This is a genomic window from Pedobacter cryoconitis (assembly GCF_003259615.1).
Taxonomy (GTDB): Bacteria; Bacteroidota; Bacteroidia; order Sphingobacteriales; family Sphingobacteriaceae; genus Pedobacter; species Pedobacter cryoconitis.
This window is the reverse complement of record NZ_QLLR01000009.1, coordinates 1-57,671: the sequence shown is the minus strand read 5'-3', so window position 1 is coordinate 57,671 and position 57,671 is coordinate 1. Positions and strand designations below refer to the sequence as shown.

The 57,671-nt window shown below is 37.8% G+C and carries 60 protein-coding genes and 1 tRNA gene (1 of these 61 running past the window's edge); 35 read left to right on the top strand and 26 right to left on the bottom strand.

Annotated elements, in window-relative coordinates; genetic code table 11:
* The 6 genes from uvrA to LY11_RS11330 form a co-directional block, all read left to right on the top strand.
* Positions 1-2,407: the 3' portion of an excinuclease ABC subunit UvrA gene (gene uvrA, locus LY11_RS11355; RefSeq protein WP_111633815.1), read on the top strand. 158 nt of this gene lie to the left of the window's left edge; the window shows 2,407 of its 2,565 coding nt (coding positions 159-2,565); its start codon lies beyond the left edge, outside the window; it ends in the stop codon at positions 2,405-2,407.
* Positions 2,383-2,895: a hypothetical protein gene (locus LY11_RS11350; protein WP_111633814.1), complete on the top strand. Its 513-nt coding sequence runs from the start codon at positions 2,383-2,385 to the stop codon at positions 2,893-2,895. The genes uvrA and LY11_RS11350 overlap by 25 nt, the downstream gene beginning before the upstream one ends.
* 34 nt (positions 2,896-2,929) lie before the next feature.
* Entirely contained in the window at positions 2,930-3,136 is a 207-nt protein-coding gene (locus LY11_RS11345; RefSeq protein WP_111633813.1) for a YdeI/OmpD-associated family protein, read from the top strand.
* Positions 3,137-3,229: 93 nt separating this feature from the next.
* On the top strand, positions 3,230-5,110 hold the full coding sequence (locus LY11_RS11340) for a sensor histidine kinase (RefSeq protein WP_111633812.1): 1,881 nt from the start codon (positions 3,230-3,232) through the stop codon (positions 5,108-5,110).
* A 72-nt stretch (positions 5,111-5,182) separates the two neighbouring features.
* Complete coding sequence (locus LY11_RS11335; protein WP_111633811.1) at positions 5,183-6,523, top strand: TIGR00341 family protein; 1,341 nt, start codon at positions 5,183-5,185, stop codon at positions 6,521-6,523.
* Between the two features lie 62 nt (positions 6,524-6,585).
* Positions 6,586-8,016 (top strand): hypothetical protein, encoded by a 1,431-nt coding sequence (locus LY11_RS11330; protein ID WP_111633810.1) that lies wholly within the window; start codon positions 6,586-6,588, stop codon positions 8,014-8,016.
* A gap of 9 nt (positions 8,017-8,025) precedes the next feature.
* Here the strand turns inward: LY11_RS11330 and LY11_RS11325 are convergent, their stop codons facing one another.
* Positions 8,026-8,619: a phospholipid scramblase-related protein gene (locus LY11_RS11325; protein ID WP_111633809.1), complete on the bottom strand. Its 594-nt coding sequence runs from the start codon at positions 8,617-8,619 to the stop codon at positions 8,026-8,028.
* Between the two features lie 133 nt (positions 8,620-8,752).
* Between LY11_RS11325 and LY11_RS11320 the strand changes: the two genes are divergently transcribed.
* Positions 8,753-9,121, top strand: a complete 369-nt coding sequence (locus LY11_RS11320) for a YccF domain-containing protein (RefSeq protein WP_111633894.1) — start codon at positions 8,753-8,755, stop codon at positions 9,119-9,121.
* A 182-nt stretch (positions 9,122-9,303) separates the two neighbouring features.
* Positions 9,304-9,377: transfer RNA gene (locus LY11_RS11315), tRNA-Arg, on the top strand.
* Positions 9,378-9,455: 78 nt separating this feature from the next.
* On the opposite strand, the gene LY11_RS11310 is transcribed toward LY11_RS11315, so the two are convergent.
* Entirely contained in the window at positions 9,456-10,145 is a 690-nt protein-coding gene (locus tag LY11_RS11310; RefSeq protein WP_111633808.1) for a ferredoxin reductase domain-containing protein, read from the bottom strand.
* A gap of 157 nt (positions 10,146-10,302) precedes the next feature.
* Positions 10,303-11,106: a type I methionyl aminopeptidase gene (gene map, locus LY11_RS11305; protein ID WP_111633893.1), complete on the bottom strand. Its 804-nt coding sequence runs from the start codon at positions 11,104-11,106 to the stop codon at positions 10,303-10,305.
* A gap of 435 nt (positions 11,107-11,541) precedes the next feature.
* On the opposite strand from map, the gene LY11_RS11300 reads away from it, so the two are divergent.
* A complete protein-coding gene (locus tag LY11_RS11300; RefSeq protein ID WP_111633807.1) occupies positions 11,542-12,120 on the top strand; it encodes a Crp/Fnr family transcriptional regulator in 579 nt (192 codons plus the stop codon).
* Positions 12,121-12,232: 112 nt separating this feature from the next.
* Here LY11_RS11300 and LY11_RS11295 read toward each other — a convergent pair whose 3' ends face one another.
* Both LY11_RS11295 and LY11_RS11290 read right to left on the bottom strand, forming a co-directional pair.
* Positions 12,233-14,830 carry an ATP-binding protein gene (locus tag LY11_RS11295; RefSeq protein WP_111633806.1) on the bottom strand — a complete coding sequence of 866 codons (2,598 nt, stop codon included), beginning with the start codon at positions 14,828-14,830 and terminating at the stop codon, positions 12,233-12,235.
* Between the two features lie 59 nt (positions 14,831-14,889).
* Positions 14,890-16,095 carry a DUF2252 domain-containing protein gene (locus LY11_RS11290; RefSeq protein WP_111633805.1) on the bottom strand — a complete coding sequence of 402 codons (1,206 nt, stop codon included), beginning with the start codon at positions 16,093-16,095 and terminating at the stop codon, positions 14,890-14,892.
* 167 nt (positions 16,096-16,262) lie between these two features.
* Between LY11_RS11290 and LY11_RS11285 the strand changes: the two genes are divergently transcribed.
* Both LY11_RS11285 and LY11_RS11280 read left to right on the top strand, forming a co-directional pair.
* On the top strand, positions 16,263-16,799 hold the full coding sequence (locus LY11_RS11285; RefSeq protein WP_111633804.1) for a GNAT family N-acetyltransferase: 537 nt from the start codon (positions 16,263-16,265) through the stop codon (positions 16,797-16,799).
* A 133-nt stretch (positions 16,800-16,932) separates the two neighbouring features.
* Positions 16,933-17,385: a hypothetical protein gene (locus tag LY11_RS11280; RefSeq protein WP_111633803.1), complete on the top strand. Its 453-nt coding sequence runs from the start codon at positions 16,933-16,935 to the stop codon at positions 17,383-17,385.
* An 86-nt stretch (positions 17,386-17,471) separates the two neighbouring features.
* On the opposite strand, the gene LY11_RS11275 is transcribed toward LY11_RS11280, so the two are convergent.
* Positions 17,472-18,476: a helix-turn-helix domain-containing protein gene (locus tag LY11_RS11275; protein ID WP_111633802.1), complete on the bottom strand. Its 1,005-nt coding sequence runs from the start codon at positions 18,474-18,476 to the stop codon at positions 17,472-17,474.
* 1 nt (position 18,477) lies between these two features.
* Complete coding sequence (locus LY11_RS11270) at positions 18,478-19,458, bottom strand: helix-turn-helix transcriptional regulator (protein WP_111633801.1); 981 nt, start codon at positions 19,456-19,458, stop codon at positions 18,478-18,480.
* A 307-nt stretch (positions 19,459-19,765) separates the two neighbouring features.
* On the opposite strand from LY11_RS11270, the gene LY11_RS11265 reads away from it, so the two are divergent.
* From LY11_RS11265 to LY11_RS11235, 7 genes are all read left to right on the top strand, one after another.
* Positions 19,766-19,945 carry a hypothetical protein gene (locus LY11_RS11265; protein ID WP_111633800.1) on the top strand — a complete coding sequence of 60 codons (180 nt, stop codon included), beginning with the start codon at positions 19,766-19,768 and terminating at the stop codon, positions 19,943-19,945.
* Positions 19,942-20,493, top strand: coding sequence for an AAA family ATPase (locus LY11_RS11260; RefSeq protein WP_111633799.1), 552 nt, complete (start codon positions 19,942-19,944; stop codon positions 20,491-20,493). Before LY11_RS11265 ends, LY11_RS11260 begins: the two co-directional genes overlap by 4 nt.
* Before the next feature lie 67 nt (positions 20,494-20,560).
* Positions 20,561-21,103: a hypothetical protein gene (locus LY11_RS11255; RefSeq protein ID WP_111633798.1), complete on the top strand. Its 543-nt coding sequence runs from the start codon at positions 20,561-20,563 to the stop codon at positions 21,101-21,103.
* Positions 21,104-21,639: 536 nt separating this feature from the next.
* Positions 21,640-22,092: a hypothetical protein gene (locus LY11_RS11250; protein WP_146610838.1), complete on the top strand. Its 453-nt coding sequence runs from the start codon at positions 21,640-21,642 to the stop codon at positions 22,090-22,092.
* 66 nt (positions 22,093-22,158) lie between these two features.
* Complete coding sequence (locus LY11_RS11245; protein WP_111633796.1) at positions 22,159-23,190, top strand: helix-turn-helix transcriptional regulator; 1,032 nt, start codon at positions 22,159-22,161, stop codon at positions 23,188-23,190.
* A 110-nt stretch (positions 23,191-23,300) separates the two neighbouring features.
* Positions 23,301-24,071 carry an SDR family NAD(P)-dependent oxidoreductase gene (locus tag LY11_RS11240; protein WP_111633795.1) on the top strand — a complete coding sequence of 257 codons (771 nt, stop codon included), beginning with the start codon at positions 23,301-23,303 and terminating at the stop codon, positions 24,069-24,071.
* Positions 24,072-24,144: 73 nt separating this feature from the next.
* The gene (locus LY11_RS11235; protein ID WP_111633794.1) at positions 24,145-25,059 is read left to right on the top strand and encodes a helix-turn-helix domain-containing protein; all 915 of its coding nucleotides are present in this window, start codon (positions 24,145-24,147) and stop codon (positions 25,057-25,059) included.
* 8 nt (positions 25,060-25,067) lie between these two features.
* Here the strand turns inward: LY11_RS11235 and LY11_RS11230 are convergent, their stop codons facing one another.
* Together LY11_RS11230 and LY11_RS11225 are read right to left on the bottom strand one after the other, a co-directional pair.
* A complete protein-coding gene (locus tag LY11_RS11230; RefSeq protein ID WP_111633793.1) occupies positions 25,068-25,832 on the bottom strand; it encodes a CHASE3 domain-containing protein in 765 nt (254 codons plus the stop codon).
* 115 nt (positions 25,833-25,947) lie between these two features.
* Entirely contained in the window at positions 25,948-26,808 is an 861-nt protein-coding gene (locus tag LY11_RS11225) for an AraC family transcriptional regulator (protein ID WP_111633792.1), read from the bottom strand.
* A gap of 141 nt (positions 26,809-26,949) precedes the next feature.
* Between LY11_RS11225 and LY11_RS26895 the strand changes: the two genes are divergently transcribed.
* Together LY11_RS26895 and LY11_RS11220 are read left to right on the top strand one after the other, a co-directional pair.
* Complete coding sequence (locus tag LY11_RS26895) at positions 26,950-27,186, top strand: NAD-dependent epimerase/dehydratase family protein (protein WP_211321531.1); 237 nt, start codon at positions 26,950-26,952, stop codon at positions 27,184-27,186.
* Complete coding sequence (locus tag LY11_RS11220; protein ID WP_394340915.1) at positions 27,161-28,021, top strand: SDR family oxidoreductase; 861 nt, start codon at positions 27,161-27,163, stop codon at positions 28,019-28,021. Before LY11_RS26895 ends, LY11_RS11220 begins: the two co-directional genes overlap by 26 nt.
* 482 nt (positions 28,022-28,503) lie before the next feature.
* Here LY11_RS11220 and LY11_RS27295 read toward each other — a convergent pair whose 3' ends face one another.
* Positions 28,504-28,815 (bottom strand): MBL fold metallo-hydrolase, encoded by a 312-nt coding sequence (locus tag LY11_RS27295; RefSeq protein WP_394340914.1) that lies wholly within the window; start codon positions 28,813-28,815, stop codon positions 28,504-28,506.
* 331 nt (positions 28,816-29,146) lie between these two features.
* On the opposite strand from LY11_RS27295, the gene LY11_RS11210 reads away from it, so the two are divergent.
* Entirely contained in the window at positions 29,147-29,500 is a 354-nt protein-coding gene (locus LY11_RS11210; protein ID WP_211321533.1) for a winged helix-turn-helix transcriptional regulator, read from the top strand.
* 190 nt (positions 29,501-29,690) lie between these two features.
* On the opposite strand, the gene LY11_RS11205 is transcribed toward LY11_RS11210, so the two are convergent.
* Entirely contained in the window at positions 29,691-30,587 is an 897-nt protein-coding gene (locus LY11_RS11205) for a helix-turn-helix domain-containing protein (RefSeq protein ID WP_111633789.1), read from the bottom strand.
* Positions 30,588-30,778: 191 nt separating this feature from the next.
* On the opposite strand from LY11_RS11205, the gene LY11_RS11200 reads away from it, so the two are divergent.
* Complete coding sequence (locus LY11_RS11200; protein WP_111633788.1) at positions 30,779-31,402, top strand: sugar O-acetyltransferase; 624 nt, start codon at positions 30,779-30,781, stop codon at positions 31,400-31,402.
* 12 nt (positions 31,403-31,414) lie between these two features.
* Here LY11_RS11200 and LY11_RS11195 read toward each other — a convergent pair whose 3' ends face one another.
* Together LY11_RS11195 and LY11_RS11190 are read right to left on the bottom strand one after the other, a co-directional pair.
* Positions 31,415-31,900, bottom strand: coding sequence for a cupin domain-containing protein (locus LY11_RS11195; RefSeq protein WP_111633787.1), 486 nt, complete (start codon positions 31,898-31,900; stop codon positions 31,415-31,417).
* A 195-nt stretch (positions 31,901-32,095) separates the two neighbouring features.
* Complete coding sequence (locus LY11_RS11190) at positions 32,096-32,503, bottom strand: winged helix-turn-helix transcriptional regulator (protein WP_317047991.1); 408 nt, start codon at positions 32,501-32,503, stop codon at positions 32,096-32,098.
* Positions 32,504-32,573: 70 nt separating this feature from the next.
* On the opposite strand from LY11_RS11190, the gene LY11_RS11185 reads away from it, so the two are divergent.
* The 3 genes from LY11_RS11185 (at position 32,574) to LY11_RS11175 (ending at position 34,953) form a co-directional block, all read left to right on the top strand.
* A complete protein-coding gene (locus LY11_RS11185) occupies positions 32,574-33,527 on the top strand; it encodes an alpha/beta hydrolase family protein (protein WP_111633786.1) in 954 nt (317 codons plus the stop codon).
* A gap of 42 nt (positions 33,528-33,569) precedes the next feature.
* Positions 33,570-34,352 carry a helix-turn-helix domain-containing protein gene (locus tag LY11_RS11180; RefSeq protein ID WP_111633785.1) on the top strand — a complete coding sequence of 261 codons (783 nt, stop codon included), beginning with the start codon at positions 33,570-33,572 and terminating at the stop codon, positions 34,350-34,352.
* A 64-nt stretch (positions 34,353-34,416) separates the two neighbouring features.
* The gene (locus LY11_RS11175) at positions 34,417-34,953 is read left to right on the top strand and encodes a dihydrofolate reductase family protein (protein ID WP_111633784.1); all 537 of its coding nucleotides are present in this window, start codon (positions 34,417-34,419) and stop codon (positions 34,951-34,953) included.
* A gap of 156 nt (positions 34,954-35,109) precedes the next feature.
* Here LY11_RS11175 and LY11_RS27070 read toward each other — a convergent pair whose 3' ends face one another.
* From LY11_RS27070 to LY11_RS11155, 5 genes are read right to left on the bottom strand one after another with little or no spacing between them, the layout of a single operon-like run.
* Positions 35,110-35,703: a TolC family protein gene (locus LY11_RS27070; RefSeq protein WP_245952715.1), complete on the bottom strand. Its 594-nt coding sequence runs from the start codon at positions 35,701-35,703 to the stop codon at positions 35,110-35,112.
* 19 nt (positions 35,704-35,722) lie between these two features.
* Complete coding sequence (locus LY11_RS27065; RefSeq protein ID WP_245952713.1) at positions 35,723-36,544, bottom strand: TolC family protein; 822 nt, start codon at positions 36,542-36,544, stop codon at positions 35,723-35,725.
* Positions 36,545-36,552: 8 nt separating this feature from the next.
* A complete protein-coding gene (locus tag LY11_RS11165; protein WP_111633783.1) occupies positions 36,553-37,908 on the bottom strand; it encodes an HlyD family secretion protein in 1,356 nt (451 codons plus the stop codon).
* Complete coding sequence (locus tag LY11_RS11160; RefSeq protein WP_111633782.1) at positions 37,901-38,908, bottom strand: ATP-binding cassette domain-containing protein; 1,008 nt, start codon at positions 38,906-38,908, stop codon at positions 37,901-37,903. The genes LY11_RS11165 and LY11_RS11160 overlap by 8 nt, the downstream gene beginning before the upstream one ends.
* Before the next feature lie 52 nt (positions 38,909-38,960).
* Positions 38,961-39,284 (bottom strand): hypothetical protein, encoded by a 324-nt coding sequence (locus tag LY11_RS11155; protein ID WP_146610837.1) that lies wholly within the window; start codon positions 39,282-39,284, stop codon positions 38,961-38,963.
* 220 nt (positions 39,285-39,504) lie between these two features.
* Here LY11_RS11155 and LY11_RS11150 point away from each other — a divergent pair, with 220 nt between their 5' ends.
* Entirely contained in the window at positions 39,505-40,896 is a 1,392-nt protein-coding gene (locus tag LY11_RS11150; RefSeq protein ID WP_111633780.1) for a DASH family cryptochrome, read from the top strand.
* A 127-nt stretch (positions 40,897-41,023) separates the two neighbouring features.
* On the opposite strand, the gene LY11_RS11145 is transcribed toward LY11_RS11150, so the two are convergent.
* Positions 41,024-41,617 carry a hypothetical protein gene (locus tag LY11_RS11145; protein ID WP_111633779.1) on the bottom strand — a complete coding sequence of 198 codons (594 nt, stop codon included), beginning with the start codon at positions 41,615-41,617 and terminating at the stop codon, positions 41,024-41,026.
* A gap of 172 nt (positions 41,618-41,789) precedes the next feature.
* Here LY11_RS11145 and LY11_RS11140 point away from each other — a divergent pair, with 172 nt between their 5' ends.
* The 5 genes from LY11_RS11140 to LY11_RS11120 all read left to right on the top strand — a co-directional run bounded on the left by LY11_RS11140 (position 41,790) and on the right by LY11_RS11120 (position 46,982).
* The gene (locus LY11_RS11140) at positions 41,790-42,671 is read left to right on the top strand and encodes an AraC family transcriptional regulator (protein WP_111633778.1); all 882 of its coding nucleotides are present in this window, start codon (positions 41,790-41,792) and stop codon (positions 42,669-42,671) included.
* A 471-nt stretch (positions 42,672-43,142) separates the two neighbouring features.
* Positions 43,143-43,427 carry a hypothetical protein gene (locus LY11_RS11135; RefSeq protein ID WP_111633777.1) on the top strand — a complete coding sequence of 95 codons (285 nt, stop codon included), beginning with the start codon at positions 43,143-43,145 and terminating at the stop codon, positions 43,425-43,427.
* A gap of 280 nt (positions 43,428-43,707) precedes the next feature.
* On the top strand, positions 43,708-44,496 hold the full coding sequence (locus tag LY11_RS11130) for a carbon-nitrogen hydrolase family protein (protein WP_111633776.1): 789 nt from the start codon (positions 43,708-43,710) through the stop codon (positions 44,494-44,496).
* Positions 44,497-44,772: 276 nt separating this feature from the next.
* On the top strand, positions 44,773-45,786 hold the full coding sequence (locus LY11_RS11125; protein ID WP_170132670.1) for a GAF domain-containing protein: 1,014 nt from the start codon (positions 44,773-44,775) through the stop codon (positions 45,784-45,786).
* An 89-nt stretch (positions 45,787-45,875) separates the two neighbouring features.
* Positions 45,876-46,982 (top strand): GAF domain-containing protein, encoded by a 1,107-nt coding sequence (locus tag LY11_RS11120; RefSeq protein ID WP_111633774.1) that lies wholly within the window; start codon positions 45,876-45,878, stop codon positions 46,980-46,982.
* A gap of 54 nt (positions 46,983-47,036) precedes the next feature.
* On the opposite strand, the gene LY11_RS11115 is transcribed toward LY11_RS11120, so the two are convergent.
* Positions 47,037-47,609, bottom strand: coding sequence for a chemotaxis protein CheB (locus tag LY11_RS11115; protein ID WP_170132669.1), 573 nt, complete (start codon positions 47,607-47,609; stop codon positions 47,037-47,039).
* A gap of 425 nt (positions 47,610-48,034) precedes the next feature.
* Between LY11_RS11115 and LY11_RS11110 the strand changes: the two genes are divergently transcribed.
* Both LY11_RS11110 and LY11_RS11105 read left to right on the top strand, forming a co-directional pair.
* On the top strand, positions 48,035-48,580 hold the full coding sequence (locus LY11_RS11110; protein ID WP_111633772.1) for a hypothetical protein: 546 nt from the start codon (positions 48,035-48,037) through the stop codon (positions 48,578-48,580).
* 164 nt (positions 48,581-48,744) lie between these two features.
* Positions 48,745-51,006: a tetratricopeptide repeat protein gene (locus LY11_RS11105; RefSeq protein WP_111633771.1), complete on the top strand. Its 2,262-nt coding sequence runs from the start codon at positions 48,745-48,747 to the stop codon at positions 51,004-51,006.
* A gap of 155 nt (positions 51,007-51,161) precedes the next feature.
* Here the strand turns inward: LY11_RS11105 and LY11_RS11100 are convergent, their stop codons facing one another.
* On the bottom strand, positions 51,162-52,889 hold the full coding sequence (locus tag LY11_RS11100) for an amidohydrolase (protein ID WP_170132668.1): 1,728 nt from the start codon (positions 52,887-52,889) through the stop codon (positions 51,162-51,164).
* A gap of 189 nt (positions 52,890-53,078) precedes the next feature.
* Here LY11_RS11100 and LY11_RS26890 point away from each other — a divergent pair, with 189 nt between their 5' ends.
* A complete protein-coding gene (locus LY11_RS26890; protein WP_211321529.1) occupies positions 53,079-53,240 on the top strand; it encodes a hypothetical protein in 162 nt (53 codons plus the stop codon).
* Here LY11_RS26890 and LY11_RS27290 read toward each other — a convergent pair.
* The 5 genes from LY11_RS27290 to LY11_RS11075 all read right to left on the bottom strand — a co-directional run bounded on the left by LY11_RS27290 (position 53,237) and on the right by LY11_RS11075 (position 56,909).
* Positions 53,237-53,497 (bottom strand): phosphorylase family protein, encoded by a 261-nt coding sequence (locus tag LY11_RS27290; RefSeq protein ID WP_394340913.1) that lies wholly within the window; start codon positions 53,495-53,497, stop codon positions 53,237-53,239. The genes LY11_RS26890 and LY11_RS27290 overlap by 4 nt on opposite strands.
* The gene (locus LY11_RS11090) at positions 53,466-54,008 is read right to left on the bottom strand and encodes a phosphorylase family protein (protein ID WP_211321527.1); all 543 of its coding nucleotides are present in this window, start codon (positions 54,006-54,008) and stop codon (positions 53,466-53,468) included. The genes LY11_RS27290 and LY11_RS11090 overlap by 32 nt, the downstream gene beginning before the upstream one ends.
* Before the next feature lie 45 nt (positions 54,009-54,053).
* On the bottom strand, positions 54,054-54,626 hold the full coding sequence (locus tag LY11_RS11085) for a hypothetical protein (RefSeq protein ID WP_111633769.1): 573 nt from the start codon (positions 54,624-54,626) through the stop codon (positions 54,054-54,056).
* A 293-nt stretch (positions 54,627-54,919) separates the two neighbouring features.
* Positions 54,920-55,927: a helix-turn-helix domain-containing protein gene (locus tag LY11_RS11080; protein WP_111633768.1), complete on the bottom strand. Its 1,008-nt coding sequence runs from the start codon at positions 55,925-55,927 to the stop codon at positions 54,920-54,922.
* 1 nt (position 55,928) lies between these two features.
* Positions 55,929-56,909, bottom strand: coding sequence for a helix-turn-helix domain-containing protein (locus tag LY11_RS11075; RefSeq protein ID WP_111633767.1), 981 nt, complete (start codon positions 56,907-56,909; stop codon positions 55,929-55,931).
* A 280-nt stretch (positions 56,910-57,189) separates the two neighbouring features.
* Here LY11_RS11075 and LY11_RS11070 point away from each other — a divergent pair.
* A partial coding sequence (locus LY11_RS11070; protein ID WP_211321526.1) for a hypothetical protein occupies positions 57,190-57,671 on the top strand: 482 nt, incomplete at its 3' end.

The window sequence follows — 57,671 nt, the reverse complement described above, 5'->3', positions numbered from 1 at the left end:
CTTATATGCTGAAGCACAGCGCCGTTATCTGGAATCGGTATCTCCTTATGCCCGAAGGTTGTTTAACCAGATGGCTATTCCTGAAGTGGATGAAATAGAGGGTTTACCTCCTGCAATTGCTTTACAACAACAGCGCGGATCTGGCACTACACGCTCTTCTGTAGGGAGCGTGACCACTTTGTCCAATTTACTGAGGATGCTGTACTCCCGCGCCGGAGACTATCCAAAGGGCCAGTCTATTATTTATGCAGAAGCATTTTCTTCCAATACACCTGAAGGAGCTTGTCCGGAGTGTCACGGTTTAGGCAGAGTTTATGAGGTTACAGAGAAATCAATGGTTCCCGATGATTCCCTGACGATCCGGGAACGTGCTATTGCAGCATGGCCCGCTGCCTGGTTAGGTCAGAATTTCAGAGACATCCTGACTACATTGGGTTATGACGTAGATATTCCCTGGCGTGATCTTCCTCAAAAAGAACGGGATTGGATACTTTTTACAGAAGAAAAACCGGTTGTACCTGTTTATGCCGGATTTAATCCGGGACAAGTTAAAGAAGCACTTAAAAATAAACTGGAGCCCAGTTATATGGGAACTTTCACGGGTGCTAAAAAATATGTACTCCATACTTTTGCCAATACGCAGAGTCAGCTGATGAAAAAGAGAGTATCAAAGTATATGCTGAGCGGAGAGTGCCCGTTATGTCACGGTAAGCGTTTACGCCAGGAATCTCTGTCAGTGAAATTCGCTGGTCTGGATATTGCAGCAATGTCCAGAGTCACACTTTCCCGCTTAAATGAGATTTTCAGTCCTTATGCGGAAGAAAAAACCTCGCCTTTAACTAAAGCAGAAAAGGAGCATCCTGAAAAAGGGATGGTCAGACAGCGGATTGCTCAGGATTTAGTTGCCCGTATCAGTGTGATGCTGGATCTGGGACTTGGTTACCTGAATCTGGAAAGAAGTACACCTACACTTTCACCTGGAGAGTTACAGCGGCTAAGGTTAGCGACACAGGTGCGTTCCAATCTTTTCGGCGTTGTTTATGTTTTAGATGAACCTTCAGCAGGGTTACATCCTGCAGATACGGAAGCGTTACTTCGGGCATTGGATAGGTTAAAGGATTCAGGAAACTCACTTTTTGTGGTAGAACACGAGGTTGATGTGATTCGTCATGCCGACTGGATTGTAGATGTAGGGCCTTATGCGGGAGAAAAAGGAGGGCATATATTGTATAGCGGCCCTCCCGAAGGACTTCGTGAAGTGGAAGATTCCCAGACCAGGAATTACATTTTTGGAGATCAGCGTATCCTTCCTAAGGAAACGAGAATACCTCAAGCATGGCTTCGCTTAGAGAACGTTACCCGTAACAATCTGAATAACTTAGCTGTTTCTTTTCCACTAGGTGTGTTTACCAGTGTAACAGGGATTTCTGGTTCTGGAAAAAGCAGTTTAGTAAGCCAGGCGCTGGTTGAGCTGGTAGCTGAGCAGTTGGGTCAGCAGGCAGATCTCATTACCGCTTCGGAAGACGAAACTGAATTACTGGAGACTAAAGTATTGACCAAAGACGGAAAAATTACGGAAGGAATGGACGCAATTAAACGCCTGGTACGTGTAGATCAGAAACCTATTGGCAGAACACCAAGGTCAAACCTGGCTACTTATACTGGCTTATTTGATCAGGTCAGGAAGCTTTTTGCCGCGACTGAAATGGCCAGAAGCCGCCGTTATGATGCCGGACGTTTTTCATTCAATGTAGTTAAAGGCCGCTGTCCACATTGTGAGGGAGAAGGATTTGTGATGGTCGAATTGCTGTTTTTACCCAGCGTATATGCACCTTGCCCAACTTGTAAGGGGACGAGGTATAATCCTGAAACACTGAAAATAAAATATAAAGAGAAGAATATTGCTGATGTATTAGCCATGACTGTAGAGGATGCCTGCGCATTTTTTAGTGCAGAACCGCAAGTATTCCGCGCATTGGACGTAGTGAGGCAGGTTGGTCTGGGTTATTTGAAATTGGGGCAGCCGGCAACAGAACTTTCTGGCGGTGAGGCACAGCGCATTAAACTTGCTACTGAACTCCAGCGTGTTCAGCATGGCAATACACTTTATATCCTGGATGAACCGACTACGGGACTGCATCCATCCGATGTAGAAAAATTAATGGTACAATTGGATAAGCTTGTAGCGCAAGGAAACACGGTTATTGTGGTAGAACATGATATGCACGTGATTGCAGCAAGCGATTGGGTGATTGATATTGGCCCTGAAGCGGGTGAAAAAGGAGGGATGGTGGTCGCTTGCGGCCCTCCGGCACTGGTAGGGAAATCGAAAACCAGCCGTACTGCACCTTATTTGAATAAATTTCTTAACCCTGAACAAACATGGAAAAGCCCGATGCCACAATAAGGATGAGATTGCCGCTACCGATGGGTAAAGCGCTGTTTGCAGGCATATTTTTATTTATCGGATTTGTTGCTACCTTGATCTTATCTTTTGAATACCAAAATCAGATAGAAGAGCTGATCGGGATAAACCTTGCTCAAATATCAATTGTTACGATAATGATAGTCATGGTAATTCCGTGGGTAGTTATTGCCTGGGTACTCTTAAGAAGGTTTGCACATTATGGACTTTTAAGTTTATACCATGATTATCTAACGATTACCAGTATTGAAAGTAAAAAGCTTATTAAAAGATACCCTGCAGCTGCAATTGCTTTTGTCAAGATACAGCATCTGTCTTATCATTTTACTTTTAATGATGATTCTGATTTCTCTGGTATAAACATGTCGGTAGACAAAAACTGTGAAGATCAGCTGTTGAAATTCGATCCTGTCTTTCACGCTTTCATCCAGCGCAATAAAATACCTATACAAGAAGGAGTAGTGCTGTAATTTTTAAAAACGAATAGAATCCCAATAAATCAAAATGGAAACTAACAATATGATACCTGCAGATTTGCAAAAACTATTTGATCAGAAGGAAACGGCTTATAAAAACTTCCAGTCATTTTCAGCATCTTCTAAAAGAATCATCCTGGAATGGATACTCAATGCAAAAAAAACAGAAACAAGAGAAAAAAGAATAGTACATACCGTTGAGCTTGCAGAAAGAAATATAAAAGCTAATCATTAATTTCAGATAAACACCTGATTTTAAACATGGCCGGATATTTGATCCCTCGAGGAGTGAGTGGTTTTTTTTATCGAGCTATCCACTATCTATCTTATGTTTAAATGTTTCGTTTTCCTAGCTCTGCTTAGTATTTCCTTAGTCAGCTCTACCCATGTATTTGCACAAACCCATGAAATTAACAGGCTTGAATCAAGTCTTCCGTTAATTAAGGATAGTGTAAAATATGTAGACGCACTGAACCGGATAGCTATGCTGTCTCATATGAATTATCGTGATTCCTGTAAGTTTTATGCGCAAAAGGCTAAGGAGATAGCCGTACGGCTCGGTTATAATAAAGGTATAGCAGATGCTTCGAACTGTGAGGCCATATCCAATGTTTCAGTCAATAACTACCTGTCTGCAAAATATTTCAATGAGGCGCTCCGGATCTATAAATCGATCAATGATCAGGAAAATGTTTGCGAGGTACTCATGAATATTGGTTTGCTGATGGCTGTGGACAAAGATGAGAAAGCGGCGCTGCGTTATATTTATATGGCTTATGATAAAAGTAAGGCGCTAAAACACGATTCTATCCGCTCGCTGATTATCAGCAATATCATATCTGTAGACCAGAATCTTAGTCAGAAAAAACTGGCGCAGTTCTTTAAGGAAGGATTGACAATTGCACAAAAATATAAAGATGAAAGATTACTCTTGTTTTATGAAGGAGAGCGCGGGTTACAGCTTTATAATGCCGGAGAAAAACAAAAAGGAATTGCTATACAGACCAAAATACTGCATAAAGCAGATAGTTTAGGACTTCAAAACACAAAAGTAGACGCTTATATTGGCCTGGGTGATACTTTCCTGGACTCTGAAAATACAGGGATCGGTCTTGACTATTATAAAAAAGGACTGGACACTTCCAGAAAATACGGTTATCCAGATCTTTATCTGATGTGTGCAGAGCGATTGTATGACTTTTACAAATCACATAACCAGATGGACAGCGCCTATTTTTATATGTCGCTTTTATTGGCCAAGCGCGATATTATCAGTAAGGTGACCAACAAGTCCGGCTATAATTATATGAACTTTGCATTGAATGAAAATGAGAATAAACAGCTTAAGCTGAAGGAAAACTCAAATCTTAAAATAATCGCGCTGCTGGGTTGTTTGTTTGCTTTAAGCATAACCATGTTATTTTTAATTTATCGCTCGCTGAGGATTAAAAGGCAATATGGAAAAGTGCAGCACGAGTTACACGAAATTGCCTTAAAACAAAACACGGAATTACAGCAGACCAACCATTTTAACACGATGCTGATCTCTGTGATTGCACATGATATAAGGCAGCCTTTCAGTACGATCGTGATGCTTTCGAGTGTTTTTAATACTGATGTTGATTTGTTGACTGAAGAAGAAAAGCTGGAGCTCATGGCTGAGCTGAGTGAAACCTCACAAAAAAGTCTTTCCTTTATGGACGGATTACTGGAATGGATTAAATCTCAGAAAAGCGGCTTTAAATACCAGCCTGAGCAGCTTCTTTTGAAGGAGCTTATTCCCGAAGCAAATTCCTTCTTTAAAATAGCACAGGCCAAGAAAAACATCAAACTGGTTGTAGATATACCACCGCAAACTGAAGTGCTTGCACATCGGCATATGTTACTTTTTATCATTCGGAATGTGCTGAACAATGCGACTAAATATTCACCAGAAGCAGGAGTTATTCAAATCTCTTCCTATTTGAAAGAGCAGCATATTGTGATTGCCATCAAAGATCAGGGAGCAGGAATGAGCCAGGATAAAGTAGACCATCTTTTTAAATCAAATGCAAGTGACTGGGAAAATACAAACGACCAGGGTGCAGGCCTTGCTTTAAGCATTTCTTACGAAATGGCGCTGATGATGGGCGTAAAAATATGGGCAACGAGTAAAATAGGGGATGGAACTACTTTTTATCTGTCGGGATTACCAAAAGATTTAGGTTAAACTTAAATAACGTTATTAAATGCTTATATTAGGGATTATAGGGCGTTTTTCATCTTATTTACCATACATCCATTGGCAGAACCTACTCAAAAACAGGAGAATAAACTATTCCGGATCATTAAACTTTCTATACACAAAAGGTTTAATCTTCATTTGGATAAAGCAGACGAAGATGATGTTGTGCTCTCCATTAAAAAGAATTCAGATTTTGTAGGTGCAAATCTGTGGACACTTATTTTTGCTATTTTTATTGCTTCTATTGGTTTGAATGTCAACTCAACGGCAGTCATTATTGGTGCGATGCTAATTTCCCCGTTAATGGGCCCTATTATGGGGATAGGGCTGGGTATTGGGACCAATGATTTTGAACTGGTAAAAAAGGGCGTAAGGAACCTTTTAATAGCTACTTTAATTAGTATCGTCACTTCTGCCGTCTATTTTTATATTACCCCATTGCATGATGCGCAAAGTGAATTACTAGCCCGGACAACTCCTTCCATATGGGATGTATTTATAGCCTTTTTTGGCGGCCTGGCAGGTATAGTTGCCGGAACCAGAAAAGAAAAAAGTAATGTTATTCCAGGTGTAGCCATTGCAACAGCACTAATGCCTCCATTGTGTACGGCAGGTTTTGGTCTTGCGACAGGTAATCTATACTTTTTTATGGGCGCAATTTATCTGTTCTTTATCAATAGCGTGTTCATTTGTATCAGCACATTCCTTATTGTTCGTTTTTTGAAGTTTAAGAAGAAGTATTTCGAAGACAAAAACTATGAAAAGAAGGTTTCCCGTTATATTTTGATAACTGTCATTGTAGCGGTTGTTCCAAGTATCTACCTCGCTTACGGCATAGTCGATAAAAGTATTTTTGAGAACAACGCTCAGAAATTCGTCAATGAACAATTTCAGTTTAAGAATACCCAGGTAGTGAATAAGAATTTCAAATACAGTACCAAAGGGAATGAGATTGAGTTATTGCTTATTGGTTATGAATTGCCTCAAAAAGCCATTGACTCTATTGGTAATCTGCTGGTTAAGTATAAACTGAAAAACACTAAACTTCAGATCCGGCAAGGTCTGAATGCTAAACAGGAAATTGATTTTTCTCAAATCAAAGCCAGTATCCTGGAAGATGTTTTTAAAAAGGATTCTGTTACTCAAAATAGCAGTATCTCTTTGCTGGATAAACCTTTACCTGTTATAGATCAGGAATTAAAGGCACTTTATCCGGATATGAAAAGTTACGCATTATCAAATGTTGTGCTGCACAAACTGGATGTGGCAGCTAATGATACTTTAACTATCATAGTGGCCAGCTTTACCAAAAAGACAAGCGCTGCAGAACAAATCAAATTAAGGAAATGGTTAAAGAGCAGGCTGCAGGTCGATTCTGTTCAGGTTATCATTAGATAAATCCTTCAAATCTTATCAAAGCGAATACATTATATAAAGGTGGGAATATCAAATAAGAATTAATGATCAGGAAGAGTTTATTAGCAGGGGCGGCAATGATATTGTTTACGAGTGGAACCAGTGCTCAGGAAGCCAAAATAAAAATTGATGAACAAGGCAACCGTATTTGTACAAGCTGTGATACAATAGTCTTAAAAGCGGGTAAACCGACAATTCTATTATATAATATCCGCAGATTTTATTCCCTGGCAGACGAAGTATACAGAGTGATGCAACTTAAAGAGGCTGATTTAAACGCTGACGAGAATCTGCGTTATCAAATGACTAGTTCACCATATGCAAAACGAGAATGGGATGAACTTAAAAAGCATTATCCTGAAAATCAGTTCAATTATAGCTATGTATACCGTCCGGCTTATATCAAAAAACAAGACAATACTATTGAATCCGTAAATCTATTAAATTTAAACGAGCAGCACGAGGGGCTTATATATTGGAGTGGTAAGTCAAAAGACAAGCTTCTGACTAGTCATAACATGCACAAGTTCACTGAAATAATTGCTGCGCAGCGTAAAGAAAAATTCCGTTCAGCTTATGTTGTGAAATATGAACAGGATTCTGCTCAGGTAGCGCGCTACAAAACAATTTTTAAACCTACAAAGGCAACGGCTGTACAGGCTACAAATCTATCCTTTGAATTAGCTTATACAGATCGTTTTCTGCCCATGCAATTTTTCGATTTTAAGGGAGTTAAAAAAGTAAATATCAGCATTCCCCATAGCAACTTCAAGGATGAAGAGATTGAGTTTAATGCGCAGGGACAATGGACAAATTATCGGACAACGCGTAATAACGTCTCTTTAAGTTACAAGGATGGTGCGCCATTCAAAATGGTGAGTACTGCAATACAGCCGCAATTGGAATTTCATTATTCAGGGGATACGGTTTTAGTCCTCAATGACCAAAGAATTGATCAATATCTGCTGGCGGGTGAAATACTTTTCAAGACCAAAACCTATTTAATTGCTGAGGTTAATCCTATCAGCAAAGATTTGATCATTTATAATAAAAGTATAGTTAATGAAACCAATAAAGGAGTTAGACTCGTTGCTCAGCTTAAGGAGCTTCATGAAGATGTACTTGGGTTTTTATCAACTACAGCAAATCCTGAAGGGGCAGAGCCTGTGCTTGCTTATGCCAGCAAAACGAAATGGGAGTTACCAGTAAATATAGAAAGTGAATTCTTTAACGAAAGTACTGGAAGAAATGATACTTTGATAGAAACTTACGCATTGAATGCAGTAGGGCTTCTGGTTTCAGAAAAGACGGTTGGGCCAAACAGACAACGGGTAATTTTTAAACTGGAAAATGGTCTGCCATCGAGGTGTGTAACCGTCGGGCAAAAACTCTCTGAAGATGGCAAACAAACGGTATTGGAGACTGTTCCAGGAAAAGAAATGATGAAGTTTAATTATGAATATTATCAAAAATAGGCTGAGCGCCTATTTTTGATTCTTTAATACCATATCAATAGTAATTGCTGCGGATAATATTGCCACCTTATGTTTGCTTTCCGTATAATTGGGATCAATGTGTACGTTGTATTTATCGGCTTTCGTAAAGATTTCCCGCATTGCACCAGCCCATTTTTTGCTGATCGTACCGATTTCAGTTTCATTACTATCTTTAATCTGGAATGCCCAGGCTTTCCAATCTCCTTTAATTTCAGCAATTAGCTGACCTGCATTATCTAAAATCCTGAAAGTTGGTTTAAATAATTTAAACTTCTGCTGAATAGAAGCGAGCTCATTTCCATCAGGATCACTCACTATTATTTTTGACATGAAAAAAGTCCAGCCTCTGGATATTGTAGCTTGTACTTCATCATCATTGTTTACAATTTCCAGCTTAAAAGGTAAAGCCGGTTTACCGATTAAAAGTGTCAGCACTTTTTGTCCAAAAGATAAAGTTTGTCTGACTGCACCAATGTTTTCACCAGTTTCATTGAAGATATTATAAACGTTCGCGAACTTGAAAAAATGTACTTTTTCATCAATAAAATAATCGTGACCGTTAAAGAAATTAGTTTTACTCATAAATCTGCATTAATAATAAGCGGCTAATTTCTATCAAATAATTGGAAGTTTATAACTGATGACAATAATTATCACACAATTTGTAACAAAATCAATAATTATTTATCTTAATTACAAATATAAAACATACAGTATGAACTTTTTAGGCAATATAATATGGATCGTTTTTGGCGGAATATTTATCTTCTTTGAATATATGATAGGAGGGCTGCTTCTTTGCCTTACTATTATAGGCATCCCATTCGGACTTCAATGTTTTAAATTTGCGATTGTCGGATTGGCACCATTCGGTGTTAAGATCACAGTTACCTCTTCCAATACAGGCTGCCTGTCCACCGTGATGAATATATTATGGTTCTTTTGCGGCGGTATATGGATTGCACTTACCCATTTATTCTTCGGAATACTTTTGTGTATTACCGTTGTAGGTATTCCTTTCGGAAGACAACATTTTAAATTAATGAACCTGGCATTTTCACCTTTCGGAAAGTCGATCAGTTAATAGCTTCAGAATAATATTAATCCCGATAAAAGATAGGATCAAAGATAAGCAGGAGCGCAGCAGAAATCAGTAAAATTATTCTGCCTGATTGCAAAGGAGTTAGGTTTCTTTGTTAAGAAAACTATAATTCATATTTGCGATTTCTGATTTTTTCTCCTATCCTTGCGACCCTTAACAGGAACGCATCCATAGCTCAGCTGGATAGAGCAACGGTTTTCTAAACCGTAGGTCATAGGTTCGAATCCTATTGGGTGTACAAGAAGGGACAACGTAATTTATTATGTTGTCCCTTTTTTCATTCTAAAATAAAAAATGATTACCCTTTAAAACTTAATCAAGACCAAAAACCAATAGCATAAAGCTTTTTAGCATACAAAAGATCACTTGACTTCAATGCTTTACGTAAGGTAGCGACCTTTGGAACCTGGCCGATCATATAGATAAATTCATAACTATCTAGTCTTTTTGACCAGCACCACTCTAATATCTCATCCTGAAAATCTCCATCCTCACAACTCAAAAAATCAATATTCGCGGGAAGAGAACTCGCTGGCAATTTATACTTATGATGCAGGAAAACAACAGCATCTGAGGAATTTGAGGCTGAAGACAACTGTCTTAATGCCAGGTAATGGCCAAGACCGCTACCATCTGTGAGGCAAAGAAATCTGCCTGACCCACTTGGCTTTTTGCCAACATTGGCGACACCAAATGAAAAAATATCACCAACCTCTAAATTTCTTGTCCACCTGCTTCCAGGACCATCGTGCCCCACTTCGATATATAAAGTACAAGTCCGCTCAGCAGCATTCCAGTTAGCGGGGGTGTAGTCCCGATAAATATATTCAGCTACCTGGCATTTCATGTGCTGAACCTGATCCCACCGGCTAACATCCACATCAGGAATATGTATATCAACCTCATACATCTTCCCAGGCTCCCAAATTTTTATACTTATAACTTTTGCTTGTTTGGCCATTGTCCTTTTATACAGGTCAAAGGCTACCTTCTTTAATATGTTCATCTTCGTAATTCATCAAAATACTTTGTATGCTTATTTAGCAAAGGAACACTAAGTAGATCCGTTCTAAATAACCATACAAAAGTAATTGAGCTTACCCTATAATTTGTTGAACAAGTAAAGGTTTACTATGGACTATTCGCGGTAAATTGATTATAGTCTAATAATAACTGCTGTTTAAATTGATATTTTTCTTTTCTGCAGCTTCAATAGGAGCAAAGTCAGAAAGGATAAGGGGAGCACCCTTTTTAACACAGATATTATGTTCAAAATGAACTGCCGGAGATCTGTCAGCAGAAATTACTGTCCAGCCATCATCGAGCATATTTATTCTGTTTGTACCCATCGTGATCATCGGTTCAATTGCCAGTACCATGTTTTCAGTCAGTTTTTTACCTTTACCTCTAAAACCATAATTTGGTATTTGAGGGTCTTCGTGCATTTCCCGGCCCACACCATGGCCCACAAAATCGCGGATTACCCCATAACCATGCTGACCATAGGTGTAATTTTCGATAGCATAACCTATATCACCCGTACGGTTGCCCGTCACTGCCTGGCTAATACCTACATAGAGTGATTCCTTCGTAATTCTTACTAAATCTAAAATTTCTTTTGTAGTCTCACCTACAATAAATGTATAAGCGTGATCGCCATGAAATCCATTTTTATAGACAACAGTATCAATAGATACAATATCTCCATCTTTTAAGATCCTGTTTCCGGGAAAACCATGCACAACTTCTTCATTAATTGAAATGCACAAGGAATATGGAAATCCATGATAACCTTTACATGAAGGAATCGCACCATTATCTCTGATAAATGTTTCAGCCATCTGATCAAGCGAAATTGTAGTAATTCCTGGTTTTAGCAATTTAGCCACTTCAGTAATTGTTGCACTTACCAAAAGACAGCTTTCCTGTTGTACAGCTACTTCCTCGTCCGATTTATATATTCCCATTAATATTTTTTCTACAAAAATAAGAAATCCCATTTGCAAACCGAAAACCAGTACAGGTTTCTTTGTAGCGGATGTGTCAAAACAGAATATTTTTTAAGCACTGCACAATATTCAGCGCAGTTTGACGCTTTAGTATATGAGAGCGTTAATTTAGATAAGCGGAAATGGTCATTGATCATTTCCGCTTTCTTTTTATACTATGTAATTAATCGACGGTTATAACCATTCGCCCCAGCCCATTCGTGTAATCCATTCCCGGTTATATGGTGTTTTTTTATCAGCATATTCTTGTTCCAGGTTATCAGTAACCCGATTGACAGTATTGTGAAATGGTCTGGAACAAGGACATTTAAAACAAAACACCTGTGACTTTTATCACTAAATACTTCAGGTTAAGGAGCATTTTAAATAGATTTGTTTGATAACCAATTATCTATGTTTGAAGCTTTCGAAAGATATTTACAAGAAAAAGCAGAACTGACTGCTAATGAAATTAACGCTGTGCGTGCTGTTAGTATAGAAAAAAAGATAAGGAAAAGACAATATCTCCTTCAGGAGGGTGATGTTTGCCATTACAACTGTTTTATTGTAAAAGGCTGCCTGCGTCTTTACAGGGTTAGCGAAGACGGGGTGGAACACATACTTCGTTTTGGTGTTGAAAATTGGTGGGTTAGTGACCATGAAAGCTATAATACCGGCAATCCATCAAAAGGGAACATAGATGCACTGGAAAATTGTGAAGTTATCCTGATAGACAAACCAGCCTTCATTAATTTAATGCTGACTATACCTGTATTCAAGAACTTTATAGACGGACTTAAAGCAAGGAGTTTTGATGCCAGCCAAAACAGGATAATGGGTAATATTAGTTTTAGTGCTGAAGAAAAGTATCAGAATTTTATGACCTCTTTTCCGGATATTTTTAATCGTGTTCCCTTACATATGATCGCTTCCTATCTTGGTGTATCAAGAGAAACCTTAAGCCGGATCAGGAATCAGTTCGTTCATAAATAAAATATTTTTTAAGCACTGCACAATATTCAGCGAAGTTTGACGCTTTAGTATATGAGAGCGTTAATTTAGATAAGCGGAAATGGTCATTGATCATTTCCGCTTTCTTTTTATACTATGCTGAAACTGTACCCATCGGCAAGCTAAACCAAAAGGTACTGCCTTTGCCAAATTCACTTTCTACACCGATTTTTCCCTGATGTCTTTCTATAATTTCGGCACATAAATAGAGTCCGATACCAAATCCTGAAATAATATCATCATTCACGACCCTATAGAAACGATTGAACAATTTATCCTTATCCTGAGGTTTGATTCCTCTTCCCTGATCCTTAACTTCAACTAATAACTCTCCGTCAGTAATTTTACTGCTCACCAGAACCAAACTTCCGTCAGGTGAATATTTTACAGCATTGCTAATGAAATTGTGGATGACCTGACCTACTTTATCACGGTCGGCATTTAAAATGGCCGATTGAGTCTCTGAGAAAATCACCTGATGGCTGAATATAGTAGAATGCGCTTCTTCATCTGCCTCTTTAAAAAGCGAACTGATCTCAAAATTCCTTTTTTCAATATGAATTTTACCAGAATCTAAACGGGAAACATTTAAAAAACCATTGATCATCGTAATCATCTTTTTCACCTGGCTATTTGCTTTATCGTGCATTAATATAGCTGTGTTTTCCTGCGCCTTTTTCGCCTTTTGTTCTAAAATCTGCAAATATCCTTTGAGCGAAGTTAACGGTGTCTTAAGTTCATGGCTCACCATGGAGATAAAATCATTTTTACGCTGCTCGTCTTGCTTTTGCTCCGTAATATCGATGATCGCCCCGGAAAAATAGAGCTCTCCATCTGCGGTATATTGATTGAGTTTTCCAACTGCTCTTACCCAGCGTAATTTTTGATCATGGAAGCCTGTTAACGAATGTTCTATAAAATAATCCTCTCCGTTAGCAAATGCAGCCTCTACAGCAGCTTCTACACGTTCCCTGTGTTCTTCAGAAATCTGTACAACTGCAGCATCATAAGGCATTTCTTCCTCAGGATAATATCCGAAAATCTCCTTTAAGCGGGGAGAGGCTACCATAACACGGGTAGCCTGGTTGATAACGAAAGTTCCGATTTTAGCTGCTTCTACAGAAAAACGAAGCATATCCTCTGCTTTTTGTACTTCTTTCTTTGAATATACCTGCTGAGTCACATCTGTCGCCACAATCAAAATCCCGGTAATGATTTCGTTTTCATCTTTAATCGCCTGGTAAGATATATTAAAATAGCCTTCAACAAGATGTCCATTCCGATCTACAATTGCCTTGGTTTCATTAAAAACCTGCGTTATTCCCGTGGTATATACCTCATCCAGCAACCTTAGGAAAGGTTGTCCCTCTAACTCAGGCATAGCATCAGCAAAACGCTTTTGAACTATATCTGCCGATTTGCTAATGATCCCAAGCATCATATCATTTACAGACTCAATAACCATGGACCTGCCGTTACAAACCATAATCCCTGCTGTTGCCTGCTGTAAGATTCCGCGGAACCTGGACTCGCTTCGATTCAGATTTGCATTCACTTCTATCAAATAATCCTGAGAACTAATCAAATCTTCATTTGAAGCTGTTAATTCCTCGTTGATTACCGCCAGTTCCTCATTCATTTCTGTTTCCCGCAGCCGGCTTGCTATCTTTTCACTCACGTCAGTGCCCACAACAATAACACCTGTTACCTGACCAGATTTATCTTTGAGCGCTTTATAAGTAACATCAAAATATCTTTCTGTAACTACTCCCTGGCTGATTACGGGGGCTTTAACACCCAGTCCAATATGATCTTCTCCTGATTCTAAAACGTGCCTGATCACTTTCAGATAGGGATGAGCAATCAGTTCTGGTCTTGCTATTAACAAAGGTTTCCCAATAATCTCAGCAGTTCTGCCCAACATATCAAGCATGAAAGCATTAGCCTGTTCAATGATCAATTCAGGCCCGTTATAAATAGAGATCGCTACCGGAGCCTGTGCAATGAGTTCACGAAAGCGGTCCTCACTCTTGGTCAGACTCTCGTTCAGCAGCTGCAGATATTCTCTGGACTCATTCAGCTCTTCATTGATCACAGTAAGTTCTTCATTGATACTTTGCATTTCCTCCCGATGCTGCAGCAATTCATCATTCACTTGCTGGTGTTTACCAATTTCTTCTAAAGCAGCTAACCTCAATTCTAACTGATCCATGACAGAAACAGCCATTCCCTTTAAAATTGTTTCTTCCTGTTTGGAAAATTTACGGGGATGCTGATCAATTATACATAATGTTCCAATCAAAAAGCCATCATGCGTAATCAATGGAACACCTGCATAAAACCTTAAGCCAAACTCTCCTGCAACATTGGGATTTGCAATCAGGCAAGGTTCCTTTAAAGCATCCTCAAAAATAGTTGGTTCCGGTGTTAAAACGGCCAGTGCACAAAGACTTTTTCCCCGGTTCGCTTCTTTAGCCTTTCCCATACCTACATTCGCTTTGAAGAAAACACGTTCAGCATCTACAAGAGATACCAGGGAAATAGGAACGTTGAATATCTGTGTACATAAACGGGCAATGTTATCAAAGGAAGCCTCTGAAGGGCTATCCAGAATCCTGTATCGTTTAAGTGCAAGGAGCCTTTCGGAATCATTATCCGGAATGATATTCATTCCGAAGGTGTTTTCAATCATTTGATCCTTTTAAAGAGGTTAAGAAAGTTTGCAAATATAAATTATTTGCACAATAATAATTAACTATTGGAATAGATACCCGAATCAAATCCGGCTTTGAACAGTTTGAAATCCTTCTTCATTTTTTGTGCATAATTGAAAGCATAGTTAATCAGTTCTTCCTGCCACTTTGAACTATTACCGAATTCAATAAGCTCATCTGCAATAGCCGAACCCTTGCGCCCTGAGCTTCTGATATGAGACGATGCAGTTAAGGCGGCCATATCATCAATAACCTGGAAGATGTCTCTATACTGATCCTGAATCAACCTGAATTTAATCTTGTCTTCTGAAGGCTGCATTTCTTTGACTACAAATGAATCTCCCTTAAATACAGTATGACTCAACAATGAACAGGGCATATGCTGGGAAAGTTCCTGTGCAAAAACCACACGCTCGGCTTCAGTTTCCCAATCAGGCTGTGCAATCTTAACATAGGGGGTAAGCGCACTCGGTTGTGACTGCTTCATATCTACGATCAGGTATTTTCCTCTCTTCAATACGTTTTCCAACAGGAACATATAACGTTTAGTACCCACGCTGCCAGTACCTGCAAGGCGGAAAACCACGTCGCGGACTTTGTAATTATAAGGACTTCTGCTGTGGTTATTAATCCAGTCTGTCAAGTGTTCCACTAAATCCTTTCTCAGGTCTTTATCCAGTTCAAAATGTCTTTCATCTTGCAGGGAAAGTACTAGTTTTCGTTTCCTGACTTCAGTACGCTTATCCAGTAAACGGCTTTGCTTACGTTTAGAGACTGCCATCAGAAAGGTGCAGATAATACCTTTGGCAATTCTAGGTTCTATTGCAAGTGCTTTTCCCCTGGCTAAAACAGCAGAATAATTTTTCAGAAAGACGTTTGCCATATTCATCGCTTTAAGATCTTCCAGTTCCAGGAAATCAAAACAAAGGAAAATACTGGTGAGCATCCTGACCAATTCAAACGCTACTGGTGCAAGCAATGCTTCATCAAAATCATTCAGATCAAAATAGACCTGCCCGTCGTCAGATTTATAGCTACCAAAGTTCTCTACATGAAGATCGCCGCATATCCAGCTTAAAGGGGATTTTGGCATTGCTTTCCAAAGTGATAGGTCCTGATAAAAAATTTCACAGGTTCCTCTGAAAAAACGAAAGGCACTTTCAGTCATTGCCTGGTATTTGAGTTGTACCATATCAGCAAGCATGCCTTTATTAGAGGCTATGATTCGTTCTGATAAACTCATGCCAGGTCAATAGTGTTATTAAATTTCATATTAAGCGAATTAGATTGGCGCTATAACCCATAACAATACAAATGGTTTTAATTTCGGAGCTGTTTTCTACTATTTTATTCTTAACTGTTATAATTACGTAACCTTATTTCTGTTACCTTCGTTTTTTTTATTAGTCCATGTCAATTTCAAAAGCTTCAATAACTGATCTATCAGCATTATTAACCTTAGTCAATACTACTTATCGCGGAGAATCCTCTATCAAAGGGTGGACATCTGAAATTCATTTATTAGCAGGCGAAATCCGTATCGACGAGAAAATACTAACACACTATCTTACAAATCCAGCCATCTCTGTATTAAAGTATACAAATCCGGCCAATCAGATTACTGGTTGCGTGTACTTAGAACGAAAGGAAGAAAATCTTTATTTAGGGATGCTGGCCGTTAATCCCGAATCTCAGGATGGTGGTATCGGAAGATTGTTATTGCAAGGTGCTGAAGAACACGCCAGGCAACTCAACTGTGATAAAATCAACATAACAGTAATTGAAGATAGAACGGAACTTATAGCGTGGTACCAAAGGAGGGGATATGTTGCTACTGGCGGAAAATTCCCTTTTCCTTTGGAATATCATAAATATGGTAAGCCATTAAAAGAAATTACTTTGATTGAAATGGAAAAGGCTATCATTAATCCGAAAAGGTCAGATTAATAAGTAGTTTGGTCTTATTCGGATACTCTAAAGTCTTATCCGGCCATTCATCAATTTGTGCAGGCTGTAAATTTGTGCCAATAACTTCAAACTATCAGAAGTTAGATTATTAAACTAATTAAAACACACAAAGATGAAAACCAAATTTTTAGTAGCATTATTAGCCGTAGCGACAACGTTTGCAGCCTGTAAAAAAGACAACAATGATTCACAGAAGCCAGAAGACACTAAACTTCCACAAGGAACTTACAGACTTATAGAATCTGTTCAATATGATAAAGCAGGAAAAGATTCAGCATCTGTCAAATTCCCAATGAGCACTCTTAACCTTTCATTTGATCAGGACAAGAAAACTGCCAGTGTTTCAGGTGAGCCAGAATTAATTAAAATTACTGGTAGCTATAATGTTAAAATAAACAGCACATTAGCTGATGCCGATATTAGAACAACTAAAGTTGCCGGAACAGAAAATGATAAGATTGTAGTTGGTCTTTTAGAAAAAGGAGACACTTTTGAAGCTAAAGGTCAAACAGTTATTGTAAAAGCTAAAGACAAAGGTCATTTAGTATTCAGTACACAAAAATAAAACCAGAGCACACCACAATTCAATCAGAAAACTACTTGTGGCTTTACGGCTGCAGGTAGTTTTTGCTAAATACGAAATAGCAACTATTACCTTTTTACCAGGACCTCAACCGGAGAAACATCAAATAGCTTCTTATAAAGCTTGGTAAAATATCCCGGATTGCTATACCCCAGTTCATAAGCAACTTCATTCACATTCTTAAAATCGCCGCTTTGTAATAGCTTCTGGCTAAGCAGCAATTTCTCATTCGAGAAAAAATTACTAGGACTATCTTTCAAAATCTTCTTAAAAAGGATCTTATACTTTGTACCAGACATTCCCGCCATTTCGGCCATTGCCGGCAGGCCAGGGAATTCAACTAAAAGATTATCCAGCATATATTTTGATGTTTTCAGCACATTATCAATATCAGACTGTGATAATTTATTGATAATAGGTTCAAAACGAGCAGTTCGTTCCACCACATAATTTAATAGATATAAAGCAATATGTTTCAATTTAAGCTCAAAAGAAGTACCCGAAAAATGATGTTCTTCCTTCAGTTTATTCAGCATTACTTTACTTCTGCTATCAATATGACTATAAAAAAATAAAGTATTTTTTGCCTCGTCAAATAACATATCAGTTACCTCAGCAGTTCTGTTGGTTGCAGCAAGAGACTTATAATAGTTCTTATCAACTAATAGCCTTAAACTATAACTACGCTCACCAACAGGAGGCAGAATAATACCTTTAACATTACAATCCATGAATCCCATTCCTAATTTTGAATGATAACCTGCTTTATGCGCCGTATCACCCAGAATATGGGTAGTAATTTCATCCCCTATATCATAATAAATCATATAATAATTATGAGCTTTAGGCACTCTTGTGATTGCAACAGGCACATGAAATGTCATATCTAAAAGGTGTACAGACAGGCCGGGGGTAACTTCTAAAAAGACAGAACCACCTGAAGCAATATCCTCTGGAATAACTAACAGTTTATTATCAATTAATTCGGCTCCCAGATTTTTGACAATTTGCTGCTGCCACTCCGGACTAAGTGTGTAATAATAATAGAGAACCCTAAGGTTATTTGCAGTCATTTTATAAAAGGGTTAGGTATTCCTTTGGTGTAGTACCGTAAGCATTTCTAAACTGTTCAATCAGATGTGAAGCATCCGTAAAGCCGAATAAATCAGAAATTTCTCCGATCGTATACTGGCCAGTTTCCAGCTCTTCTTTGGCGTAAGCAAGTTTGCAATTTAAAAAGAAAGCATTAGGAGTGGCCCCGGTAATTTTTTTAAACAGCCTTTTATACTTGGTTTCAGACATCATCGCATCTGCAGCAAGAGTAGGTATTCCTATAAATCCCTCTCTGATATGTGTTATCAGATAAGCTTGAGATCCAATAATATTGACTACGTCTGGCTGAACAACTTTCTCCAGAATTATTTCCTGATTGATAGTCTGATCCAGATAGTCACTCAGCAAACCATATACTGTTCCGGTAACCATGACCTCATATAAAGGACCCGCAGCAGTAGTTTTTCTTAACTCATCCATCAGCCACCAGGCCTGACTGCTCATCCGGTCAAACTTCACGATTGTATTTTGTACCGGATCAAAAACACTATCTATAATTTGTTCGTAATTTGCATTTTTTGAGAAGTAATCTTTTAACGCGGTCTTTTTGATGAAAATAGCCACCATAAACTTGGTACTGCCCGCCTTAACCAGGTAATCCCCGCGCAAATCCGCATCAAAAATAGAAAGATTATAACCCCAGCGGCCAATTAGCCTGGATACATCATCCAGAATATGTACAGCATCCCCCTCGGTCAGGTTAAAATAAATACCTACAAAATCGTCACGGGTATTTCTTAACCGATAAACTACATCCTCATTATAGGTAACATCTACAACAAATGCAGTGATATTGTCGTTAATAGGAAGAACGAACCTGTTGCCTGGTCTTTTCTCTCCAGGCACTATAATATATTTCCCCTCCACGTAACCTCCCAATTCAGCTGCCATATCTGTAACCCAATCCAGTTCAACACCATACCGATGAATAACTTCTCTCATAAATTACATGCGTATTAAATTTTCGCGTATCTCAAATATAATGAAAAACATGATCCAATCAGGGTAATAAAATGTCCGAAAGGAGTAATATGTTATTAAATATTTAAGCGTCTTTCGCACCATGATAAAACCGATAAAGAACCTTAAATTATTACTATTGGCAATCCTCTGTCTTCTGGTAGTATGTGTTCTTGACTTTTTAATACCACCCGACGTTGTTATCGGTATTCTATATATTTCAGCAATCCTTCTAGTCAGGCAAGAAAGTACAAGGACGATTTTTTGTTTTTTAATTATCGCCTCGCTGATGAATATTTCAAACTTCATTTATTTTGCCAGAAATACCTCTTCATTATCATTAGCTCACCTCGTTAATTCGATGATTGTCTTGTTTGGGATGTGTGTGATTACGCTGCTTGTGATCAGGTATAAACAAATCAAAGATTACCATAAAGAAATCAACCTTCATCTTAAAGAATTGAAATGAAAAACACCGATCAGCTCTTCATCATAACCGGAGGTCCGGGATCTGGAAAAACGACCCTGATTAATGCAATAGCCAGTCATGGAATACAAACCACGCTGGAATCGGGACGTAAAATCATACAAGATCAGCTATCCAGTACGGGGGAGGCCTTACCGTGGTTAAATCCAATTGCTTTTGCCGAACTTATGTATAGCCGGGAAAACTGCGAATATCATAAAGCAATTGAAATCAACGAAACCGTTATTTTTGACCGCGGTATACCTGATGTTGTAGGATACCTGCGCTTGATGAATTTACCTGTTCCTGATTACATGGATAACGCCGCTAAAAAGCTACGCTACAACCACACCATTTTTATCGCACCACACTGGCAGGAGATATTTAAACAGGATGCAGAGCGCAAACAAAGCCAGGAAGAAGCGCTGGCAACTTTCAAAGTCATGTATAATACTTATTTATCTTACGGATATACACCCGTTCTTCTCCCTTTAGCCACAGTTCAAACCAGGGTAGAATTTGTGATCAAACACCTGAGTATCGAATTTTAGTCTTTCGGGACTATCAAAATGTCTGATTAGGATACCTGATATTGAATTTTACCCCGAGATTCATACCATGATAAAATCAGTAGAAAAATCTAAATATCTGCTCCTTGCGATATTTTTCCTTTTATTAGTTTGTGTCCTGGACTATTTTACTCCTCTGGACGTTGCAGTAGGTATTTTATATACTTCTATCATACTTGTTGCACTTAGAGAAAGCAGGAAAACTATTTTCCTGCTGGCAACGATTGCCACCTTGCTGATTATGATCAACTTCTTATATTTTAATGCGCTGGCAACAGTTTCTCACTGGGTGTTTCCTGTAAACCGTCTGATCTCAATTATTGGATTATGGGTAACCACTACCATAGCACTGAATTATAAGAGTGTACAGGAAAAACTATTAAAAGAACGAATAGAATATACAGAAACATTAGAAGAAGTATTGTTTGTGACTTCACATCGGGTCAGAAATCCGGTAGCTAATATCGTTAAGATTGTAGAGATGATGGGCAATGACCATATCTCAGTCAAAAACTTAAAAGAAATGATACCCTTTCTAGGTAAATCAGCAGAAGAGCTGGATACCGTAGTCAAGGATATGACAGGAGATTAGTTTTTCAAGGTTGATAATTAGAACTAATAGTTTAGTTAGTTAATTAGAGCGGGTGTCTGGATAGAACCCGCTTTATTCTCAAGAATTCATGGATGTTTTAAATAGTAAACAGGGTAGGTTCAGTTGAGCTTTTAGCGTTATTGATTAACCCGATCGGGGTATTTCATTTTCAGGAATACCCCGTTATTTACAATATCAATTAAGAGAGAGAATTAATTGATTAGCTATGTTAGTTTTTCATAGGACTAATGTTGAACGATAGGTTAGACAGGAACTTGGTAAATGCCTGTCTTTTTTATGTCCAGGTCATTGTTTCTAAAAGAAACATAAGTCTTATTGTGGTATTGAAATGTCTTATTGAACTACCCGGGTCCTGAATATAGCAGGACATTTGTACTATGAATGAATCAATACAAAACTCCAAACATTTAATGTTGGCCGCCATATGCCTTTTGTTAGTTTGTATCCTTGACTATTTAACACCTTTGCATATAGGTGGAATAGGCATATTTTATATGGCTTCGATTCCTATCGTTATGCAAGAGTCAAAAAAGACTATTATTTATATAGCTGCACTGGCAACAGTTCTGATCACTTTAAATTACCTCTATTTTTCAACTATTTCACCTTCTCCGGAATGGAAAATACCAATTAACAGGATAATTTCTGTTGCCGGACTTTGGGTCACAGCTGTTATTGCCATGAACTACAAACAATTACAGCATCAGCTATTCAGTCAAAGAACAGACTATACAGAAACGCTGGAAGAAGTCATCTTTATTACTTCCCATAAAGTCAGAAATCCAGTAACCAATATTGTGAAAATAATTGAACTCCTGGAAGACGACCATCTTAGCGAACAAAACATCAAAGAAATGATGCAGCACTTACGCAAATCGGCAAAAGATCTTGAAATAGCTACCCGGGAAATGACAGATACCATTAGTGAAAAAGAATACAATAAGGAGATTTTATCGCTTTCAGCCTAGTTTTTAAATGAAGAAAAACTATGAACGAACCCATGTGTCACATTTCTTATCTAACCTTCTTTTTTTATGAGTAGTGCATGTTATACCTGTGCTATCGATGTTACATCTACATGGTTTGAAAAACTAAGTTTCGATCTCGGATCTGAAATAGAAATTTCTACTGCTACAGGCGGGTATAAAATAGTTAAATGTACGCCAGACCCCACGCTTGGTACGGGGGAATTTTGTTTCCTCCAGTTAAACGCAAACATGGCTGTATTATATGCCGATGTAGAGTACCATGTTCCCTTACGCATCAATTTTGAAAACCCTGGTGGCAAGTACGTCCTTTTACATTTTTCTCCCGAAGAACGTATGGCATGTGCAAACGATAGCGATCCCATCCAGGCGATGTCGAGAATCTTCAACCAGATCACTTTAATGGACTGTAGCGTACAGGCCGATTACGAACTGGGCCCCGCCGAAGTTAGCCTTTCACGCGTTCCAAAGAGTCACGCACTTAGGTTAATTATCAAAAAAGAATATGCCATAGAACTCGCCTGTTCTTTGTTTGATAAGGACACGCTGTTATCCATGTCAAATCCAATAACAAATACTATATTCTACCAATTCGATATGGATGTAAAATCAAAAATCATCCTGGAGAAGTTCTCCGAATTGAAAATGTGTGACCCTGCATACGCCTTTTATTTATCCGTAGCTACCTTTTCATTAATTACCAATTTTTATGAAAACCTGGGCAGGAAAGTAACGGATATAGACAACCTGCATACTACAGATATAATGGCTATCCAGAATTCTATGGAAACTATCAATTCTAACCTGGAAAGTCAATTTCCGGGTATTGAGGCATTAGCCAAACGTGCAAATATGTCTGGATCAAAATATAAACGTCTTTTCACACAGATCTATGGTGATTCTCCAAAAAAGATATACGTTGATAAAAAGATAGACCTCGGCAGAGAATTACTGTTAACCGGTAACTACAACGTCTCTGACGTAGTTTATCAATTAGGTTATAGTAATAAAAGCTTTTTCTCCCTTTTATTCAAAAGACGCTTTGGCGTTTCACCAGGAAAAATAATAGATAAACGATAATTAAACAATTGCATTTGGGTTTTGTTTTGGTTATAAATGTCCTTGATTTGGTTAGAATAGCAGGATGGTCAAAACTGACTTTTGTATTGTTATTTCAATAATCAAATATTATGGAAACAGAAATAGAATCAATATCAAAAAAGCAGCCTGTCGCACTGGTTACCGGTGCTAATAAAGGATTAGGACAACAGATTGCTAAAGAACTGGTTGCGCACGGGTATTTAGTCTTTGTGGGATCTAGAAATTTCGACAATGGTAAAAAAGCTGCTGAGGAAATTGGTGAAAGCGCCCACCCAATTCAATTAGATGTGACTGATGTGCAAAGTATCAATAACGCGGCTGAGCGTATAACTGCCGAGTTTGGCCGGCTTGATTTGCTGGTCAATAATGCAGCGATTGCCCAATCAGGAGACTATTCATCGGTGCCAGAAGTATTGGAATCAAGCAAAGCAAGCGTAGCATCTTTGGATGAAATACGAACTCTTTTTGAAACCAACGTTTTAGGCGTGCTGGCGGTTACGCAGGCGATGCTGCCACTTATTCGTCTTTCTGGTTCCGGGCGCATCATTAACATTTCAAGTGCTCTGGGATCATTGACGCTAAATTCCGATGTGAACTTTCCATACCGGCCTTATTTTGGGGCAACCTATTCAGCTTCAAAGACCGCACTTAATGCGATAACCCTCGCACTTGCGATTGAGCTTGAGGAAACCGGAATTAAGGTTCGCGCGGCAAGCCCAAGTTTCACCGCGACTGCTATGAACGATTTCCAGGGCACCGACTCAGTTGAAGTGGGTGCAAAAGCACTTGTTCTCGCGGCGCTGGATACGGAAAGCCCGACTGGTAGCTTTACAGGCCCGGACGGTCATATTCCATGGTAAATATTTAAGCCGGTTCTAAATCTAATTGATAACCGATGGCAATTCCAGTCATCGGTTATTATTATCTTTAAAAATGAAGAACGAAACGCCGAAAGTAATTAAACTGGGGTCCATTACAGATTTACATCGTATGGCTGGCATAAAGGGTCCTGTCCATCCAATGGTCACCCTGTTGGACGCTGCCGAAATGCTCCATTTGTGCAGGGTTCCGGTGAGCTATGTGTCAAATTTCTACATGATTATTTTAGTCACCAAATTGGGTGGTAAATTCCGGTATGGACAGAGCTATTATGATTTCGATGAGGGCAGTTTGGTGTTCGCGGCACCTAACCAGATTCTAGGTAAGATGGAAAGTTATTTGGAGGCCGAAGGTTTATTGCTATTCATTCACCCGGATTTTTTTCAAAGTTATCCATTAGCTGCCAAGATTAAAAAGTTCGGTTTCTTTTCTTATGCTGCAAACGAATCACTTTACTTATCAGAGCAGGAGAAGGCAACGATGCTGTCCATTTTCTATATTATCCGGGAAGAACTCAACAGCCGGATCGACGATTTCAGCCAAGAGCTGATTATCGCGCAGACTGAATTGCTTTTGAGTTATGCCAAACGTTTTTACAAACGCCAGTTCTTAACGCGGCACATCGTTAACAATGACCTCCTTCTGCAATTGGAAGACTTGTTAAATCGATACTTTGAAGATGACAAGGCGGTCAATAATGGCATTCCTACAGTTCAATACCTGGCGGAAGCTTTAAATTACACGCCCAACTATCTGAGCGACATGCTCCGTTCGCTGACCGGCCTGAACGCCCAGCAGCATATTCATCAAAAACTCATAGAGAGATCAAAAGATTTACTTTCCACAACGAATATGACAATTAATGAGATCGCTTATAAATTAGGATTTGAATACCCACAGTCTTTCAGCAGGCTCTTTAAAATTAAAACTAAAAAATCTCCTGCACAATTCAGATCGACATTCAATTGAATAGTACTTTACAGGAGATCCCGCTTATCTATACGGACAGAATAGTCTCCATTAGAAATTTTTTCTGCAACATCTGAAATCTTATCAATTTGCCTCTCCATAGTTTTTTTCTTTTCTGATAACTCCATCCCAAGCTTTTCAGCCATGGAATTATTTTTCTGGACTTTCCTATAAAAAAAAAGTGTCATTAACAAAGCAGTCAGAGCGGCAAATCCAATAAAAACAGGTGTTAATGACGCAAACTTGTTCATTTTTGCATTGCGTATAACCATAAGTTTAACTTCACGGTCGTTCATTGTCTTTATTACCATTCTGGCAGAATCCATGATAGCCTTTCCCCTGACCAAAGTGCTGATAGTAGAGGAACGACCTTGCTTTTTATCTATGATTGTTTCTTCGATGATGTTAAACTTCTCATCAATTAATTTTTTAAGGAGAGGAAAATCATTTTGCTGTGATTTGTTATCACTGGTTAACTGTTGAGCAGCGTTATAAAAGTTAAAAACTTCTTCCTTTGAGCCAGTATAGGGTTCTAGAAATGTTTCTTCACCTGTTAATAAATACCCACGCTGTCCTGTTTCGGCATCCTTCATCCTTGAAATCAAGTTTTCCAGCGATGAGCTGACCTGTGAAGTATGGTCTACCCATTGCTGGCTATCCAGCAGTTGCAAAATACTTAAATAAGAAATTACTGAACTTAACAACAAAACAAATAGACTGGTGCCAAAACCGAAAATAAGGTTACGCTTAGCATTTTTATAATTTTTACGCATTTTCAAATGTAGAAGAAGTGTTAACGATATATAAACAAGAAGGCAAAAGTAAGAGATTACCAACGAAAACCAATGGCGTAAAAAAAATGAGTGAAATTATTCTTCTGCTGGTTAATTAGCTGCAATGCTTGGTCATATCATGTTCAAAGTATTTGTGCTGAACCATTTTATATTTTTCTCGTATGATTTCGATCTTGTTAATTAGCTTACTGACATGGCTTTCATCTGTCAAACCAAATTCTGATGCAATTTGTTTTAAGCTAAACCGGCCGGTGTTAATTCTTTGACTTATCAAATTACCTCTATAATCACTTATGTATGCTCTTATAGTCATTCCAGTATTTTTTTTAAAATACTGGCCCATATAATCTTTGGTAAATTTAAAGTGTTCACCCATGACCTGCGCTTTTAAATTTTCCGGATAATATATGTTCTTATGAAGATAGCAGAATACCGCCTGCATATCTTTTGTTCTATATGCGTTTGATCTGATTTCCGGCATATTACGCTGTAGAAGGTAAGCAAGCGTTAACACCTGCATCCATATGAGGTCTTCATTTCGCAGTAATTCTTTTTTCATAGATATAATTACATCAAAAACCCGATTTATCGTAATCTGATCTTCATCATTAAAAAGAAAACCGGATAAATGTGTTTCCCTGCTTTTAATTAAGTATTCTAAATGACGAACTCCCGAATTAAATATACCTTCCCCCTGATGAATATATAAATCAGTAAATTTTAAATATACAAAATGTGTTATTCTTTCTATTTCAAAATAGTGCTCGTCCTGTGGCCCTAATAGAAAAACACAACCATCATTGTATCTAATGGAATTGGAATTTATAATGTGGTTTCCTACTCCATTTTTGATGTAAATTATCTCATAATGATTATGGTTGTGTAAAGGATGGATCCAATCTGATACTTCAAAGTCAGAAATTAGGACGGTTGCAAATTGTTTATATCTTTTCATAGATTATTACAAAACTAACATAGTTTATTACAAATAAGAGCAGGTTACTTCTGCTCTTATTTGCTATATCAATTTCATCAATATTGGCAGAAATGATCGTTTTGGACTACGTTGATAATGCCGGTTTATAATAAAAAAATAATGAAAAATAATAAAACAGCACTTGTAGTTGGTGCAAATGGCGTGATTGGCAGTAATCTTATTGCCTATCTTGAAGAATTAGGAGATTGGAATATAACAGGCCTGTCACGCCGGGGAGGGCAGAACACCAGTAAAACAAATTATATCTGTGTCGATTTGCTTAATGCAGATGATTGCAAAATAAAATTACTTCCTCTAACAGACGTTACACATATTTTTTACGCAGCTTCAGGATAAACCGACCTGGGGTGAACTGGTTGAGCCTAATTTAACAATGCTTATCAATGTTGTCAATATTATCGAAAGTATTGCTGATAATTTGGAACATATCAGCCTAATGCAGGGATATAAAGTATATGGCGCTCATTATGGACCGTTTAAAACGCCTGCTAAGGAAAACGATGGTGGACACATGCCGCCGGAGTTTAATGTTGACCAACAGCAATTCCTTGAAAAGCAGCAGGCAGGAAAGAATTGGACATGGTCGGCATTGAGGCCATCGGTAGTAGGAGGGACGGCCTTAGCGAACCCTATGAACCTGGTATTGGTTATCGCTGTTTATGCAGCCATATCAAAAGAATTTGGTCTGCCTCTTCGCTTCCCGGGAAAGCCTGGTGCTTATGACAAATTAATGGATATTACTGATTCCCGGTTACTTGCCAAGGCTACTGTTTGGGCTGCAACCAATATTCAATGTGCTAATCAAGCTTTTAACATTACCAATGGTGATCTGATACGTTGGAACGACTTATGGCCTAAAATTGCGAATTACTTTGAAATGGAAGTGGCTCCGCCGTTGCACATGCCGCTACAAACTATCATGGGCGATAAGGTTTCTGTTTGGAAAAGTATGCAGCAAAAATATAAATTAGAAAAACATAGCTACGAAGATGTGTCATCGTGGGGATTTGGTGACTTTGTGTTTTCATGGGACTATGATTTTTTTTCTGACGGTAGTAAGGCAAGAAGACTAGGTTTTCACGAGTATATAGAAACCGAACAAATGTTTTTTGACCTGTTCGATGAGCTTAAAAAACAAAAGGTTATACCCGGATTTCATAAACCTGGTTAATTAACTTAGGAAGCTTTTAAATGTTTTTCTGTTTTCAGAGCGTCAATTCAGATCAGGATAATGATGATACTTCATTGTCCTGATCCTTAAAAAGGATTTTAAATATATGGCGTAGATATTGGCAGCTGGACCCAGCTATAACCATCACCTTTTTGGTGATATAACCTAATCCAGGCCAGGGAAGATGGCAAGACATTGTCAGACCTTTTGACATTGATTGTTCCTTCAATATCTTTCTTCTGGTAGATACACCTTTATGAAAATCTATGTCCCATTCTGTACCCCATTCAGGATGTGAAAGCAACAAAGTGGTATGAACCGTATCTACAATATGTGTCAATGACTCGTTTTCTGAAACGATTTTAAGTGCCGGGTGACCGGGGGTATGACCTTCGGCCAGATTTGCAGTAATACAATCGAATAACGTTTCGCCAAATTATAAAGTTTTAATTAATCATTAACCGCAGAAATGATGTTACGGGCTAAAACAATACTTCCCTCATTTGAATTCTTATTTTTACTTCGCGAGAAATCAGGATTTTCAGACATCCAAAGTTATATTCTTTTTGAGACAGGTAATACTTTGCATTTTTAAATACAAGCTTGCCATCAACATCCAGGATTCCACCAATATGATCTACATGCAAATGCGTTACAAATACATCGGTAATATCATCAGCCTTTATCCCCGCAGAATTTAAATTCTTTATAAATCTACCTGCTTGATCACCGATTGCCGATCCACTACCAGTATCGATAATAATAATCCTTTTTTCTTTCTTAATTACTAAGATGTTAATTGCAGGGGCGAAAATTGGCTGTGCTGGATGGATAAATATGTGTCCGTCGGTGACTACAAGCAGCTCAAGCTTTCCTAATTTAAACTTAACATAACCTTAGAGAGAATTTACTCCTAAACCTGGCATTGGAGCCTGTGCATTTAATTTATAAGTTGGTAGTGATGTCAAAATTCCTAAGACCCCAGCGTACTTTAATAATTGTCTTCTTTTCATTTATTTTTTTAATTAAAGGTATTCGAATGATATCTTTGTGTCAAGTATGCACAATTTTGTATCCTACGTACTTAAAGTATACTAATCTGATAATCAGCTAGAATAATATTAAATTATAAATGTAAATTCTGAAAAACCAATATGTGCAGTTGATTACGCCTTTAAAAGAATTGGTGGAAAATATAAAGGGCGTATTTTGTGGTACCTGCACAATCGATCGGTTATGCGTTACGGAGAACTTAGAAAAGCATTTACAGATATTACACCCAAAATGCTTACTCAGACACTAAGGGAATTGGAAAATGACAAATTAGTTAACAGGCAGGTTTATCTTGAAGTGCCTCCTAAGGTTGAATATTCATTAACTCCTGTTGCACAGGAATTAATCCCGTTTATCAATCATTTAAGAGAATGGGCGGATAAGCAAATGCTGGATAACAACATAAACCCAAAATTAAGCTGTTGAATTGTTCTGAATACCCGGCTTCTCCCTGGATGGGAGCGTAGCTTGAAGGCCTGAAATATTACTATTAGCCCTTTTAAAAGAACTTCAAAACTCTGCCGATTATAGAATTTTAAATGCTTCCGGGTTTTCCGTTACCTGGGCGTTTCACAAATAGCGGCCGATTACTCACAAGTTGTGTAAGGTAGTAATGTTAGTTCAGCGATCTGTACTCATTAGGTGTATAACCGGTAATTTTTTTAAACGTACGCGTGAAATGTTGCTGGTATTTAAAACCAAGATCACCAGCTATTTCATTAAAAGTTTTTGAACGGTCAAAAATGTAGATTTTTGCCTGATCTATCATTTTGGACTGAATATAATCCAATGCAGTATTGCCAGTCTCTTTTTTGATCAGGTCCCCAAAATAATTAGGCGACAGGTGCAATTGCTCTGCACAATAAGCCACACTCGGCAGCCCCAGTTGCGAAGCCTTCTCTGAGTGAAAATAGTCTGTCAATAAGTTTTCGAACCTTACCAGTATGTCCTTGTTCGCATGGCTACGCATTATAAACTGGCGATCATAAAACCGCATACAGTAGTTCAGAAACAGTTCTATAATGGAAACAATCAAAGTTTTGCTGTGCTTATCTATATTTTGCTCTATTTCTTCCGAAATTTTGCCCAGGGACTCCATTATTGTCTTTTTTTCCTTTTTTGAAAGGTGAAGTGCCTCATTCACTTCATACGAAAAGAAATTATACTCCCGAATGGTCTTTCCCAAATGTGTTCCCTTGAGAAGATCGGGATGGAAAACCAGTCCATAACCCGAAGGAATTACTGCTTCGCCATTGCTATCTATTCCGTAAACCTGTCCGGGTGAAACAAAGACCATAGTTCCATCCTCATAATCATAGCTCTGGCATCCGTAGGTCATATTTCCACACTTTATATTTTTAAAGAATACAGCATAAATGCCCATATAATGTCTGTAGTGGATAATGGTAGGCACTTCATTGAAATTAACAACACTTACCAAAGGGTGTAGCGTGTCAACGCCGGCATAATCATTATACTGACGGACAGTATCCAGTCTTTTCACTTCTTCCATAGCATCAATTTACAGATCAAATTTAACAAAATTGAACCCTTATTGCTTAGCTCTGGTATAGAATCAGTAAAAATGGTAAACAATACAGTATTCTGTATAAAACAGAGACAAACCTAACTGTCGATATTTGTAATGTGTATTTCTGGAGAATTAATTCACCCAGATCGGACACAAACTTAAATTCCAATACAATGATTTTAGCAGTTGAGAAAGAGCGTATTTTTGAGAGATTAAGATCGGGTGAACCCATCAGGCTGGACGATCCCGAATATTACAAAATAAGTGAGGTAGTAAACCAGACGATGAAATTATCGCAGCAGCTCAATACCGCGGCAGATATCAATTCCATACGCGATCTGCTTAGTGAAATCATTGGTGTCAGAATTGATGAAAGCACCACCATTTTTGCTCCTTTCTATACAAACTTCGGAAGGTTTACCAGTATAGGAAAGAACGTGTTCATCAACCACGCCTGTTCATTTCTGGATATGGGAGGTATTACACTAGAAGATGGTGTACTAATTGGCCCAAGAGTTAACCTTGTGACTGAGAATCATCCATTGGATCCAGCGGATAGACGTGCCCTGATCACAAAGCCGATCATTATTAAAAAAAATGCCTGGATTGGTGCGGGAGCAACCATACTTCCAGGAGTAACCATAGGGAATAATGCAGTAGTAGCAGCAGGTTCAGTTGTTTCCAAAGACGTTCCGGCTAATGTTGTTGTTGGTGGTGTCCCCGCAAAAACTATCAAATCAATATTTAGTGAGGACACTTCCAAAAAAGCACGGTCTGTATCCAGAATAACAATTTAGATTTTACTCATTTTAAAATCTGCATAATTTTTCAATTAGACTTTTCTGAAATGGATAAGCACTGCTCAACGAATTTTTAGTTGCCATTTCAAACTCTGAAAAATCGAAACCAGGTGCAACTGCACAGCTTACCAGCGCAAAACCTAATTTTGATGGAACCTCTGCTGCAAACCAACAATCTGGTTTGATGACAGCTTGTAAATTACCAGTTTCTGAATCACTAAGCTCTATACAACTGTAGCCCCCGTCTGTATCTAAAACATGAATATTTACTGGCTGACCACAATGAAAGTACCAAAGCTCATCAGACTTTAAGCGATGAAAACCAGAGAAATCACTACCTTCAAGTAAATAATATATTGATGTGCAAGCACTTTTTAATTTACTTTCGTTATTACGATAAACTCCGGACTGAGATCTGAAAGTTTCTTTATAATAACCACCTTCAGGGTGTGGTTGAAGATCCAGGCGGTCTATCCAGTAGCTAGCATTTTTCATACATTGAATTTTTATATCCGATTACCATGTTAGAGAGCATATTTCTAATGAGTTGCTAATTTATCATGTTTAATAATTATAAGTATCTATTTTTGGATTTAATTGATAACTTTCAGTAAATAGTATGATGATGTTGCATAGAATGACTTTATTAGCCAAGGTTAAGGAAAGTAATAAGCTGGAGGATTCCCCGGTTTATTCTTTTTTTACGCTCATGGCCCTGATCACTCTTTCTCGATGTTGCATTCCCCATAAAGCCATTTCATTGATGATCGGCTTAAGCGAATAACCATACTCTGTTAACTCATATTCAACGGTTACCGGTTTGGTGTTCAATACCGTACGCTTTACCAGACCATTCAACTCTAACTCCTGCAATTCTTTAGAAAGCATTTTTGCTGCAATACCATCTATGCTTCCTATCAGCTCCATGAAGCGTTTTTTGCCGAAGCTCAGTGAGCCAATCAGCCTTATCTTCCATTTTCCGCTTAATACATCCATCGTATCGCGGATCGCCAAATGATGCGTGGAACAGGCATCCATATCCAAATATTTTTCTTTATCCATTTTAATGATAATTTCTTTGAGGAAACCAGTTTCCATAAGTAAACCCATTACAAAGATAAACCATAGTCATTATATATTTGACATTGAATTTTAAGCATAAATACACATGGATCATATAATAAAATTTCCTCCGGTAGTTTCTGTAAGCCCGATTACCCTGGAAGCTTCTGGCCGCGACTATCCGCTGCAGGTAAGGACCTCAGTCCCTGCGTATGGTGAACAACTACCTATAATTGTTTTTTCACATGGTTTTGGTTCTTCTATGGATGCGTATGCTCCCCTGGTCAATTATTGGGCCGCTCATAGCTTCGTTGTTATTCAGCCTACTTTTCTTGATTCGAGAACAATCAACCCTAACCCTAAAGCGGGACATAGTGAGGCCATCCAGGCATACTTGCAAGATCCGCGAAAACCAATGATGTGGCGGTATCGCGTTGATGATGTCAGGAAGGTGCTTGACCAGCTCGATTTTATAGAAAACTCTGTTCCTGGTCTACAAGGACGTATAGACCAAAGCCGGATTGCAGCAATAGGGCATTCGTTCGGAGCTCAGACAACCGCTACGTTATTAGGCACGAGAGTGATCAATGCCGATGGCAGTTTAAGTGAAGATATGCACGATCCCAGGATAAAAGCAGGTGTACTTCTTAGTGCAGGCGGCCGCGGCGGTGAAGCGCTAAGTCCATTTGCCAATGAACATTTTCCGCATCTAAACCAAAGTTACAATCAAATGAATACGCCAACACTTGTTGTTGCCGGCGATCAGGATAAATCTCCATTGACGACCATGGGACCTGAATGGTTTACCGATGCCTATAAGCTAAGTCCCGGGGCAAATAGCCTGGTTACCCTGATTGGGGGTGAGCATATGCTTGGCGGGATTTCAGGCTATTTGGTGACCGAGACAACCGATGAGAGCCCTGACCGGGTCGAAGCTGTACAACAACTTACCACAACTTACCTGCGCTCTGTTCTTTATAATAGTGATCAAGCATGGTCTTTAGCTTGCACTTACTTTCAAGATGGCCCTAATCCAATAGTCAAGATAACAAATAAATGATTTTTTAATTTTACCGCCACCCCAGAACCTATATTTGAAATTATGCACATAAAATCATATGATATTATTCCAGCCTTGCAGCCATATGTAAAACTGATATGTACCATGGAGTGTGACGATGATACTGATACAAGTTATATTCGTGTGTTGCCCGATGCTTGCGTAGAACTGTTTTTAAACTATACCATTACGCCTGTGGGTATCATTAATAATGAATTACACAAACGCAGTATTGTTACTTTTCGGATGAGCCGTCCTAAGGATGTTCAAATGCGGAAAGGGAGCGGGGTTATTGCGGTTTGTTTCTACCCCGGCATGGCGTATAAGTTTATACAAATCCCGATGTATGTATTATCCGATACTACTGCTGCTCTTTCTGATATTTGGGGTAGTATTTCAACCCAGATAGAAGATGAAATAGCAGAATCCAGTAATAATGAAGTACGTGTAAGCCTGTTACAAAAGTATCTGTTGAGGGAATTGGCCAATGATAAAAATAATTTGCAGATAGCACATTGTCTAAGGCAGGTACAACTGTCAGGAGGGTTGATCCCTTTGGGAAAGCTCGTCAATGATACTGGATTCAGCCAGCGTCATCTTTCAAGAAAGTTTCAGGAGTATGTAGGTTTGTCACCTAAAGAGTATCTGCGTGTTTCCAGGTTTATATTTTCGCTCGGTCATCTGAAAAAATATCCTTTATGTTCTCTTACTGAAGTTGCCTACAAAAGTGGATATTATGACCAGGCTCACTTTATTCGCGACTACAAGGATTACACAGGTTACACACCAGGTCAGGTAGTGCAGGCCAGTTATATTTTATATTGATGTCCGTTTTGTACAATTAATCGAAATTGAGTCTACGCATTTTTGCAATATAAAAATTAATACTATGCGAAAACTAATATTGGGATTGGCCATAACATTAGATGGATATATTGAAGGCCCTAATGGTGAATATGACTGGTGCTTTACAGATCAGGATTATGGATTAAACAGTTTTTTCGAGCGCATTGATGCGATCTTCATTGGCCGTAATAGTTATGAAATGGCGCAACAGCATGGTGGCATTAATATTGGGGAGGCCATACCAGGGATGCCTGCATTGAAAGAATACGTATTTTCTAAAACGTTGACAGCTGTGAAAGAAGGTGCTGTACTGATATTGGGAGATAGTATTGCTGAAGCACGAAGAATAAAGAACCAACCAGGGAAAGATATATGGTTATTTGGTGGGGCTTTGCTATATAATTCACTGATGAAGGAGGGACTGGTGGATGAATTGTGGCTGTCAGTGCACCCAATATTGCTCGGCGATGGTAAGCTTCTGTTCCGTGAACAAGAGAGCGGGATCAGGCTTAGGCTCCTGGAAAGTAAGACCTATGAAACCGGGTTAATATCAATCCGTTATAGTGTCGAAAATGATTAAGTATTAACTTATCTGTTTTATAATTGTTTGTATTGAAAAATCTAGATGGATGAGATGTTTTAAATCTCATCCATCTAGATCAAAATATCTGGCCTATTGCTTAATGTCGCATAGTTAACCATCCATATCAAATTATTACCCCTACATGAATTCAACCTATAAATGAAACAACATCCTGCTACCCGCTTTATAATAAAGTTCTGCCAATGTTTTCTGATAACCTGAAATCATTTCTTCCCGCTTGATTTTCATGTCAATCAATTTAGACTCACGGCTATTGATCAGGAACAAAGTACTTTCACCCAGATCAAACTTAGAAGATTCACCATTCAACAGCACTTCCTGGTTTGAAATGCTTTTTACCTGGACCGCAAGCTGTTCACTGTAAGCATTTAAATGATTGTAACTGGTCAATACCGAATTCCTGATTTCACGGTTAGATTGCTGTGTATCATATGCTAATTCTTGCTGCTTGATCTTCACCTCTTTTAACTTACCCCGCTCTGCGCGAAGGAAAAGAGGTAGTGCAAATTCGAATCCCAGCTTATAATTACCCATCTTGAAATCGTAATTATCAGGAACGTAGCTGTTAAAACTTCTACGTGTAGACAATAACGATCCGCTTACATTAAGTTTAGGTTTCAGCATTTCTTTTCTGTAAGAGCGCTCCACCGCTAGTTGCTCTCCTTTAATACGGAGCTTGATCAATTCAGGATGGCTCCCTGCTGCAAATTCCAGCAAAGTATCCAATACTTGCCTTTGAGGTTTATCATGCAATTTTATTACCTGAAGCCGGGCGGGCCTTCTCCGGCAATTCCAGTGGTTGTGCTTCATCACTCCATAAATGGTTAGATAAAGTAAGCCTGGCATTTAACAGATCTATTTTCATCTTTTCATACTGAATCATTCGGTCCTGCACTGTAATAGCCGCTTCAACCGAATCTATGCCCGCCTTATCGCCCAACAGCGTTTGCCTGCTGATTGCCTTAAATCTTGTTTGGGCAAGCTCCAGGCCCTCATTGATCAGTTGAAACTGATTATAAAAGAAATACCAGTTCCAGTAGTCCTTAACGATACTATACCAAATGGTATTGATCTGCTTTACACGTTCGGCTTCTGCATAGTTGACCATAATTTTTGCCTGCCTTAAGGTATTTCTTCTGCTATCTATCAACAAACCCTGCCCCAAAGGAATACTGAGGCCAATACCCGCCAAACCAGCTGTAGAAGTAGATGTTTCCGGGTTTACATAATCGCCAACATTACGGTCGTATCCTATTTTAAGGTCCGCAGCTGCAAGCCAGAGCGGTACTTTCAGTTCGCTCACCCAGCGATTATAATAGGTCTTATTGCCAAACATCTTCCTGTCGAAACCAGCCCTGATCCCAGGGTCGAAATAGCCAAGCGATTGCATCACATTCGCGCGTGCAGATTCACTCAGCAGCGCTGCCTGCTTAACTATAGGATGATTACGAAATACCATTACCTCCAGATCCTGTAACATGAATACATCGGCAGTATCAGTTTGCGATTGAGCAAAGGAGCTCAGCAAACCGGATAATGATATAATTAAGATGAATAACAACTTCATAAATGTCTCTATTTAACCTGATTACTTTTTGGTTCTCTCTCCAGACTTGGAGGAAAACCATTTAATTGTCGCCATATCTCGTACCAAACTGGTACAGAATTTAAAATGACCCTGCCAAATACCCCTGATCCTTGTCTAAGCTGAACCGGCCAAGGCTCATCAGCAGGAGGGACCGGAACCATCTGCTTAACCAGTACGCGGTAAGTACCATTTGCACTAATCATTCTATCTATTGAAAATACCCTGCCGGCAAATGTGCCCACAGCTACCGACGGCCAGCCAGAAAACTGTACCGAAGGCCATCCCACAAATTGTAAACGAACTTCACTACCTTCTTGCATTAGCGGCACATCCATTGCATTCACGTAAATTTCTGCAGCTACCAAAGGATTTTCAGGTTGCAGTGTAGCTACCGATTCTCCTTCTTTAATGAGCTCACCAATCCCGGCTTTCATGGTTTTAATCACGTAACCATCCTGAGGCGCACGAACGACATACAAATCTCTGCGAAAATCAATACTTGCAATCTCGTTGCGTAATTTTGCAATATCGCCCTGGGCGCTGGCTTCTCCCGATAGTGCAGTTCCCATATCAGATTGCGCCTTAGCAAGAGATTCCTGGTATTTGGCTCTGATGTTATCCAATTCAATCTGTGCATTAAGCATTGACTGTTTCGAACTGTTCAGCTTATTCTCCTGCGCAATAAGTTTCGCATTATCGTTCTGCACATTCAGACGACGGGTTTCTATATCAGTAAGAGAAAACAGGCCATCTTTAAACCCTTGTTCATAACGCGCTAAACGGGATTGACTAACGCGATAGAACTGACGCAGTGCCTGTAGGTCGGCACTATCGCTTTGAACATAGTTCATGCTCTGTTTCACTTTATTTTCTGCGGCTACCAGCTGAAAGTTTAATCCGCGGCCAAGAGCGCCGATTTGATCTTCAGTTGCGCGCATTTTTTGTCTTGCAGCTGCTTCGCTTCCTTGCTTTGCTTTTAGCTGCTCTTTCAATCTAAGCGGGAGCTCATTATCAAAGTAAGATTGACTAATCTCTGATATAAGCAATATGGTATCGCCTTGCCGCACCTTTTGCCCTTCACTAACATGCCAGCGTTCTATTCGGCCTCCAATTTGATTTTGAATGGTCTGAGGCCTGTCCTGGGGTCTTAAAGCGGTAACAGTACCCTTACCCGGAATAGTTTGCCGCCATGGCAGAAATAAAATACCAAGCGAAAGTAAAAATGCAACCAGCATAATCCTTTCCAATACCAGTACCTTACGCATGCGCAGTAAAGACTGACTGGTTTTATCTCCAAGGTTTTCCCAATTAGCCTGGTGGTTTACCTGACGATGATTACCCATGGTTTACCTCCTGTCCGTCTTCCAGTTCCATATCGGTTACTACGGCCAGCTTTTCTGCACTGGTTACCATATCGAATATAGTGTTCATACTGGTCATTAGTTTTTCTACCGCATAGCTGATCTGAACAACAATCACTTCAGCCGCCACAAACTGACCGAAGGTCATCTGCCTGTCGATGACAAAATAAGAACCCATCAAAAGCAGGGTACCCATTAGTACCGCCCGTATGATTATAGAACTGACAAAAAATTTACGTAAAATCCTGAAGTGACCGGTACGCGCTTTTAGGTATCTGGAAGTAATATCATCTGTCTTTTCCATAGCCTCCTTCATTCTGCTTTTGTTGCCGCGATAATGATCCAGGTTTGCCGCTAAATCTTCTAAGTAAGCTACCACCTCGTATTTATACCCGGATTCCTGTATACTAGTTCGCACAGCGTCCTTATAGTAAAGTGCGACTACAATAGCCAGTACCAATGTAATAAAGATCCCGAAGGCCATGTACACCGGGTGATAAAATGAGAGTAAAATAGCACTGAAAAAAATCAGCACTGCTGAGGATATCATTTCTACGACTAATTTGGCAAGTCCCTTTTGGATCGTCAGAATATCAAAGAAACGGTTTACCAGTTCTGGTGGATATTCTCCGGATAATTCAGCCTTCTTGATACGTGGCAAACGGTACGCAAACTCCAGAGCGGTCCTTGCGAATATCTTTTGCTCAACAAGCTCAACAAGGGTTAGCTGACCAATGAGCAGCAGACCACCGATCAATATTCCAATCAGCACTACGCCGATTAAAATATAGGTGGAACTATACATTGAACCATTGCTCAGCAAATTGAAGATTGCTGTTGTACCTAAAGGAAGGGTCAGTCCGAGCAATCCGATCAATACCGCGTAAAAAAATATGTAATTAATGGTGGACCGCTCAAAATGGAGTATTCCAACCAGGCGTTGCCAGGGCCTAAGCGCTGGCACATCATGTTTTTTGTTCATGATAGGCTTTAAAATTTAAGTGTCAGGGAAAATAGAATTACCTACCCGTATTTTATACGCGTAGAAAGCCTGCTGCATTTTCAGGCGGCTCAGTGGATATTGCGATATGGGGCTCTGAGAGTTTAGCCAATAAATAAACCTTATTGTGGGCTTCCGTAGCTAAGGAAATTTTTAACCAAAGCTGATCCGTTTCCGGCGATTCCAAATACCACATTTTTTTTGCGGATCTATCAGATTTCTCCTTCTTTGTATTCTTTTCTTCATCAGCTAGGGACTCGTCTTCCATTGCCAGATAAAAAGCCGACCATTTACCAACGGAAACTGTTGCTTTAAGGCCAAAACCAAAAAACAACACCATACTGAATAAGAAAATCACAATTTTATAGTTAAAAACGGTTACCATCTGGCCGCAAATATATTATTGCAGAGATTATGCTAAACGAATTTCGTGATTTCGCGAAGCATTTGACGAAATCATGACCACAACATTAGAACCCGATTAGAAAAGCCATTAAATACGTTTATCACGCTATATCCTGAGGTGATTTATGTGGCATATCGAGAGAACATTATCTTGATTATAGTGTTAAGTATAGATGGCAAAACGGGGCTTGGTTTGGTTTAAAAACGATTTGAGATTACACGATAACGAGGTTCTATTGAAGGCTCAAAAGGAATGTAGCGAATTGGTTTTCTGCTATTGCATTGAGGAAAAAGACTATCAACAGTCAGTTAATGGTTCTCGTAGAGCCGATATTATCCGGTTCAAATTTATGCAGCAATCCGTTATTAACCTGAGGGGAAATCTGCAGCATTTGGGCGGGCATTTAATTATCGGCGAAAAGTCGGCAATGCTCACAATACCGCAGCTAGTTAAAGAATTTGAGATTACTGATATTTATGCAGAACAGGAGTACGCACCCTTCGAACTGGATTTAGTTTCGAAAATTATGGATGGCTTACCGGAAATTGAATTTCATTTCCTGTGGGGTAAGACCTTATATCACAAAGATGATATTCCCTTTGAAATTTCTAAGATCCCCCTTACAAGCAAGGCTTATAGAATACCGGTTGCTAAAAAATCAAGTCCGAGAGAAACTATAGGCACTCCGACCAGGTTAAATGGCGTAAATAATATAAAAAATATAGAATTTCCTTCTTATTCAGCTTATGGATTTAGTAAAGACGAATATGAGTATTCACACCCTTTTCTCGAAGGCGGAGAAGATGCAGCACTGGAACGATTGGAATATTACACCTTTAAATCTGAACTTCTGACAGGATACAGGTGGAGCAGGAATAAATCAGATGGATTGGATTATAGTTCGAAATTTTCTCCCTACCTGGCCCTGGGCTGTATTTCCCCCCGGCAGATATATAGCAGGGTAAAAGAATATGAAGAAAAGGTCAGGAAAAATCAAAGTACCTGGTGGCTGATTTTTGAATTGGTTTGGAGGGATTACTTTACATTTAAGGGAATGCGGATTGGAACTTCAATTTTTTCAACTCAGGGTTTTAAAAATAAAAAGCTTGTCTGGGAAAATGATCCCGAAAAATTTGAACGGTGGTGCCATGGGAATACTGGTATCCCTTTTATTGACGCACATATGCTCCAGCTAAATCAAACAGGGTATATGAGTAATCGTGGAAGGGTAAACTGCGCGAGCTACCTGGTGCATGATCTAAAAATAAACTGGACCTGGGGTGCCGCTTATTTCGAATCAAAACTAATCGATTATGATGTCAGCTCAAATTGGATGAACTGGCATATGCAGGCCTTTGAAATCTGGTATACTAACCCGGTACATCAATCCAATAAATATAAGGCGCAGGATTTTATCAGGCTGTGGATCCCGGAACTATCCAAACTAAACAACATCGAGGTATTAATTCCCTGGGAATTTGAGATTGTTAATTACATTAAGCCGATTGAGGTATATCCAAAGTGGAACAGGGCAATCAATTTGATAAAAAAAATATCAATTTAACGGAAGGTGCAAACTAATAATAATAAATAAACCATTTAATTTAAATCGTCAGTTAAACTGGCAGAAGATTTAAATTAAATGGTTTGTTGATGATAACCAAATAAGTCCAATAGAAAAATTATTCTATTTATCTAACATCTATCGTACTGTTAAACGCTTGATCTTTAGATGTTATAACAAAAGTTAATTTAGTAGAAAGGGCATTGTCAACATTAAATTTTCTAACCAATTTTGCCGAATCTTTATAACTATCCGCGTAAAGTTGATTGTTGAATTCATCGAAAATCGTAATTTCAACCGGAGCCTTATTTGTATAATCTAAATTAAGGGTGATCACTCCATCTTTCTTTGTCAACACTGGTTTAAAAGCTTCTTTATTTGAGGCTGTAGAAAGTGAGGCTTTATTATTTTCAATGTTAATTTGATATTCAACCGATTTTAAGCCTGTTTCCACTTTCATTATATAGTTTCCATCAGGAAAATTAGTTAAGTCGTAAGTTTTGCTCGATCCGCTTAATTCATGACCTTTTTTCTCATATAGGATTTCATCATTCAGGCCATAGAAGGTTACCTTCATGTCTTGCGTCTCATTTATAGAAAGACGAATGGTTTTACTTTCTGCACTGTTAACTTTCAATGAAAGGTCATCATTATTTGCATATGTATTTACACTGGTAAAAAGGATGGTAGCTATCAGGCTAATTTTGAGTAGATTTTTCATATCATTAATTTTAGAAGAGTGAGTAATTATTTGATGGGTCTAAGTTATTGACAATGAGCTGGTATAATTGACTGCATATTTTCCGATAGTTATGCTATATTAACATTAACATGCGTTTTTCCTTGTTAAAACTCATAATAAAGTATATTTTTGATTTAGTAATTGAAAAAACATGAAAGCAATAAAGCCTGGATACGAGGTAGTTGAGTCTTCTTTTGGAAGTTCTTTCTATTATTCTAAATATTTAATGAATTCCAATAACAAGGCCCATGTATGGCATTACCACCAGGAAATCGAAATGGTTTTTGTAAATGGCGGAGCTGGAAAAAGACAAATTGGGAGTCATATATCTTACTATACCGATGGAGACTTAATATTAATTGGAAGCAATCTCCCACATTGTGGCTTTACTGATTACAATACCGGGAACAAGAATGAAACGGTCATCCAGATGAAACCAGATTTTCTTGGAGCAGGATTTCTGGGTTTACAAGAAACAAAATGGATACAGGAACTTTTTGATAAGGCCAGAGGGGGGATTGCTTTTGGAAATGAAATCAAAAAAGTTGTTGGCAAACAGATAGAGAAAATGGAGGGTTTATTACCTTTTGAAAGACTGTTAGCACTATTAGCCGTTTTAAAAGAACTTCAAAACTCTGCCGATTATAGAATTTTAAATGCTTCCGGTTTTTCACTCGAAACACAGGTTCAGGATAACGATAGAATTAATATGGTCCTCAATTATGTTAAAGATAATTTCAAGACACCCATAAGTTTAGAAAATGTAGCTGCGATGGCAAGTATGACGGTGCCTTCTTTCTGCAGATACTTTAAAAAAATCACCAAAAAAACGTTTACTGCTTTTGTTAATGAGTACCGTGTTGTACATGCTTCAAAACTTTTGGCTGAAAAATCAACTAGTATCGCAAATATTTGTTATGAAAGTGGATTTAATAATTTTAGTCATTTCAACAAGTTATTTAAAGAATTTACTGGTAAAACTGCCTCGCAATATAGAAAAGAACTAAATTCAGTAATTTATGAAACTGTCTAGTTTTTGAAACTAAAGTCCTTAAGCGATCCGGCTTCACCTATTTACACAATCTTGTCTTTATAATTGTCTATAGAAAAGCCAGTTTTCAAACCCGCTCACTTGATATAATTCATCCTGATCCTGACCTGCAACATCCGGGTACTGCCTGAGTACTGCCCGAGTACTCGTTAGGGTAAGAGCAATGCTAGAGTAACGTGAGTGCATGGCAAGTCCAAGTAAAAACAACTAGTTGAAAAGACTTGGAGTACCTATGGTTAAAGGCTGTTTTAAGCTTGGTCTTACATCGACCACTACTCAGGCACAAACAAAGCATGATTAGTTGAAGACTGATGAACCTTATAATTTTTCCTTTGACCAGAACATGGACAACTACGGACAATTGCAGACAGCCGCGGACAATTATGGACATTGCCTGCTTAGGATGATACTCTTTAGCACAAATGCTTTACATTGATAAAAAAGCAAATATTTATGGCAATTTTCGACGGTAAATTTTTAAAGGGAATCCTGGGCGATTTCATTTTTAAAGTGGTAGATGGGGTACAGGTTGTTTCAAAAAGACCTGTGCCAGGCACAATGAAACAATCAGTGGAAACCAAAAAGGCATCAGAGAATTTTCGTAAAAGCAGCATGCCTGGAAAACATATTAGAGGCATATTTCATAGTACCATTGGTGGAATGAACGAAACAAGTTATGTTTTTCGATTTACCAGTGCGTTGACTACAACCCTTACAGCATGTGAGAATCCCATTTAAACAGTTTATTAGATACTGCCTCATTAAGGAAAGATATATGGTTATTTGTGTCGAAAATGATTAAGCATTAACTAATGCCCAAGCCATATATACAGATAATCTTTGATTCCAGACTCTCAGCAAGAATAGTTTTCCGCATCCAGAGCTAATGCTTTTTGCTTCATTTCCTAAGTCCAGCGTCCAGAAAATACTAAAGGAGTTGCTTTATTATTATAGAGGATGAGACTAGCTTTACGAATATTGTTGTGTTTGAGAAGCTTTTTTATAATACCTTTATTTTATGAAAATAGCTTTAGCATCCCCTCAGTTTCCAAAAAATATCAATGATGGTTTACAGACACTTGAGAAGATGGTGATAGAGGCTATTGATATTAATGCTGAAATTATCTGTTTTCCAGAATCTTATCTTCCGGGATACCCAGGAATGGGCTATTCAAAATCAGACCAGACTAGCGAAAACCTGGAGGCCGCATTAAACGAAGTGTGCAGAATTGCGGCTGAAAACTCAATCGCAATTATTGTTCCTATGGATTGGTACATCGATAAACAACTTGTCAACCTCGCTTATGTGGTTTCCGAAAACGGTGAAATATTAGGTTATCAAACTAAAAACCAATTAGATCCTTCAGAAGACACTATCTGGATTCCAGGTACAGAGAGATCTATATTTGAGATTAAAGGTGTCAAATTTGGTATAACTATATGCCATGAAGGATTTCGTTATCCTGAATCAGTAAGATGGGCGGCACAAAACGGTGCCCAGATCGTTTTTCATCCTCACTTTTCTGGAAGTAATACGAATGGAGTAAAGCTAACGGAATGGGGCAATAAAAGCAATCCATACTATGAAAAAGCAATGATGATGAGAGCTTTGGAAAATACTATTTATTTTGCCAGTGTTAATTATTCATCTCTTTACCCTGAATCAGCCAGCTCATTAATCGACCCCTCTGGAAATTGTGTACTCAATGAAGTTTATGGGAGGGCTGGTATAATTGTTGGAGAAATTGACCCTGATCAGGCAACTGGCCTATTAGCTAAGAGATTTAAAAACTCCCTATACAGTTAATACTCGAGCTGAGTTTTTTAAGATCCTATTTTATTCCTATTCGGTGTAATGCCTATTGTTCCTCTTCTTCTTTATTTGCATCAATATTGATCTTATTCGGTATGGTGTTTGCTAAGAACCGCTTAGAGTGCGTTTACGTAGGGGTAATAAAATTTTTGCCTTTACTTCTACATTTGGTAAACCTTGCTTTGGGTTTATTCATTATTATTAAATAGGAATTAAGATATGTCAGATAGCCCATTAAAAATGGTGAATACAGTAAACCGTTTTTTGCACATGAAGATTGATAGAGAGGACGAGCTGCAGCAAATAGTTGAGTTGGCAGCCAATATATGTAATGTACCGATAGCAATGATTACATTTATGGATAATGAGACGCAGCATATCAAATTCAAAGCAGGTACTGATCATAGCGAGGTTTCTTTTAATGACAATTTTTGCAGACATACCGTTATGCAAAAAGAATTGTTAATTATTCCTGATACACTGGTGGATGAGCGTGTGAAGAATAACCCATCTGTAGTTTACAAGCCCCACCTCCGGTTTTATGCAGGGTCACCGCTAACAACTTACGATGATTATAATATAGGTACTTTGTGCGTCTACGGTATAGCTCCTAAAACCCTGACAATCATTGAGCAAAAGATGCTGCACCGGCTTGCCAGGCAAGTTACCCGCTTGCTGGAATTTGATGCCAGCCTTCAGCTATTGAAAGAACAATATGACTTTTCACGTGTAGAAGAAATTAAGCTTCGCTCTTTCTTTGAAAGTTCAGGTTGCTGCCATTTGCTGCTGGACACTGACCTTCGTGTGCTTTCTTTTAACAATACCATGGTCAATTTACTCAGGAACAACTATCAGCTAACAATTGCAGAAGGCATGGAGGTGAATGATTATATTGAACCTGGGTTTGTTGATGAATTCATCAGGAATTGTAAACGCGCATTAATGAGAGAAAATGTTAGTATTGAAGTCATCATGGAATCGCCAAAAGGGAGTAACCCATGGCATCTTATTTTCGAACCTGCTTTTGATTCAATAGGGGCCATTGTAGGTGTTACTTATAGTGCAACTGACATTACACAAATGGTAAGGGATGAAAAAATGGTGGTAGAACAAGGAGAATCTCTTCGTCAGATCGATCGTATTCTCTCAGCTGACTTACATCATCCTCTTGAAGTGATCAAAGGTACAATGGCTGCTATGAAACAGCAAGGTTACCCGGATGGTGTCATGGAGTTTAAACTACTGGAAAAGGCATGTGATGAACTTTTAACAAGGGGAGTTTAATCATTTTATCAGAGGAACGAAATGTTGAGAATATACCTTCATTAAACTCTTCTATAGGTTAAATTGTTATTAGTTAAACTACATTTCACATGCCATATAATGAGTTAAAACGGCTGGAGGCGGTAAATCGATTTCTAAAGGTTAAGGTTGATAAACAGGAAGAATTTAAAGAAATCGCCCAGTTAGCTGCAGATATTTGCGACGTACCAAATGCCTTAATCACGCTAATAGGCCAGGATACAGAATATATTTTATTTAATGATAGGTTTGTACCCAACTCTGGCAGGGATCAATCCTTTTGTCATTTCGTAGTAGAAAGTAAGGCTATAATAATTGTTCCAGATGCGCAATTGGATGCTAATCTTAAAGATTATGATGCGGTAACACGTGAGGCCGGTATCCGCTTTTATGCAGGCGCACCGCTAACTACCAATGACGGACAAACACTGGGAAGTTTATGCGTTTTTGACCGAAAACCAGGACAACTCACCGAAATCCAAACAAAAATGCTGCAAAACCTGGCCAAACAGGTCATCCAGTTATTAGATTTTGAAAGCAATCTTCACTTTCTAAAGGAACAATATTTGAATGCCAAAAAGCTTGAACTGAAAATGAATTCATTTTTTGAAAGCACCACAAGCAACCACTTATTGCTGGATAGGGATTTGAACATAATTTGCTGTAATAAAGCAGTTAAACTATTGATCAAGAAAGCTTATGGTGTTGAATTAAACCCAGGAATGAATATTATGCAGTTCATTGATTCTAATTATATGGCTGACTTTATTAATAATTGTGGTATTACGCTATCAGGAGAAAGTATCAGACTGGAACTTTTACACAATTATGGAGTATTCTCCAGTTGGTTTATAGACAGTTATGATCCAGCTAGAAACAATGATGGTGAAATTATCGGCATATCTTATAATTCCATCGATATTTCCAAAAGAATAGCCTCTCAGCAGACCGCTTTAGCTCAGCAACGTAAACTTTCCCGTATTGCATTTATACAGTCTCACGAATTTCGCAGACCCGTAGCAACGATCAAAGGCATGCTTAATCTGATGGAAATGGATGGATACGATGAGAATTATCCTTTGTTAAAAGTGATCAAAAACAGCGTAAATGAGATAGATGACAGCATAATTGAAATCGTAAATTTTACAGTTAAAAACACTGAAAAAACAGGCTATTGAAGATTTTAATTTTTAAGCTCAAATCAATGATGGTTTTGATAAATACACCCTTAACTATTCAGATAATTTGCATAATCTGACTAAATGTTGAGCTATTTTTGCCGGCGTTTCTACAATTATTGGGTGATCGCCTTCAATAACTGACATTGGCATCCATGGAATTTTCGCCGAATCGGGGTTTTGTACCAGAACCTTTCCACCCATTTCTTTAATTTTTTTTGCCCCCTTTAATCCATCGTTACCTCCACCTGACAAGATTATACCAATTCCTATTTCCCGAAGCTCTATGGCAAGAGATTCAAATAAAATATCCACACAAGAATTAACAACTTTGTCGTCTCTTTTTTCTACTTTCAGTAATCCATCTTTTACAGTGACTGTGGTGTCTTCAATGATTACATAGATTTTTCCCATCTCTAATTTCGTGTCCTTCTCCAATCTAATTACTGGAAGTTTAGTATGTTTCTTAAGAATCTGATCTAATAAACTCTGACGATCACGCATAAGATGAGTCGCCACTACATAAGAACTTTTCATTTTATATGGTAAGTGGTCAAAAAACTCAGTTAAAGCGGGAACGCCTCCAGCAGAAGCACCTATTCCGACTATGAAAAATGAATTTGTCATAAATATATTTTTAGGATAATTGGTTTTAACAAAGAACCTGTATGCTTGTTTTAAATTAAACGAGTGAGGGTATGGGACAACCAAAAAAATCAAAAAAGCAGCCATTTTTACTCCTATTATAAACTAAGGACAGGAAAATGTAATAAACCAGGTAAACATAAATCAGTAATCTATTTTCTACTGTAAACTAATCTCAGTACAGAATTTGCCCTTTGTTCCAAAATGGTCTTATCATGCTATTATTTGGTCTTATCAAGTTACCCTTCCGTAAATGGTCAATGTAGCTTTGTGGCATCGTAATATTTAAAGTACACAAGCCCCTTGCTATTATGGGATTGTCAAGAAGAGTATGACAATTTACACTTTAAACAATTATATACCTGAAGGATAATCCTTCAATTCATTTCATAAATTTTAAAAATACAGTGTTTACATTTTCTTACGTTTTACCAGATTTCCAAAAATGGATTTTTCGTATCATTAGTCTCTCGTTCTTTGTTGGTGGTACAGTTGTCATTTATGATGTAATCAGTGCACAACTTATTCATGCCACATGGGATTTACTGATCATTTTCTGCATCAATGTACTTTTATGTTATATGATGTGCTTTATATTCTGGCGGGGTACTAAACGCCGTATTCATACGATTATTGATGATAAACAGATTGAAACCAGCAGCCCAAGATTATTCAATTGTCAAACATTAGTTATAGACTGGAACCTGGTAATTGTTGTAGATATGCGAGAGCACGTTACAACAAAAGATTGGGATCTGATTATTGACTTTAGATACCTGAATGATACGAACACTAAAATCAAAAAAATTAGTATGAGGCTTTCTATGTACGGGATAGATGAGTTCAACAAGATTATTAATGTGATCAAAGCTAAAGATAATGGGATCCGTTTGACACCCCATTTCCATGAAACGGAGCAGTTATTTTTAAAGCTGCTGAATAGCGAAAAATAATATGTAACCTGCCTAATTTCCTAAATCATGTTTGAATTTTTTATATTTTAAATATATTAAGGTAAAAAACGTTCTTTATTTTGTGTAATCTTATATTTGCGGTTTAATTGAGCTTATATGTTAGCGTATCAGCCTGTCGCTGATTTTAATAGGATAGACACAACATGACCACTATACAAGACTTACAATCCCTTTATAATCAAGGTGAATTTCCAAAATGCCTTGAATCTTTGAACCCTTTTCTCCTGGTTAATCCTGATAGTATTGAAGCGCTGCTGCTCAAAGCCAGATGCGAATATCAATTAGCTAGTCAGACTTTTGATCCCGATCGAAACGATCTATCACTATATACAACTGCATATCATAGTTTTGAATACGTTTTAAAACTTCAGCCTACTCATGAGGAAGCGATGTTATATGCTGCCTATATCAATATCTTTGTAACACAAGATAACTTATCAGAAGCACAGGTTTACTGTGATATCCTTGTTTTTTCAGAAAACGAAGATACCAGGCTAAAAGCAATAGGCTACCGCCGTCAGGTTAATTTTATGCTGGGAAATATGGAACTTGTATTAGAGGATATAGACTTAATGATTGCACATTTTAAAGCACTATATCCTACTAACAGAAGCATTCTCGACAAGGAATTAAGCCTGCTTTATCTGGAAAAGACGAATATTTATCTGTGGCATAAAGAAGATGCGCTGCAAGTGTTTCAAACCTTCAGAGAAGGTAGGGCTTATCCACATCAAAATTATCTGACACATAATGCAGTTGCTTTACTTGCCTTAGATTACCAGCGACTAGAACTGGCAGGAGAGGCTGCTTTTATGGCGTTTACTTACAGTGATGAGCAGCCCAACCAAGAGCTGATTGACCTTTACCACAGAATTAATGACTTAAGCGCCAAAAGTAAACTGAATAAGCTTTTGGTACACAGTTTAATAATGGCTTTAAGAAGGTTTTCTGAACATTTAAAGGCAGATCCGATCGAAATATTAAGTCTTTCTCTTAGTTATATGAAAGTTTATCCTGATTGGGATATTCCATATCATTTTGCAGGTACATTTTTATTTGATGAGAAGAAGTATGCAGAGGCGTTACCCTATCTGAAAAAGAGTTTAGAAATAGGAGGGCTGGCGCGAGGACTGCGCCGTTATGTTGATGCGAATTGCCGCGTTACAGGGGAATTACCTACTATCGAATCTTTACCCGCAGATTCTCCTGAAGCATATTATACCGCGGGCTGTGATTTTTATTATGAGTCTATCCCAAATATATGGACTGAAGAGTTAGCTGAGGAATTACAGCAACTCAAAGTCAAGTTTTATGACATTTCTTATCAGGGTTTTTATGAATATTTCTACAATAACACTGGTGAAAGTTTAGCTAACGAGGTCCATACTTTTGCCATGTGCTGTAATAATTACGGAATAGCACTTTCTGAAATCGGAGTTTATGAAAAAGCTGCTGAAGTTCACGCTATTGGTTATTCTCTTTCTCCTTTTTGGGAGCAGTTGAATAGCTGGGGAACTGCGCTTAAAGGACTGGAAAAATATGAAGAGGCGATAGAAATATACGGAGCGGCCGCAAGCTATAGTAGTGATTATCTGTCTTTTTCAGATTACCTGAGGCTCAAAGCTGAGATTCTGGATATGACTTATAAATTGGGACGTAATGAGGAAACTTATGAAATCTTAGATGCAATAACTGAAGAATACGACTCTTTTCTGGAAATCAACAAGAAAGAGCTCGCAGAACATCAGCTGTTTGAGCTAAGTGAACAATATATTATCATTCAAAATGTCCGCCATGATCTGTTGAGTAAAGGAAGCCCGGAAGATGCAATTAAGGCATGGCAAAATGAGCTGGTTAAAAACCCTGATGATAATTCTGCATGGTTTATGCTGATGCAGGAATATTATATTATCAAAGATTATAGCCAGTGTATCGCTTGTGCAGACAATTATCAATCGGTGAAGAAAGAAGCGATACAAGATACTTCACGTTGCAAAATCCATTATATGCGCGGGTTATCTTATATGAATCTGGGCAATTACGAAAAAGCAATTGAAGATCTGAAAGCTTTAATTGCGCCACTAAAGATAGTTTACCCAGATAATGAGTACGAATTGAGCAGAGCTTATCTTCAGCTGGCTGATTGTTATTTCATCTTAAATAAATGGGATAATTGTAACGAAGTGGCTTACCAGGCCATATTATGTTATATCAGGAATGAATGGGCTTGGGATGATGAGCTTTTGAAAGTGAAATTACAATATGCAGATGCGTTACATGCCACAGGTTCTAAAAGTGAAGCCTTAGAAAATATAAAGAATATACTGGAAGCTTACCCGGCTAATGAAGAAGCGCTAAAAAGGAAGAAGGAGTGGAAAAAAGGATTGTTTTCTTTTTTTAAGTAATTATTTGATGTCATGAAATTAAGTTTTTAAGAATATTAAGTCAATTATTGGTTCAATAACGCATAATTTTGAATTATTAAAACAATAATTAACTTATAAATTAAATATTATCATAAATATCAATTAAGCCCATTATGGGGCTTTTTGCGCTTACACTAATTTTTATAAACAGTTTTACCTTCTTTGATCGTTTCCATAACCTTTATTTCATTGATTTTTTTCGGATCAGCTTTTATGGGGTTCTGATCCAGAATCACAAAGTCAGCATTTTTTCCTTTGACCAAAGAACCTTTCACATCTTCTTCAAAGTGTTGATAGGCAGGCCAGATGGTCATTGCCTGTAAAGCAACGTAAGGAGATATTTTCTGTTTTGGCCCTAAAAGATAATTTGTACGTGTTGTTCTGTTAACTGCTGTAGAAATCAGTTGCATTGAATTTGGAAAAATAACAGGAGCATCTGAATGGATGCTGAACTTCATTTTGTTTTCCAATAACCAGCCTGTTGGAGACATGTTTTCTGCACGTTCTGGCCCTACAACTGATTGACGGTGAAAATCACCCCAGTTAAAAGTATGCAAAGGGAATAAAGAGGCAAAAATATCGGCATCCATTATTTCCTTTACCTGATCGTGCCGCAAAAATTGGCCATGTATCATAACTGTACGGCGATCTTTGGCAGGATATTTAATAGCAGCAGCTTTATCCATTCTGATGAGCTGATCAATTGCTGCATCACCATTTGTATGGGTTAATAATTGCCAGTTGTTTTTATAGGCGAGTTCAAACCATTTAATCAATTTTTCATCGGTAAACGCTGGATAGCCAGCATAAGTAGAATCCTGTCCTGCCGGAACTTTATAATATGGTTGGGTAAACCAGGCAGTTTTTCCCTGAGGGGAGCCATCCATTGTTATTTTCACACCACCAATCCGGAAATGATTCGTGTATTTCTTTGACATTAACGGCCCCCGAAGAATACTGTCTTTGCTTAAAAGAACCAAATCGGGGTAGGATACAATGTCAACTTTAAAGGCTCCTTTTTTCGCGAGTTCTGGTAGCACCTTAATATTTACAGGTGTCGTTTTACCATCCTGTATAGTGGTAAAACCGTTCTTTATATAAATAGCTTCACTTGTTTGTATCATCGAGGCAACTTCTTCCGGTGTAAATTTCAATGGCAGCTTTGGTATGATCTGGAAAAAAGCATTTTCCTGTAAAACTCCATTTGGCGTTTTACCATCTGCTTCCCGTTCAATTATACCTCCATCGGGATTCTTAGAATCGGCAGTAATCCCAACCATTGCCAGTGCTTTACTATTCAAAACTGCTAAATGTCCTGATTGATGAATTACGATAATTGGCAGTTGTGTTGAAACAGCATCTAATTCCTGTCTTATTGGACTTCGTTGTTCTTTCAGCTGAGAGTTATCATAGTTCATCACCAGCACAATTTGATGCGCTTTAACGATCGGCGAAACTGCCATAAACTCACGAAGTACCTTTTGCAGTTCATCTATATTTTTCACAGGGCCATCTGGTGGCGACAAAAGATTTGCTGATACTGATTGCAAACCAACCTCACTGAAGTGGCTGTGTCCATCCACAAAACCTGGCAATAAAGTTTTTCCTTCCAGATCATTCATTTTTGTGTGAGTTCCATTAAGTTTATTTGCATCTGATTTAGTCCCTGCAAAAATAATCTTACCATCTTTTACAGCGATTGCTTCAACATAATTAACAAAATCACCTTCCATAGTTATAATATTACCACCATAATAAATGGTATCTGCAGTGCTTTTATCAACTGGCCTTTTAAAGGAGTTGTTACAACTGAAAAATAAATAAATTGTCACTATAAATAATATAAGAAGACCTTTTTTCATAGTTTTTATATTAATGTTTATGTCCATAACTATACGGACATCCACTTTATGCTCAATCTACAATTAATATTTATGATCAGATTATTTTAGTCTAAAATCACAATTAGATTTATTGTGTCTATGATATAAAATTAAGCCAGAACACATCAAATAAACAATCCAGCTTCAGGTGTAAATAAACAGGGATTAATGGCCGCTTTTAATGATATTGGTATCGTTACTTTGCCTAATGGCAAACATTTAGCCATTTCAGTATTTATGTCTGATTTTAAGGCTCCAAAAGAAAGAGGTGAAAATGCAATTGCAGCCATTTCAAAAGAGATATGGGATTACTATTCGGTAAATCATTAACCCTGTAGGCAGGAAAACATATTTTTAATAATTTCCTGGGAATACTTACTGGATACATTGATGATAAAATCTGGAAAATCTATTGGCGAATGCTCATTTGATTCATCAGAAATAATTCTCAAAATAACAAAAGGGATCTCATACTCATAACAAACCTGGGCTACTGAAGCACCTTCCATTTCGACGCATAAAGTGGCAGGTAAATTTGAAAACAAATCATCTTTATCATTTTGATCTCGCAAAAAATTTATCGCCACTTGCAATACTTCCCTTATGCAATTCAGGATTAGTCAGTGAGAACCTGTCTCTTTCATCCTGGCCAATAAAAGGCCGGGCTTGATTACCGATGATTTCGTGAATGGCTTTCTCTGCAATAGCCATCAGATTAGAATCTGGTTTAAAATAAGTAACTCCTAACAATGGAATTTCATATCTATCCATTAAAGGCCTTGCATCCATATCATGCTGAACCAATTGATCTGCAATAACAATGTCACCTATTTTTAATGCCGGATTTATTGCACCGGCAACGCCTATAAATATTAAGTCTGTGATGTTGAATTTAATAATCAGACTGGTTACCGTACTTGCAGCAGCGACTTTACCCCATCTGGAGAAAACTACAACTGATTTGGTTCCGTTGATAAAGCCTGTATAATAGGTTCTCCTGCCGTATGTGAACTCTTCTACAGCGGTCATGAGTTTGAGGATGCTATTAATTTCCTCATTCATAGCCCCCATTATCCCTATTATTTTTTCACTCTTCATAAACACCGATTCTTTATGTTAATAATTTACAAATGCAGCTAAATTCTATAAAGATTTAAAAGAATAAATAATTTTTTCTGCAGCTTTAGCTCCGTTAACAGCAGTTACCGGATAAGCCACAATAATTCTCTGGATTCGTTTATCCTTACCTTCAAGATAAGCCGCCATAATCTGCATATCCACGGCTAATGCCTTTGCGCTGAATTTATAAACTTTTGCAGGATACGAATTAATAATTGTATCAATTACAACAGTCGTTTCTTTAGCATCTTTTGCCTGCTTGCTGTAAAAATCGAAGTTATAATCAGTACATCCTTTTAGTCCATATGGAAATTTGTTTAGCGTACCTTCTTCTGTTCTTCTTTTTTCGTAGCCTTCTTTTTTAATGGTTTCGCCCTTTATGATAAAGGTTTTGGTTTCATCTTTACCTTCGTATGAATACCAGGCTTCTTCTGGTGCTACTTCTGTAATACCCGCCGGTACTTTAATTTCATATTCATTTTTAACAGTTACTGTCTCAAAAGGACTATCCATGTCTATTGATGTATTGATCATATTATTACAGGAAGCAAAAAACAGGGCGATAAACATCGTAGCAATAGGAACTAATTTCTTCATTTATATATTTTAATTAAAAGGCGAAAGATAGGGGTAAAATGAGATATAATCTATTTGGTAAGACTGAATTGAGCTAACAGCATTAATCTTTGAGCTTATAATAGCTTTTTAGATTCTTTGTATTGCGCATTAAATAAATATATTTTAATTATTAAAACAATAGTTTCTATAAGATCAAATCAGCCATTGACAATACCAATAAACAAACGAATACCTGCGCCGCTAGTATAAAGAAAATTGCGGGTCAGCCTATCGCTGATAATAGATATGACAATCTAAAAGTAAATTCAAGGCTAATATATAGATTTGATTAGTACATCTACAGGAGAGAAGCCAAACATCTTCTTGTACATTCTTGAGAAATATCCTGGATTGTTGTACCCAAGTTCATAAGCAATATCATTTATATGATTGAAATCGCCACTTTGCAATAGTTTTTGTGCAAGCAGGAGCTTCTCATTTGAGAAAAAATTGCTTGGACTATCTTTCAATATCTTTTTAAAAAGAGTTTTGTATTTAGTACCCGACATCCCTGCAATATCAGCCATGACTGGTATACCAGGGAATTCAGTTAAAAGATTATCTAGTAAATATTTAGAGGTTTTGAGAATATTATCAATATCTTGTTGTGATAACTTATTGATAATTGGTTCAAAATCAGCAGTACGATCAACTATATAATTTAAAAGGTACAACGCAATATGTTTAAGCTTTAATTCAAATGAAGAACTGGAAAAATGGTGATCTTCTTTTAACTTATTCAGTAAAACTTTACTTCTGCTATCAATGTGACTATAGAAAAATAATGTATTTTTGGACTCGTCAAATAGTAAGTCACTAAGTTCAGCGGTTCTGTTAGTTGCTGCTAGTAATTTATAATAATTTTTATCAACTAATAATCTCAAACTATATGAACGTTCATTAACAGGAGGGATAATGACACCAGTTACGGAACTATCCATGAAACCCATCCCCAATTTTGAATGGTATCCCGCTTGATGAACTGTATCTCCAAGAATATGGGTTGTTATTTCATCTCCTATATCGTAATAAATCATATAGTAATTATGATCTTTTGCAGCTCTTGTAATTGCAACTGGTACATGAAATGTCATGTCTAAAAGATGTACAGACAGCCCCGGTAAGACTTCTAAAAACACGGACCCTCCAGAAGCAATTTCCTCTGGAATAATTAATAATTTATTGTCAATCAGAGTGGCTCCTAGATTCTCGACTATTTGTTGTTGCCATTCTGGCGTTAATGTGTAGTGATACGTAAATTCCAATCTTTTGTTGATCATGCTACAATAACGTTAGATACTCTTTAGGAGTAATGCCAAAGGCTCTTTTGAATTGTTCAATTAAATGTGAGGCATCTGTGAAATTAAATTTAACTGCTATCTCTCCAACTGTATAATTGCCGGTTTCCAATTTCTCTTTTGCGAAAGACAGTTTATTAGTTAAAAAGAAAGCATTAGGAGTTATTCCGATTATTTTTTTAAAAAGTCTTTTATATTTTGTCTCCGACATGTTTGCATCAGTTGCCAATTTAGTTATCCCAGCAAACTGTTCCTCAATATGTTCTACTAAGTAAGCTTGTGAGGCTATAATATTTACCACATCTTCTTGAACTACTTTCTCAAGTATAATTTCTTGATTAGCTGTCTGGTCCAGATAGTCACAAAGCAATCCATATACTGTTCCAATTACCATTGTCTCATAAAGAGCTCCAGTAGCATTAGTTTTTCGTAGTTCATTCATTAGCCACCAGGCTTGACTGCCCATTCTGTCAAATTTAACTATCGTGTTTTTCTCCGAATCAAAAACAGAGTCTAAAATCTGATCATATTGCTCAGTTTTAGAAAAGTAATTTTTCAATGCACTTTTTTTAATAAAAATAGCTAACATAAATGTTGTACAGCCCATTTTAACAAGATAGTCTCCACCCAGATTTGCATCGAACACAGCAAGATTACAGCCCCATCTACCAGCTAGTCTGGAAACATCATCTAAAATATGTACAGCATCACCTTCAGTAAGATTATAGTAAACCCCAACAAAGTCATCACGAATATTTCGTAATCTATAGATTACATCTTCATTATAGGTAACATCAACAACAAATGCTGTCATATTATCATTGATAGGAAGTATAAATCTTGTTCCTGGCCTGGCTTCTCCGGGAACCACAATATTGTTCCCATCTACGTAACCGCCTAATTTAGGAGCTATATCAGTAACCCATTCAAGTTCAACACCGTACTGATGAATAACTTCTCTCATAAATTACATTTCCGTTAATTTTTATCTATTCCAAATATAGTTAAATAAAAGTCTGAATGGGTTATTAAAATACCCGATCAGATCTTTATTTTGATTAGCTGGTATTACTATAGGTTTCTGATTATCCCGTTAATTATTTTCTTTTTGTAAGGCTTGAGTCAACCTTATTTTGCTACTAAAATGTCTTATTCTGGCTCATTCACAAGTAATTAGTAATGACTTTTGCACCTGTTCTAACTCTTATCAATCTAACAGATAACCAGCCTTATAAGGTGTAACAATGAAAAAGACAAGTAAAAAAATATTAACCGGATTATTTATGCTATTAGGTATTGTAAATATATCTAATGCTCAGGAAAAAGACGGTGGTGTAGGTATAGGCACAACTACTCCTGATCTAAAATCTATATTAGACATCGTCTCTACAAAAAAGGGTATACTAATCCCAAGATTAACTACTGAAGGACGTGAAACATTACAAAAAAGCGGCACTAATAATATCGTGATTAATGGTATGCTAATCTTCAATATTGATACGCAGAAATTTAATTATTGGAGTATTGATCATTGGGTCGATTTATCTTCGGGTGGATCGGGATCACTGGGGCCAGAAATAATAGTTAAAGAAGGGATTCCAACACAGCCTATAGGTAAAAATGGAGATTTATATATAGATTCTATCACAGGCAATTATTATCTAAAGATAGGCGACAAATGGATTTATGAAGGAAATTTGAAGGGTCCTCAGGGTATTCCTGGTAC

What these genes read in the sequence shown, in the direction of transcription:
- LY11_RS26890 (WP_211321529.1), top strand. Translation starts at nt 53,079, where the DNA reads ATGGCCGCTTTTAATGATATTGGTATCGTTACTTTGCCTAATGGCAAA.
- LY11_RS11255 (WP_111633798.1), top strand. Translation starts at nt 20,561, where the DNA reads ATGATAAAATCAGTAGAAAAATCTAAATATCTGCTCCTTGCGATATTT.
- LY11_RS11185 (WP_111633786.1), top strand. Translation starts at nt 32,574, where the DNA reads ATGGATCATATAATAAAATTTCCTCCGGTAGTTTCTGTAAGCCCGATT.
- LY11_RS11085 (WP_111633769.1), bottom strand. Translation starts at nt 54,626, where the DNA reads ATGAAGAAATTAGTTCCTATTGCTACGATGTTTATCGCCCTGTTTTTT.
- LY11_RS11190 (WP_317047991.1), bottom strand. Translation starts at nt 32,503, where the DNA reads ATGGAAACTGGTTTCCTCAAAGAAATTATCATTAAAATGGATAAAGAA.
- LY11_RS11310 (WP_111633808.1), bottom strand. Translation starts at nt 10,145, where the DNA reads ATGAACATATTAAAGAAGGTAGCCTTTGACCTGTATAAAAGGACAATG.
- LY11_RS11340 (WP_111633812.1), top strand. Translation starts at nt 3,230, where the DNA reads ATGTTTAAATGTTTCGTTTTCCTAGCTCTGCTTAGTATTTCCTTAGTC.
- map (WP_111633893.1), bottom strand. Translation starts at nt 11,106, where the DNA reads ATGGGAATATATAAATCGGACGAGGAAGTAGCTGTACAACAGGAAAGC.
- LY11_RS11350 (WP_111633814.1), top strand. Translation starts at nt 2,383, where the DNA reads ATGGAAAAGCCCGATGCCACAATAAGGATGAGATTGCCGCTACCGATG.
- LY11_RS11230 (WP_111633793.1), bottom strand. Translation starts at nt 25,832, where the DNA reads ATGCGTAAAAATTATAAAAATGCTAAGCGTAACCTTATTTTCGGTTTT.
- LY11_RS11280 (WP_111633803.1), top strand. Translation starts at nt 16,933, where the DNA reads ATGAAAACCAAATTTTTAGTAGCATTATTAGCCGTAGCGACAACGTTT.
- LY11_RS11160 (WP_111633782.1), bottom strand. Translation starts at nt 38,908, where the DNA reads ATGAACAAAAAACATGATGTGCCAGCGCTTAGGCCCTGGCAACGCCTG.
- LY11_RS11260 (WP_111633799.1), top strand. Translation starts at nt 19,942, where the DNA reads ATGAAAAACACCGATCAGCTCTTCATCATAACCGGAGGTCCGGGATCT.
- LY11_RS11300 (WP_111633807.1), top strand. Translation starts at nt 11,542, where the DNA reads ATGTTTGAAGCTTTCGAAAGATATTTACAAGAAAAAGCAGAACTGACT.
- LY11_RS11080 (WP_111633768.1), bottom strand. Translation starts at nt 55,927, where the DNA reads ATGATCAACAAAAGATTGGAATTTACGTATCACTACACATTAACGCCA.
- LY11_RS11130 (WP_111633776.1), top strand. Translation starts at nt 43,708, where the DNA reads ATGAAAATAGCTTTAGCATCCCCTCAGTTTCCAAAAAATATCAATGAT.
- LY11_RS11195 (WP_111633787.1), bottom strand. Translation starts at nt 31,900, where the DNA reads ATGAAAAATGCTAGCTACTGGATAGACCGCCTGGATCTTCAACCACAC.
- LY11_RS11250 (WP_146610838.1), top strand. Translation starts at nt 21,640, where the DNA reads ATGCAAGAGTCAAAAAAGACTATTATTTATATAGCTGCACTGGCAACA.
- LY11_RS11205 (WP_111633789.1), bottom strand. Translation starts at nt 30,587, where the DNA reads ATGGAAGAAGTGAAAAGACTGGATACTGTCCGTCAGTATAATGATTAT.
- LY11_RS11275 (WP_111633802.1), bottom strand. Translation starts at nt 18,476, where the DNA reads ATGACTGCAAATAACCTTAGGGTTCTCTATTATTATTACACACTTAGT.
- LY11_RS11245 (WP_111633796.1), top strand. Translation starts at nt 22,159, where the DNA reads ATGAGTAGTGCATGTTATACCTGTGCTATCGATGTTACATCTACATGG.
- LY11_RS11115 (WP_170132669.1), bottom strand. Translation starts at nt 47,609, where the DNA reads ATGACAAATTCATTTTTCATAGTCGGAATAGGTGCTTCTGCTGGAGGC.
- LY11_RS11345 (WP_111633813.1), top strand. Translation starts at nt 2,930, where the DNA reads ATGGAAACTAACAATATGATACCTGCAGATTTGCAAAAACTATTTGAT.
- LY11_RS11285 (WP_111633804.1), top strand. Translation starts at nt 16,263, where the DNA reads ATGTCAATTTCAAAAGCTTCAATAACTGATCTATCAGCATTATTAACC.
- LY11_RS11140 (WP_111633778.1), top strand. Translation starts at nt 41,790, where the DNA reads ATGAAAGCAATAAAGCCTGGATACGAGGTAGTTGAGTCTTCTTTTGGA.
- LY11_RS11295 (WP_111633806.1), bottom strand. Translation starts at nt 14,830, where the DNA reads ATGATTGAAAACACCTTCGGAATGAATATCATTCCGGATAATGATTCC.
- LY11_RS11175 (WP_111633784.1), top strand. Translation starts at nt 34,417, where the DNA reads ATGCGAAAACTAATATTGGGATTGGCCATAACATTAGATGGATATATT.
- LY11_RS11145 (WP_111633779.1), bottom strand. Translation starts at nt 41,617, where the DNA reads ATGAAAAATCTACTCAAAATTAGCCTGATAGCTACCATCCTTTTTACC.
- LY11_RS11180 (WP_111633785.1), top strand. Translation starts at nt 33,570, where the DNA reads ATGCACATAAAATCATATGATATTATTCCAGCCTTGCAGCCATATGTA.
- LY11_RS11225 (WP_111633792.1), bottom strand. Translation starts at nt 26,808, where the DNA reads ATGAAAAGATATAAACAATTTGCAACCGTCCTAATTTCTGACTTTGAA.
- LY11_RS11075 (WP_111633767.1), bottom strand. Translation starts at nt 56,909, where the DNA reads ATGAGAGAAGTTATTCATCAGTACGGTGTTGAACTTGAATGGGTTACT.
- LY11_RS11100 (WP_170132668.1), bottom strand. Translation starts at nt 52,889, where the DNA reads ATGAAAAAAGGTCTTCTTATATTATTTATAGTGACAATTTATTTATTT.
- LY11_RS11265 (WP_111633800.1), top strand. Translation starts at nt 19,766, where the DNA reads ATGAATATTTCAAACTTCATTTATTTTGCCAGAAATACCTCTTCATTA.
- LY11_RS11120 (WP_111633774.1), top strand. Translation starts at nt 45,876, where the DNA reads ATGCCATATAATGAGTTAAAACGGCTGGAGGCGGTAAATCGATTTCTA.
- LY11_RS11150 (WP_111633780.1), top strand. Translation starts at nt 39,505, where the DNA reads ATGGCAAAACGGGGCTTGGTTTGGTTTAAAAACGATTTGAGATTACAC.
- LY11_RS11330 (WP_111633810.1), top strand. Translation starts at nt 6,586, where the DNA reads ATGATCAGGAAGAGTTTATTAGCAGGGGCGGCAATGATATTGTTTACG.
- LY11_RS11165 (WP_111633783.1), bottom strand. Translation starts at nt 37,908, where the DNA reads ATGGGTAATCATCGTCAGGTAAACCACCAGGCTAATTGGGAAAACCTT.
- LY11_RS11325 (WP_111633809.1), bottom strand. Translation starts at nt 8,619, where the DNA reads ATGAGTAAAACTAATTTCTTTAACGGTCACGATTATTTTATTGATGAA.
- LY11_RS11090 (WP_211321527.1), bottom strand. Translation starts at nt 54,008, where the DNA reads ATGAAGAGTGAAAAAATAATAGGGATAATGGGGGCTATGAATGAGGAA.
- LY11_RS11200 (WP_111633788.1), top strand. Translation starts at nt 30,779, where the DNA reads ATGATTTTAGCAGTTGAGAAAGAGCGTATTTTTGAGAGATTAAGATCG.
- LY11_RS11270 (WP_111633801.1), bottom strand. Translation starts at nt 19,458, where the DNA reads ATGAGAGAAGTTATTCATCGGTATGGTGTTGAACTGGATTGGGTTACA.
- LY11_RS11240 (WP_111633795.1), top strand. Translation starts at nt 23,301, where the DNA reads ATGGAAACAGAAATAGAATCAATATCAAAAAAGCAGCCTGTCGCACTG.
- LY11_RS11125 (WP_170132670.1), top strand. Translation starts at nt 44,773, where the DNA reads ATGAAGATTGATAGAGAGGACGAGCTGCAGCAAATAGTTGAGTTGGCA.
- LY11_RS11290 (WP_111633805.1), bottom strand. Translation starts at nt 16,095, where the DNA reads ATGAGTTTATCAGAACGAATCATAGCCTCTAATAAAGGCATGCTTGCT.
- LY11_RS11235 (WP_111633794.1), top strand. Translation starts at nt 24,145, where the DNA reads ATGAAGAACGAAACGCCGAAAGTAATTAAACTGGGGTCCATTACAGAT.
- LY11_RS11320 (WP_111633894.1), top strand. Translation starts at nt 8,753, where the DNA reads ATGAACTTTTTAGGCAATATAATATGGATCGTTTTTGGCGGAATATTT.
- LY11_RS26895 (WP_211321531.1), top strand. Translation starts at nt 26,950, where the DNA reads ATGAAAAATAATAAAACAGCACTTGTAGTTGGTGCAAATGGCGTGATT.
- LY11_RS11105 (WP_111633771.1), top strand. Translation starts at nt 48,745, where the DNA reads ATGACCACTATACAAGACTTACAATCCCTTTATAATCAAGGTGAATTT.
- LY11_RS27065 (WP_245952713.1), bottom strand. Translation starts at nt 36,544, where the DNA reads ATGAAGTTGTTATTCATCTTAATTATATCATTATCCGGTTTGCTGAGC.
- LY11_RS11135 (WP_111633777.1), top strand. Translation starts at nt 43,143, where the DNA reads ATGGCAATTTTCGACGGTAAATTTTTAAAGGGAATCCTGGGCGATTTC.